This is a genomic window from Mycobacterium hubeiense (assembly GCF_002838065.1).
GTDB classification, from domain to species: Bacteria; Actinomycetota; Actinomycetes; order Mycobacteriales; family Mycobacteriaceae; genus Mycobacterium; species Mycobacterium hubeiense.
Map to the genome: position 1 here is coordinate 1 of NZ_PIZU01000015.1, position 56,903 is coordinate 56,903.

Here is a 56,903-nt window from a genome sequence, read left to right on the forward strand (position 1 = left end):
AGGGGGCGGGTGCCTCAACCCAGGTTGGCAGAGAGGGCAATCGCGGTTCGTAAGACGGATCATCCGACTTACGTTGGTCCTCAATCGTCTGAATGCGGTTGAGATCCTCAAGCAGTGGCTTCAGGAGACCTGGATCAAGCGGGACGTCCCTATTAGAGGACTCGTGTTCTAAATAGTGCTCCAGCTCTTCGGACTCTGTGTAGACACGTTCTGACGCGTCGCTTGCTAGAACACCGTCGAAGTCAAACGCGACTCGAAGCGACAAATCATCGGGATCATAGGTAGCAGATGACGGTAGTACATGGCCGGCTGGTAAACCCGCAGCGATAGCGGTATCTACATCCGACCGATTGCCTGACAGGAACAGCGACATGCTGAACGCATTAATGTAATCGTAGGGGGCCCGCCCCTGGGTGAAGACAGCACGGCTGATCGGCAAGTCATGTGCCTGCACTGAACGCATCACCCTGAGCCCAGTCATCGGGTCGTTGTGCGACAGAATGATCACCTCGACTAGCGGATCACCAGGCCTTAGGTCGTTTAGGCTGAGCAAGCGCTGAATGAATGGGAAAGCCACGCCAGCGTTCAAGGTGTTGTCGATACGCTCGTCTTGATAGGCCCGATACTTGGCCTCGCCATGCTCGCGGAAGTACGCATCCGATTCTGCTAGGTCGAAAAGCGCGCTTGACGCAACGCCAACTACGAGCCGATCGTCAAGTTGGTAGGCCATCTAGACCACGCTCCCAAACGACATCATCCGCACTTCGAACTGTGATCTTCCCCGACATGAGGAGCGGCAAGAGATCATCCCGCGTAGCGGCCAAGCTAAGGTTCTCCTGCTCTGCAGCAAGTGCACGCAGCCACAATCCACTCATAACCGCTTCGATACGACCGACTTCCTCGTTGTTAGGGATCGTCACGGCCTCATCAAGGTGATGACGCTGAATGTGTCCCATAGTGGTCGCCTTGTCGCTAGCAATCGCCTTGAAATCACCAAGTTTTGCACGGAGCGCCTGATTCACTAGCCAAACCGGATATCCAGCATTCGGAACAACTTTGAAGATGTGTTGGTTGACAATCGCCTCTGGCCGGAACCAACGCGCGACGGTCAGCGACCCCGACCAAGCGAATAGGAGATCTCCGGGCCGAACTAGGTGCTCGTCTGAGACATCGATATCGCTGTAGACGGTCGACCTGCCGATACCCGAGTTTAGCTCTGCGATTCGCACTACCACTCGGCCATGCCCAGACGCCCCTTTCGTGAATGCTTTGCCGTTCACGAAGGACGCCAGCGCTGAGAGCGGGACGCACTGTCCTTCTAGCGTCGACCGCTGCCACAGCAGCTCGGCCAATTCGTCGGCGGCTGCACGAATGCGCTCATTCGCTGCGATCTTGTCATCGAGGGCACTGAGCACCTTGGCAATGGCTCGCTGCTCTTCAATCTCCGGAAGATCAATTGTCATTGAGCGCTGGTCAGACAAGCTGACGTACGGGGCCATATCTGTCTGGCCTTTGAGTACATCGAGTTGCCTTGTGAAGTTGGCAGAACCCATAACGTACCGAAGGAATCGTTGGTCTAGCACGTTCCGGTCAAGCGAGCGCCAGAAGGTCGTCTGTGGTGAGCACACAAAATCCGGCGCGTCGACGGGCGCGACGGCGATGCGTCCAACCGTTCCCTTGTGCGAGAGAATAACGTCGCCTGGGGCGCCGATACCTTTGCGGATACGCGCCCTGGCGGTGGCATTGATCTTGCCCGCACCCGAAAAGTCCACGACCCCACTGGACATATCAGCCGCACGAATGAACGGAACTCCTACTGCTACGAACTCATCGGGGCGCGGGCGGTACTCCCCATGATTGCCGTCTTCGACGAGCAACACCCCTTGCGCGACAAGGTCCGCAACAACGTGCTCGGTCATGACAGCTGCTCCAGTTGCCGTCGCACAACCTTCTCTAATCGCGCCGACTCGTCGAATGCTTCCAGCAGTTCCTTGGTCAATCGCGCGATCTTCTCGTCGATCGGCTCGCCGTCGTCCTCAACGTCAGGCGAGCCGACATATCGGCCCGGCGTCAGCGCATAATCGGCAGCCTTGATCTCCGCTAGTGTCGCCGACTTGCAGAAGCCCGGAATGTCTTCGTAAGTAAGGCCTTTCGCAGCCGCAGATCTCGAACCACGCCATGCGTGGTACGTGTCGCCGATCCGCACGATCTCCTCGTCCGTCAGCGCACGCTCGGCCCGGTCCACCATGTAACCCAGTTCGCGTGCGTCGATGAAAAGGACTTGGCCCGACCGGTCGATCGAACCCTGCTTCCCTGCCGTCTTGTCTTTGGCAAAGAACCATAGGCACACCGGGATTCCCGTGCTACGGAACAACTGAGTGGGCAAGGCCACCATGCACGACACCAGATCGGCCTCAACGATCTGAGCGCGAATCTCGCCCTCTCCGTTTGAGTTCGACGACATCGAACCGTTGGCCATGACTACGCCGGCCTTTCCCCCCGGCGCCAACTTCGAGATGATGTGCTGAATCCACGCGTAGTTCGCGTTGTTGGCAGGCGGGACGCCGAAGCGCCAGCGTGGATCCTCCTCATTGCGCGACCAGTGCTTGATGTTGAACGGCGGATTGGCCATCACATAGTCCATGTGCACGTCAGCGTGCTGGTCGCGCGCGAACGTGTCGCCCCACCGCGCGCCGAGGCCCTTGTTGTCGATGCCGTGAATGGCGAGGTTCATCTTCGCCATTCGCCAAGTTTCCTCGATGCTTTCCTGGCCGTAGATCGAGATGTCCTTCGGGTCGCCGTCGTGCTCGAAAATAAACTTCTCGGTCTGAACGAACATGCCGCCCGACCCGCAGCACGGGTCGTACACCCGACCCCGCGACGGTTCCAGCACCTCGACGATCACCTTCACCACACTGGGCGGCGTAAAGAACTCCCCACCCCTCTTGCCTTCTGCGCGAGCGAAATTCCCGAGGAAGTACTCATAGACCTCGCCCATGAGATCACGGGCCCGGTGCTCACCTTGTCGACTAAAACGGGCGCTGTTGAACAAGTCGATCAGTTCGCCGAGCCGGCGTTGGTCGATGTTGTCCTTGTTGTACAACCGCGGCAGCGTTCCAACGAGCGTGGGGTTCGCTTTCATGACCGCGTCCATAGCCTCGTCGATGAGCTGACCGATGTTCTTTTCGAGCTCACGTCCGCCTGCGGGCTTACCTTTCGCGTGCTCCGCCAAGAACTTCCAGCGCGCATTGGACGGCACCACGAATACGCCGTAGCCGTGGTACTCCTCTGGATCGTCGATCAGATCCTCGATCTGCGACTCGTCCATGCCTTCGGCTTCCAGCTCGGCGCGTATCGCCGCACGCCGCTCGTCATACGCGTCCGAGACGTACTTGAGAAAGACCAGACCTAGAATTACGTCTTTGTACTGGCTGGCCGACAGCGAGCCGCGCAACTTGTCGGCCGCCTTCCAGAGCGTGTCCTTGAGCTCTTTCATCGTCGACGGCGCCTGCGGCTCCTGCTGCTTCTTCCTCGGAGGCATTTCGTCCCTTTCTATTTCACGGCCGCGACGACGCCGGGCGTGGTCGGTTCGGTATCCAAAGTCAGGGCGCCGGCGGCGACCCCGTCGATCAGAGCCTTCTTCAGTTCTTGTGCAGCGACGAGCCTTCGTCGCGTTTCACGTTCGAACTCATGTGTGCGAACCAGCGCCTCTTCGAGCCGTCTGGCTTCATCGCGCCGCATGACCGGCACACTCCATGTCTTCCATTCGCTTCCGGCCGTGGCAATTTCATTGATCACCGTCGCGAGAACCATCGGCCCAATCTCTGCCGACTCGCGGAGCCGGATGATCCGCGCGGGAGATGCGACCATAGCGCCGCCGACCACATCCACCCACGCTTGAGGACGCGGCTTCTCGATGAAGATCACGTCACCGGGGTCGGTACGGGCCGCGCGAGGATATTTGCGCACGGCGTCGAACGGGTCGAAAGCAATCGTCCCCACGATGTCATTCGGCAACACTGGAACCGTGCCATCCAGCGATGCATCAGCGATGTCAATTCTGCTGCCGCGCTTCACGATCAAGTGCTTGCGCTCATGAAGCTCACCCAGAGACCTGTACGTCAACTGATGGGGGCCCAGCGACGGTGCCACCAACACGTCAAGTGGGGCCAGCGGTGAGCTGGTGGTCAGGGTCGCAGCGTGCACCCGATCCAGGTGGGCCTTCGAATCGGGCTCACGCAGCCTCGGCGCACGGACTCCACGCGGTACCACCGATCCCGAGACAAGCACGTCCGCCAGCTCGATGCGCCGCGCATAGCGAAAGGCGCGACGTTCGGTCTGCGCCAGCGCGCCGGCAACATCAGCCGCGAGGTCGTTGGGCTCTAGATCGTCGACTGCACCGAGGTCGGCCACCCACGGACGTCGCGCGTTGGCACCACCGAGGCACAGCCACACCGCGAGGCTCTGGCGGTGTGCCTCGCGCCAAAGGCCGCGTGGAAGCCGAATTGCCGCAACCAAATTGCCCACGCGCAACGTCGCCGCCCGCCGTTGCTGCAGGGTTCCCGCCAGCTCGTCGGACAACACGGCGGCGGGACCCAGCAGCAGCGCCACGTCCCCGGGGCTCAACTCCAAGACAACGTCTTCGGCGCGATCAAGCGCGTCGGCCAGATCCAGGCCGACAAGCGATGACACCGAGATGCGTGGCCGCGCGGTTGATTCCCGGACGGCAACACCGCGGATAACCGCTCTGCGGCGGAGCGCCCGGGCGCTTGACACGATTTCGAGCCCACACGTGGCGGCGACATCGATCCACACAGGTGAATCGTCGGCGCATAGAACAACTGGCATCTGATGGAGATGAGTGGCGGCGGCGTCAACGATCCAACCGAGCAGCTCCACCGCACCGACGGTTAGGTCTCTGGCCTGAAGCTCGCGCTTGAGGCGCCCACGCTCGAGTCGCGCCAGGGCGTCGGGTGGGCCGAACGACGCTTCCACCAGATCGTCGACATAGGCGAGCACCGCATCGGACGCCCGCAAACCGCGGATCTCAGTCAGCAGCGATTCATCGTCCGGGTCGAACTCCTCGGCCCGGCGAACGCGATCGACCAATGACGTGCCCGCGAGTTCTTCGCCAGTGAGGACGTGCCAACACAACAGCGTCACCACGTCCTCCAGCGCGGCGCCCTCTGGAACTGCCACCGCCGGCGCGTCGTAGCTGTGCTCCGGATTGTTCCCGCGCCCGGTGCGGGCCAACCACTCAACGACATCATTACGTGAGAACCGCTCGAAGCCGTTCACGATCTCCACCGGGTCCGGAAATGGCATCGACACGCCGCGCACAATCGGGCGCTTTCTCCACATGCTGACGACAGGTCGGCGTACCTTTGCAAGGTCCGCGACGTCCTGCAACGTCAGCGTGTTCACTAGGCCTCCTTCCAGGCGTTGATCAACGGTAAGCCCAACTGCCCTTCGAAGCAATGGCATGCACTGATAAGCCCCCTTATCAGTGATATAGGTTGATTTGTTCACAACTCGGGCAGATGCTGCGTGCATCGCGCTTCCGCATCCCGCGGCAGCCACGCACCCAGGAGGCACAAATGCCCGATAACAATCGACAGGCCCATTTCGACGACTCCCTGACCGGAGTGGTGATCGAACGACTCACCGTGCGCGACAAGGACGTTGCACGCGAAGCGCAGCGCTGGAGCACTGGTGAGCGCGGTCCCATCGTGGACGATCCCGAGGTCTTGGGCGCCGCGGACCTCAGCGCATTCGTCACGGAAGCCGTCAAGATCGGCTCCCATGCACTGTCTGCAGCCGGCCAGGCCCAGGACGCGCGAGCGCTGGAACGGATGATGAAAGATCTCGGCGAAAAGGCCGCCGATACCAGCACCAAGGCCGTCGAGGTCACCGAACGCGCGGTCAAGTCCGCTTCGGACGCGGTAGCCAAGGCGTCGGAGGACGCCAAGAAGGCCATCACGGACGCCGATAAGGCCACCCGCAAGGAGCTCCAGGACTCCACAAAGACGGTGGTGAGTGAGATCCGCCGGCTCTTCGGCGGCCAACACCCCGAGGTGGTGGAGCGCATGGTCCCGGTGCTCCAGAGGTTCGGAGCCGATCTGGACGCCAAGGCCAAGACGACGTTCAGCGAGTTGCACGACAAGACGGTCAAGCAGTTCGACCCGAGCGATCCGACCTCGCCGATCGCCAAGCACACCGCTGCGCTCGATGCACAGCAGCAGAAGCTCACCAAGCTGATCGCCGAGAACCACACCGACCTGACGAAGAAGGTCGACGAGGTGGTCGTCGCCTTGAGGGTTCAGGACGCAAAGAGAACCATCACTACCCGCAGCCCCGAGAAGGGGTTCGAGTACGAGGACGCGATGGGTGCCCTCCTCCAGGACATCGCGGCCGGCCTGGGTGACGAGTACACCGACACCCGCAACACGGCCGGCGTCATCTCACGCTGCCAAAAGGGCGACGGCGTTCTGACCGTCGATGGCGGCAAGACGCAGGTAGTAGTCGAGATGACCGACTCGGCCGACCGCAAATGGGGTCCCTACTTCGACGAGGCCGAACGCAACCGCGAAGCCAACGCCTCGCTCGGGATCGTTCCAACCCCGGAGCAGAACGGTGGCCAGTCCATCCGTGTCCTGGGCACCAGGCGAATCGTGCTGGCCTTCGACCCGCATACGGACGATCACGCGCTGCTGCGCACGGTTGTCATGCTGCTCCGCGCCAGTGCGCTGACGGCATCGAGCCGCCGTGGCGCCGAGGAAATCGCCACCGCCGAGGAGAAGATCGACGCCGCGATCGCAGAGTTGAACAAGATCGACAAGGTGAAGAAGCTCGCCAGCTCGATCCAGAAGAACGCCAACAAGATCGAGACCGACTGCACGGGCATCAACGCCGGGATCCAACGACTGCTGACCGACGCACTCACGGCGCTGTCCGAGGTTCCTGGGGACGAACCCCACGAGCCGGCCGTCGCGTCGTGATCTGACTTGTCGGACCGCTGCTCTTTTACTGTCCTCTTCCCCCGACACCGGGTGGCGGGTGCGGAACTCAAAACCCCGCCCCCGTCACTCGGTCCACCTCACTGCACATTTCCCCGCATAGAGGTCAGTTCGACCGCGGTAAAGTTTGCCGCGGCGCCCACCGTTCCGGGCGCGACGGCGTTCGGCTCAAGGAGGGGTGAGCCCTTGGATAAGGACTTGCGGGTTACCGTCGATGGTCTTTTTGCGCTGGCTGGCCGCTGCGAGACCCTCGCGGGCAGATTGGCCAGCACCACCCCGCGGGCCAACGACGGATCAGCCGAGCAGGCCAGCGCGGCGGCGGCAGTCGCGGCCCGCACCCGCGCCAGCGCGGCCGGCGCGGCGCTGGCGGCGTGGACTCAGGCGACGGCATCCACCCTCACTGCCGCCGCGGGCGCCTACGAGCGCACCGACACCGACTCGGCCGCCGACTTAGGCACAACGGTGACCTAACCGATGGCACTCGTCGGGGCGCTGCCCACCCTGGCATGGGTCGAGACATTCACTACTGCGCACCTGCGCGAGCTGGCTGCCGATTTCCCCCGCACCGCGGACCTATGGGAGCAGTCGTTCACCGAGCTGGCCGCCGACATACTGCGCCCCGGCGGCACCGAGTGGACCGGCCCGGCCGCCGAGACGGCCCAAGACAGCACCGACACAGCCGCGTTCACCGCCCGCGGGAAGGCCAACCAGCTACGCGACGCCGCCGGGATCGCCACGTTCGGCGCTGATCAACTCGACGGCCTGCACGCCAAGACCCTCGCCGCCCTCGCCGAAACCCGCGCCGACGGGTTTCAGGTCGGCGAGGACTTGTCGGTCACCGACACCCAACGCCACCCCTGGGGCACCAGCGCGTATGAGGCGCGGCTCGCCGCCGCCCGGGAACACGGCGAAACCATCCAGTCTCATGCCAGCCAACTCCTGACACTCGACAACGAATACGGCCGCAAGCTGCTCGCCGCCACCGAAGGACTCGACACACTCACCCTCGACACCCCCAGCGGTGACACACCACCGGCCAACGCACACAACGGAATACAACTCGTCGACAACGAAGAAAGGCTGGCGCCTCCTCCGCTTCTCCCCGGACCGCCGTTATCTGAGAACCGGCGCGCCGCCGTCGAGTACGCCGAGAAATGGGCAGACAGCTTCAACCCTGACTATGAGAAGCTCGGTGGCGGCGCTGAAGATTGCACGAACTTCGCCTCACAAGTCATGCGCGCTGGCGGGTTCGGCGATGTCGGAAACGGAACTGACGACTGGCGTCGCGGCGACAGCGACGACTGGTACTACCAGAATGGCGGTCTGAATGTCCCGGGCAACACGTCGTCGAAGACATGGACCCTCGCGAAGGAGAATCACAATTTCGTCACGCAGCATTCGGGCCGAGGCGAAATCGTTGGAGCGGTCGCCACGCCGGCGCGTGAGGGGTTGGATCCGTTAGCTCCATCGCGTGCGGGGCTAATACCGGGCGATTTGATCTATTACAAAGACGAACGAGGCCAGATCAACCACGTCGCCGTCTACGTAGGACAGACCATGCAGGATGGGGTACTGACTGACGTGATCAACCAGCATTCCGGAACCGACAATGTGCACAACGACTGGATGCCGGGTCCAGGCGGAGAGTACATTGCGCCGTTCGCTCAGGCCGAGTTTGTTCATTTGAGATACCCGGGTGAATGAGGATGCACGCTCGTCGGATTCGATGGATCGTGGTAGTCGCGTCCTTCCTTGTCGTCATTGCCCTCATCGCTGCCGGCGCGTGGTGGCTTCTCTCGGTAACGTCCGATGACGGCCCCGGTTTGGGCAAATTCGGACCGCAGGAACAGCGAGAGAAGGCCGAGGAACTTGTCGCTGGCCTTAATACAGGAGATGTAGGAAAGGTGCCGGTAGCCCGCGACAGCTGGTCTGCGGAGGCTGAGACGGCTCAGAACCGAACGATCGAAGCCGCCATGCCGTCGCCCGGATGCCGGTACACACTGATATCGGTGGTTGATCGCGGTGAACAAGGCGTCGAGCGGGTCCCGGGAGCGACATCCGAAACGCGGACGTACCGTTTCGACATGGTTGTTGACGAACAGTGCCCCACCCAACAGCCTCGCCAGCGGACGATCGGCGTGATCGCCGCTGCCAACATGGGGTATTGGAACCCAATGGCGTTTGTGACGTGACGTTCAGCTCTGGGCTGCCCATTCGAGATCCGTGCAACTAATTGTGCTGCGCGGCCTGAGAATTCGACACTCTATCGTCGCTATCGCTGTGCTCCTCCTCGCGATGTCGGGCGCATGCCACTCGTCGACTCATGACGGCCCGTTCATGGGTGATTTCGGGCCGGAGGTTCAACGGGAAAAGGCAGAATCACTGGTTGCTGGCCTGAACACGCGCGACGTTAGCAAGGTTCCCCTCCACTACTACGGTGGCTCATACCCAGCTGCCGAGGCAGCACGCGATCAGACCACCAAGGCGGCCATGCCGGCGCCTGGTTGCCAATACACGCTCGTGATCGTCATAGACAGAGGCGAGCAGGGGCCACAACGGGCACCCTGGCTACTGCAGGAGGTTTCGACCTACCGCTTCGACATGGTCGTCGACGAAATGTGCCCTGGCAGCCCACCTCGACCTCGCACAATCGGCGTCATCGCCATCGCCGACATGAGCTACTGGGACCCGGTGGCCTTCGTGACATAGGACTATGCCGCAAGGCATCCGGCCCTAGCGACGTCATCCCCTCCCGCGAACGATCGGGGCGATCGCCGTGGCCCAAAAGGTCACGGTGTCCACCGTCATTTGCGACATGAACCTGCCGCCGCCATACTGCAATCCGAGGAGGCGGAGATATGGCGACACGCGAAGATATGGCCTCTCGATGACCCCACCAAGCGGTTCCGAGGACCCGGCAGCGATGGTAGCCGCGATGTGCACCGAACGCGCGGCCAGCAATGTCCTTACGGAGAAGCTGGAGGCGCATCAGCAAGAGAAGCGCGAGGCGTTTGTGGCGGTTCGTCGTCAATTCGCGTTGCTTCGAAGCGAACTCGCTGATCATCGGACCGAGATGCGCGCCGACTTCCGCAGAATTCATGAGCAACTCGCCGAGATCAAAGGCCTGATCATCAACAGTCGTGGCGGGCACGCTCAATAGCCGCGGTTCTGCACGGCAAGTCGCAACGCGCTCGCCAGATCCCCTCGGTCGCCTACCGTCACCTCGCCCAGCCCCAGCCACGACGCCATCGATTCCAATTCGGCAGCCAGCCCAGCAGCCACCTGCGACGGCTTCTCGTCGGGTTCAACGAACGCGCCAACAACATGCAGCGCGCCATCGGTGCGTTTGAGATCCACCCGACCGACAAGCCGACCGTCGAGCAGGAAAGGCCATACGTAGTAACCGAATTGGCGCTTCGGCGCCGGCGTGTAGATCTCGATGCGGTAGTGGAAATTGAACAGCCGCTGCACCCGTGGCCGGAAAAAGATCAACGGATCAAACGGGCACAGCAGCGCCGTACCGCGGTCATGTCGCGGAATCGTCTGCCCCGCACGCAGATACGCCGGCGCAGTCCACCCGTCGACCTCCACCGGCTCCAGCTCCCCATCGGCCACCAGCTTCGCGATCGCCGGCTTGACCTGCTTGGCCGACAACCGGAAATAGTCACGAATGTCGGCCTCGGTGCCCACCCCCAGCGCCGTCGCGGCCCGCAATGCCAGTTCCCGCACGGCTTCGTCGTCGTCGACCTCGTGCGCCACCACTTCCGGCGGCAGCACTCGTTCCGTGAGGTCGTAATGCCGGGCGAACCCGACGCGGGTGGCCGTCGTCAGCACCCCGGACGCGAACAACGCCTCGGTCACCCATTTGGTGTCGCTGCGGTCCCACCACGGGCCCTTTTTGCCGCGCCGTTCACCACCCAAGTGTGCCTCGATCTGCCCGGCCGTCGACGGTCCGAGCTCGGCCACCGCGGCGACGATATCGTCGGCCAGCTGCGGGTTCTTCTTGACGATCTGGGTGCCCCACCGCCCGTGCCGGTACTCCCGCATCCGCCACCGCAGCAGCGGCCAATCATCGACGGCCATCAGCGCGGCCTCGTGCGCCCAGTACTCGACCAGCAAGCGCGGCGATCGCGCGGTGTGCTCCCAGGCGGCACGATCCAGGACATCGCGGTTGTAGGGCCCCAGCCGGCTGAACACAGGCGCATAGTGGGCTCGCACCGCTACAGAGACCGAATCCAATTGCAGCACTTGGATTCTGGAGATGAGACGACGCAGGTGTGCGCGGGTGACCGGGCCGCGCGGCTTCGGTTCGGCCAATCCCTGCGCGGCGACGGCGATACGGCGGGCCTGGACCGGGGTGAGCTTCATGCGCGCAGGTAGCTGTGGAACCGGTAGCGCAGCCCGGAGCTGCTGGTCAGCCAGTCCCCCGTGCGGCCCACCCAGGTCTCATCGAGCACCGGCGCCACCGCGTCGCCGTCTTCGCGCGGCAGGTCGATGTCGACCTGGGTGACTTCGCAGCGGGTCGCGATCGGCAGCGCGAGCGCATAGATCTGTTCACCGCCGATCACCCACGTCTCGTCGTCGGTCATTGCGTCTTGAAGTGTGGTCACCACTTCTGCCCCGTCGGCCATGTAGTCAGTTTGCCGGGTCAGTACGACATTTCTGCGTCCCGGCAGCGGGCGCACCTTCGCGGGCAGCGATTCCCACGTCAACCGCCCCATCACGACCGTGTGGCCCATGGTGAGCTCTTTGAAACGGGCCTGGTCCTCCGGCAGCCGCCACGGGATGCCGCCGTCGCGGCCGATGACCCCGGAGGTCGACTGGGCCCAAATCAGACCAACCGTCATACCGCGACGGGGGCTTTGATCGCCGGATGCGGGTCGTAGTTCTTGATGACGATGTCGTCGTACGTGTAGTCGAAGATCGAATCACGCCGCGCCAGAACAAGTTCCGGATATGGACGTGGCTCACGGCTGAGCTGGAGCTTGACCTGTTCGACGTGGTTGTCGTAGATATGGCAGTCGCCGCCGGTCCAGATGAACTCGCCGACCCCGAGCCCGGCCTGGGCCGCCATCATGTGGGTCAGCAGCGCGTAGCTGGCGATGTTGAACGGCACGCCGAGGAACAGGTCGGCGCTGCGTTGATACAGCTGACAAGACAGCCTGCCCTCGGCGACATAGAACTGGAACAGCAGGTGGCACGGCGGCAGCGCCATCTGCGGGATCTCGCCGACGTTCCACGCCGACACGATGTTGCGCCGCGAGTCCGGGTCGGTCTTGAGCAGGTGCAGCGCATTGCTGATCTGGTCGATGTGCTCGCCCGACGGGGTCGGCCAGGACCGCCACTGCGCCCCGTACACCGGGCCGAGATCGCCTGTCTCCGAAGCCCATTCGTCCCAAATGGTGACACCGTGCTCATGCAGCCAGCCGATGTTGGAATCGCCGCGCAGAAACCACAGCAACTCGTAGATCACCGACTTGGTGTGCACCTTCTTGGTGGTGATCAGCGGGAATCCCGCCGTCAGGTCGTAGCGCATCTGGTGGCCGAACAGGCTGCGGGTGCCGGTGCCGGTGCGGTCGGATTTGGGTGTGCCACGCTCGAGCACCAGGCGCAGCAGGTCTTCGTACGGGGTCGCGATCGGCACGCCACTCAGCGTACGTCTGGTCGCAGGTAGTAGAACGGAGGCCATGCCGAGTATCTCCGCCACCGTCACCACGCCCGACGGCACCTGCCCCATCACCCTGCACACACCCAACGGAACCGGCCCGTGGTCAGCCGTCGTCATGTATCCCGACGCCGGTGGGGTACGACCGACCTTCCAAGAGATGGCCGCCCGGTTGGCCGGGTTCGGCCACGCGGTACTGCTGCCCGACGTGTACTACCGGCACGGCGACTGGCAGCCCTTCGACATGAAGACGGCGTTCAGCGATCCCGCCGAGCGCAAACGGCTGTTCGGAATGATCAGCAGTGTCACGCCGGACATGATCGCCAGCGACGCCGTCGCCTTCTTCGACTTCCTCGCCGAGCGGCCCGAGGTCAAGGGAGACACCTTCGGGGTGTGTGGCTACTGCATGGGCGGACGGACCTCGGTGATCGTCGCCGGCCGCGTGCCAGACCGCGTCGCGGCCGCGGGCTCCTTCCATGGCGGTGGTCTCGTCACCGACGACGAGACCAGCCCGCATCTGCTGGCCGACCGGATGAAGGCGACGGTCTATGTCGCCGGCGCAGAGAACGACGGGTCATTCACGCCCGAACAGGCCGAGACGCTGGACAAAGCGCTGACCGCCGCTGGGGTCGAGCACAAGATCGAGATCTACCCCGCCGGCCACGGCTTCGCAGTTCCGGACAATGCGCCCTACGACGAGGAAGCCGCCGAGCGGCATTGGATCGCGCTGCAGGAGCTGTTCGAGACCGCGCTCCCGCGTTAGCGCCGACCGCGTCGCTCCTGCAGGAAGCTTTGCAGCGCACGCAGGCCTCCACGGAAGGCGTACAGCGCGGTCATCACCGTCAGGGCGATCAGGAAGATGAAGAAGATCAGCCAATTCGGCCGGTCGTGCTTGACGTTCCACCAGACGAACGTGAACAACAGGGTGCACAAGAACAGCACGATGTCGCGCCAGTCGCCCTTGTAGGAGGCGGCTGCTTCCCGCAGTTCGCGGCCGCGGTCGACGGCGTGGACCAGATCGTCGATGCGCATATCGATGGTGCGCTGCAGTGCGGCCCTGCGCTGAGTGTCCTCGGCGGGCAGCTTGTCGAGCAGCTCCATGTCTTGTTTGATGATGGCGCGGACGTCGGGACCTTTGATGTTTCCGGCGATGACACCGAGCAGCGCGCCACCGGCCAACGGTGCTGCGCCCAAAGCGATTTCGGCGATTCCGGCCATTTGGGCTCCTTACTCCATCAGCGTCGCGGCCAGCGTGCCGCCCAGTTCGTAGGCCCGCTCGCGGGCCTTGGCGTCGACAGCGCCGACGACCTCGAGCGCATCGGCGGCCTTGGTCAGCGCCAGTCCGGTGGCCACTTTGTCGACGGCGTTCGCCGCGCCCACGGTGTCGTTGTTGCCGTGTACCCAAAGACCGTAGGGCCGGCCCGCGACGTGGTCGAGGCTCGGGTAATAAATCGTGTCGAAGAAGTGCTTCAGCGCGCCCGACATGTAGCCGAGGTTGGCTGTGGTGCCGAACAGGTAGCCGTCGGCGTCGAGCATGTCGGGAACCGTTGCCGCCAGAGCGGGACGTACTTCGACGTCGACGCCGGTGATCTCCGGGTCGTGGGTGCCCGCGAGCACGGCCTCGAGCAGTTCTCGCGTGGCCGGCGATGGTGTGTGATGGACGACGAGCAGCGTCTTGCTCACTCGCGCTCCTCCAGTTCGACGGCCTTTCTCATGGCTTCTCGGGCGCGGCTGCGGTCTCCCGCGTAGTCGTACGCGCGAGCGAGCCGATACCAGCGTCGCCAGTTGTTCGGGTCGTGTTCGAGTTCGTCGCGCACCGTTTCGAAGAGTTTGTCCGCAGCATCGCGCTCAATGCGCCCCGAGGGCATTCGCGGGAGGGCGCTGACGTCGAGTTCCATTCCTTCCTCTTTGGCTTGACGCGCCAGACGTTGATGCGCCAGCCCCGCGCGCACCGTGGTGACCATCACCCAGACGCCGATGAGCGGCATGATCATGATCGCCAGGCCGAGTCCGACTGCTGCCACGCTGCCAGACATGATGAATGCCATCGCAATACGGCCGAGCATCACGAAGTAGAAGACCAGTGCGACGCACAGGAAAGCGATGAGCAGTTGGATGCGCAATGCGCGCGCCCCCTCGCTCATGTCAAGTCGAGCAGCGGCTCGATCCCGACCGTGAGGCCGGGGCGCTCGTGGACGCGCCGCACGGCGAGCAGCACCCCGGGCACGAACGATGTGCGGTCGATGCTGTCGTGCCGGATGGTCAGCGTCTCCCCTTGCGTGCCGAACAACACCTCTTGATGCGCGACGAGACCGGCCAGTCGCACGGAGTGCACCGGGATGCCGTCGACGTCGGCGCCCCGCGCACCTTCGAGCCCGGTGCTGGTGGCATCGGGGTTGGGCGGCATGTCTTTTCGCGCCGCGGCGATCAGTTTGGCGGTACGCGCTGCGGTGCCTGACGGCGCGTCGGCCTTCTGTGGGTGATGCAGTTCGATCACTTCGACCGACTCGAAGAACCGAGCGGCCTGCTGGGCAAAATGCATCGACAGCACCGCGCCGATGGCGAAGTTCGGCGCGATGAGGACCGCGACGTCCGGCTTGTCGGCGAGCCATTGCTTGACCTGCGCGAGGCGCTCGTCGGTGAAGCCGGTGGTGCCGACGACCGCGTGGATGCCGTTGTCGATGAGGAACTTCAGGTTGTCCATCACCACGTCGGGGTGGGTGAAGTCGATGACGACGTCGGTGTCGTTCTCGGTGAGCAGGGTCAGCGGATCGCCGGCGTCGACTCCCGCGGAGAGCGTCAGATCGTCGGCGGCCTCGACCGCCTGCACCATGGTGGCTCCGACCTTGCCCTTAGCGCCCAAGACTCCGACTCGCATGGCTGGAGCCTATCGCTGCGGGTTGTTGCGGCGAGCGTGCGCGTCTGTCGGTCGGCGGCGCGCCCTCGCGAAATCCCTTGTGTCACTTTCGTATCTGGCGTCACATTTCGCGAACGCGGTGAAGTTTTGTCGGTGGTTCGAACTAGTGTTCGAAGCATGATCTCGCCGGAGCTCGCCGCCGACCTCGACGCGCTACACGCCGCGTCCGCTCGGGTCGCCGCGCACGCCTTCGACGACCTCACCGCCACCGACGCCCTCGACGTCAAGGCCCGCCTCGAGCAGCTCTACCGCGCCCAACCCGCCGTCGATCATCGGCTCACCGCGCAGCTGACCAGCCAGACCACCGCCAAGGAGTTGGGCGGTAAGAACTGGGCCGACGTGCTGGCCACCCGGCTACGCATCAGCCCCACCGAGGCCAAACGCCGGCTCAAAGACGCCGCCAACCTCGGCCCGCGCAGCACGCTGACCGGCGAACCGTTGGCGCCACACTGGCCGAACGTGGCCGCCGGCATCGCCGACGGGCTGATCGGGGCCGAGCATCTCAAGATCATCAGCGGGTTCTTTCACGAGCTGCCCGACCACATCGACCACCAAACCCGCCAAGCCTGTGAGGCCGACCTGGCCCGCATCGCGCGTGAGCACTCCCCCGAAGGCCTGCGTGAGGCCGCCAAGCTGCTGATGGCCCTGATCCACCCCGACGGCGAGCTCTCGGATGCCGAACGGGCCCGCCGCCGCGGCATCCACCTCGGACCCCAACGCCCCGACGGACTGTCCGAGATACGCGGGCTGGTTGACCCCGAACTACGCGCCACCCTGGACGCGATCTGGGCCAAATGGGCCGCGCCCGGCATGTGCAATCCCGACGACGAAACACCGTGCATTACGGGTACGCCGACCGCCGAACAGATTCAGAATGACACCCGCACCCTGGCCCAGCGCCAACACGACGCCCTCAAAGCCCTGGCCCGCAACACCCTGACCTCCGGCGAACTGGGCCAACACAACGGCCTACCGTGCACCATCATCGTCACCACCACGTTGAAGGAATTGGAGTCCGGCTGCGGCACCGCCCTCACCGCCGGCGGCACCCGCCTGCCCATGGCCGACGTCATCCGCCTGGCCGCCCACGCGCATCACTACCTCGTGGTCTTCGAAAACCACACCCAGATTCCGCTCTACCTCGGCCGAAGCAAGCGCATCGCCTCCCCCGGACAACGCCTCGTGCTCTACGCGCGCGATCGCGGCTGCACGAGGCCCGGCTGCCCCGCACCCGCGGCCTGGTGCCAGGTCGACCACACCCAACCCTGGAACACCAACGGCCCCACCGACATCACCAACGAAAAACTCGCCTGTCCACCCGACAACCGCCTCCTGCACGACGGCGGCTGGACCACCCGAAAACGCAAAGACGGCCGCATCGAATGGATCCCCCCACCCGCCCTCGACAGCGGACAAGCACGCATCAACAACCTCCACCACCCCGAAAACTTCCTCGTCCCACCAGAAGAGGAGGACAACGACGGGTAGGTCCAAGCTGTCCACCAGTAGCGTGAGGCCATGCGTCTCCTCTTACCGGTCGTTGCAACCGTCCTTGCACTAGCGAGCTGCGCGGGCTCGGGCACCGCCGAAGCTCAGACGCCTGCCGGCCGGACATTCATCTCGGTCAAGGTGGACGGCGCGCAGATTCCCGGCGGTGGTCCGCTCGAGGTTGCTTTCGAAGACGGGCGCATCAGCGCCTATGCCGGCTGTAATCGCGGCTCCGGGCCCGTCGATCTCGCCGACGGCCGCGTCGTCACCCAGCTGGCGACCACCATGATGGCCTGCCCACCGCCACTGGATGCCGCCGACGCCTGGATGACCAAGCTGTTCGAGGCTCGACCCTCGTGGACACTCGACGGCGACACCCTGACGTTGACCACCGACGCGGCCACCGTGACCCTGCGTGACAAGAAGGTGGTCAACCCCGACCGGGCGCTCACCGGCACCCACTGGATCGTGCACAGCCTGGTTTCGTCCGAAGCCGTGATGACATCCGTCGACCTGGAGCAGGCACGGCCGTCGCTCACCATTGCCGCGGACGGCGCCGTCACCGGCTCCACCGGATGCAACCAATTCAACGGTCGGGCAACGTTTTCCGAGGGCAGCATCGACTTCGGCCCGCTCGCCACCACCAAACGCGCCTGCCCCGGTGAGCTGGCCGAGATCGAACAGTCCGTACTGCGCGTCCTCAGCGGTCGCGTCCAGGCCACCATCGACGCCGACGAACTACGCCTGAACCGCGACGACGGTTACGGGCTGATCCTGCGCGCGCAGTGATCACAACGGCGAGGCACCTCGCAGGTGTTCGAAGATCAACGACGTCTGCGTGCCCGCGACATCGGCGTCGGCGTTGAGGTTCTCCACCACGAACGCCCGCAGGTCCTCGGTGTCGCGCGCCGCGACGTGCAGGATGAAATCGTCGGCGCCGGCGAGGAAGTACACGTCCATCACCTGCGGCCGTCGCCGAATCTGCTGAATGAAGCTGCGGATCTTTCCGCGGGCGTTCGACTGCAGACTCACCGAGATCATCGCCTGTAGCGGCAGCCCGACGGCGGCCGGATCGATGTCGGTGTAGAAACCGCGGATCACCCCGAGTTCCTGCAACCGCCGGACCCGCCCGTGACACGTCGACGGCGCAATCCCGACCGCGTCGGCCAGTGCGCTGTTGGAGATGCGGGCGTCGGCATGCAGCGTCAGCAATATCCGCCGGTCGACGTCGTCGAGTTCAGGCGGCCGAACATCCTTCGGCCGAGGCGGGAGACGCACCATCGTGCCTGCAGCTTCTTCAGTCATAACTGCATCCTATCGAATAATCGACAACGTGATTGCGCACTATTCGAACTTTCTTCACACTCTACTTAACACCACTTCGCCGAAGGAGCGATCATGCGCGTCGGAATCCCGACCGAGATCAAGAACAACGAGTACCGCATCGCCATCACCCCCGGCGGTGTCGCCGAGCTTGTCCACCGCGGACACGAGGTGCTGATCCAATCCGGCGCGGGCGAGGGTTCGGCGATCGCCGACAACGACTTCAAGGCCGCCGGCGCTCAGCTCATCAACGGTGCGGACCAGGTCTGGGCCGAGGCCGACCTGCTGCTGAAGGTCAAGGAGCCAATCGAGCCCGAATACTCCCGCATGCGTAAAGGCCAAACGCTTTTCACCTACCTGCATCTCGCCGCCTCCAAGCCGTGCACCGACGCCCTACTGGCCTCGGGCACCACGGCGATCGCCTACGAAACGGTCCAGACTGCTGACGGCGCTCTGCCTCTGCTCGCCCCGATGAGCGAGGTCGCCGGTCGACTCTCTGCTCAGGTCGGCGCCTACCACCTGATGCGCAGCCAGGGCGGTCGCGGCGCACTCATGGGCGGTGTGCCCGGCGTGGCCCCGGCCGATGTCGTGGTGATCGGCGGCGGCACAGCGGGTTACAACGCCGCCCGCGTCGCCAGCGGGATGGGCGCCAACGTCACGATCTTCGACATCAACATCAACAAGCTGCGCGATCTGGACGCCGAATTCGGTGGCCGCATCCAGACCCGATACTCGTCGATCCTCGAGCTGGAGGATGCGGTCAAGCGCGCCGACCTGGTCATCGGCGCGGTGCTGGTGCCGGGCGCAAAGGCGCCGAAGTTGGTGACCAATTCCACTGTCGCACATATGAAGCCGGGTGCCGTGCTCGTCGACATCGCCATCGACCAGGGCGGCTGCTTCGAAGACTCGCGGCCCACCACACACGACGACCCGACGTTCACCGTGCACGACACCGTGTTCTACTGCGTGGCCAACATGCCCGGCGCCGTGCCGCGCACGTCGACCTTCGCGCTGACCAACGCCACCATGCCGTATGTGCTCAAGCTGGCCGACAAGGGTTGGCAGGCGGCGTGCCAGGCCGATCCCGCGCTGGCCAAAGGCCTTTCGACGCACGACGGAGCGCTGCTGTCCGAGCAGGTGGCCGCAGACCTCGGTTTGCCCTACACCGACCCGGCCACCGTGTTGGCGTAGCCCGGCGACGAGTATTCGAGGAGTTCACCGACCATTCGACCACAGGTCCGATAGTGATGCTTGGATCGAAAAAGCAAGCGTCACAACGCATTTTCGATGACTTAGGAGTCACCTGTGGTTAACCTTCCCGTCCAGCACCAGCCGCGTCCGTTCCTGCCCGAGCTGTCGGAGTTCTTCGCGGGGATCACGCCGTTTGCCGGCCTGCGGCCCATCTTCGAGCGCAACCGGATGCGCATCGAGGATGAGATGACCGACGATCACTACGAGCTGCGCGCGGAGATCCCCGGCATCAACCCGGACACCGACGTCCACATCACGGTCAACGACGCCGAACTCACCATCAAGGCCGAGCGCGCCGGGAAGTCCGAGTCCAACGCGCGCTCGGAGTTCGCTTACGGCTCCTTCGTGCGCACGGTCACGCTGCCCGCCGGCGCCAAGGAGGATGACATCACCGCCACCTACGAAAAAGGCATCCTCACCGTGTCAGTTCCGTTGTCCGAGAACGCCGTGAGCGGCAAGCGCGTCGCCATTCAAACCCACGAATAGTCACAGGAGCATCGGCAACACCAGCGCCGTCACCTCACCGATGAGCGGTCGCAGGTTCGCGGCTTTCGGGTCGTTGGCCTGCGACCGCGTCATGATCGCCAGCAGCACCCGCTGGCCATCCGGGCCGTATGCGATTCCGACGTCGTTGGTGCTGCCGTAGTCGCCGCTTCCGGTCTTGTCGGCGGTGGTCCACCCCGGCGGCAGCCCGGCCCGCATACTCGACGTCTGATTGGCCCGCATCCAGTCCTCGAGCAGGCGGCGCTGGGGTGGGTTGAGCACATCGCCGACGAGCAGCGCCCGGTACCCGGTGGCCAGCGCCGCCGGTGTGCTGGTGTCGCGGGGATCACCCGGGATCGCCGAGTTCAGTTCGGTCTCCCAGCGGTCCAGCCGCGTCCGCTCGTCGCCGATGCTGCGGGCGAAGGCGGTGATTCCCGGCGGTCCGTCAATGGCTTTCAGTAGTAGATTGCCTGCAGTGTTGTCGCTGCGCTGCAGGGCCGCCTGACATAGCTCCGCCAACGTCATCTCGCCGCCGGCCCGCGCCTCGGTCACCGGGGAGTTGGCCACAATCTCGGCAGAGTCGACGAAGACGCGATTGTCCAGCGACAGCTGGCCACGCCCCACCATCTGCAACACCCGGGCAGCGGCGTACGTCTTGAACGTCGAGCACATGGCGAACATCTCGTCGGCGCGGTTGGCGACGGTACGGCCGGTGTCCAGATTGACGGCGTACAGCCCGATCAACGCGTTGTGGCGCGGTTCCAGCGCGGCGACGGAGGCGAGGGGCTGGGCCAGCGCGGGCCGCTGAGCACCGGCCGCCAGCGCCGCGAACGTCAATCCACCGATCAGTACATTTCGCCGTGAGATCACCGACCCCACAGTACCGATCAGCCGGCGAGTGCCCGAAGCCGCTGCGGTAACGCCGTTTTCGACCGATGCGGACCCAGGACGGCCGCGCCGTAATGCCGCGTCAGCAGTTGGCGCGCGACGGCGTTGACCTCGTCGACGGTGACCGCGTCGATCTCGGCGAGCGTGTGCTCGATGCTGCGGTGCTCGCCGTAGTTCAACTCGCTGCGGCCGATCCGGTTCATCCGCGACGCCGAATCCTCGAGCCCCAGCACCAAACCGCCCCGCAACGAGCCCTTGGCGATTCGGCATTCGTTCTCGGTGATGCCGTCGCGGGCCACATCCTCCAGCACATCCGTCGTCACCCGGACCACCTGGTCGAATCGTTCCGGCAGACACGCGGCGTAGATCGACAACGCGCCGCTGTCGGCGAACGTGTCCACGGCCGAATACACCGAGTACGCCAGCCCGCGGGTTTCGCGAATCTGTTGGAACAACCGCGAACTCAGGCCACCGCCCAACGCCGTGTTGAGCACCGCCAACGCCCACCGGTGCTCCCAGTGCCGCCCGGGGGTGCGCACGCCCAACGTCAGATGGGTCTGTTCGGCGTCGCGGTTGACCACCCGCAGTGTCGGCTGTCCGGTGAGCCGTCCGGTGCCTTTGCGCGGCGGCACCGGACGTCGGCCGCGGACCAGCCGCGGGCCGAAGTGCTCGCGCACCAGCGCGACGACCTCGTCGTGGTCGACATTGCCGGCGACCGCCACCACCATGCGCTCCGGGGTGTAGCGGCGCACGTGGAACGAATGCAGCTGCGCGCGCGTCATCGCCGAAATCGACTCGACGCTGCCGATCACCGGGCGCCCCACGGGGTGTGCGCCGAACATCGCCGAGAGGAACACGTCGCCGAGGGTGTCTTCGGGATCGTCGTCGCGCATGGCGATCTCCTCGAGCACCACGTCACGTTCGATCTCGACGTCGTCGGCGGCGCATCGACCGTTGAGCACCACGTCGGCGACGAGGTCGACGGCGAGTTCCAGGTCGGCGTCGAGCACATGTGCGTAGTAGCAGGTGTGCTCGCGGGCGGTGAACGCGTTGAGTTCACCGCCGACGGCGTCGACGGCCTGCGCGATGTCCACCGCGTTGCGCGTCGGCGTCGCCTTGAACAACAGGTGTTCCAGGAAGTGCGCGGCACCCGCGACGCTGCGACCCTCGTCGCGGGAACCGACGCCGACCCACACCCCGACCGAGGCCGAATGCACCGACGGGATGTACTCCGTCACCACACGCAGACCACCGGGCAGGGTGGTGCGGCGCACGGCCGCGGATGTTTCGTCGCCGCGTTGGCCGCGACGCAAGGCCCTAGCTGCTGCTGGTCGCGGCATCAACCGGCGCGGTCTCGGGAGCCGTCTCAGGGGCCTCGGTCTCCGCGTCTTCGACGACCAGGATCAGCGAAATCTTGCCGCGGTTGTCGATGTCGGCGATCTCGACGCGCAGCTTGTCGCCCACCTTGACCACGTCTTCGACCTTGGCGATGCGCTTGCCCTTGCCGAGCTTGGAGATGTGAACCAGGCCGTCACGTCCCGGCAACAGCGACACGAACGCGCCGAAATCGGTTGTCTTGACGACAGTTCCGAGGAACCGCTCGCCGATCTTGGGCAGTTGCGGATTGGCGATCGCGTTGATCTTGTCGATCGCGGCCTGCGCCGACGCCCCATCGGAGGCGCCGACGAACACGGTGCCGTCGTCCTCGATCGATATCTGAGCGCCGGTCTCCTCGGTGATCGAGTTGATGATCTTGCCCTTGGGCCCGATCACCTCGCCGATCTTGTCGATGGGCACCTTGATCGTGGTGATGCGCGGCGCGTACGGGCTCATCTCGTCAGGCTCGGAGATGGCCTCGGCCATGACTTCGAGGATCGTCAGGCGGGCGTCCTTGGCCTGCGCCAGCGCACCGGCCAGCACCTGCGACGGGATGCCGTCGAGCTTGGTGTCCAGCTGCAGCGCGGTGACGAAGTCCTTGGTGCCGGCGACCTTGAAGTCCATATCGCCGAACGCGTCCTCCGCACCGAGGATGTCGGTGAGCGCGACGAAGCGCCGCTCGGTCTTGCCGTCAACCTCGATGTCGTCGGACACCAGGCCCATCGCGATGCCGGCCACCGGCGCCTTGAGCGGCACACCGGCGTTGAGCAGCGCCAGCGTCGACGCGCACACCGAGCCCATCGACGTCGAGCCGTTGGAGCCGAGGGCTTCCGAGACCTGGCGGATGGCGTACGGGAACTCCTCGATGCTGGGCAGCACGGGCACCAGGGCCCGCTCGGCCAGGGCGCCGTGCCCGATCTCGCGCCGCTTGGGCGAGCCGACGCGACCGGTCTCACCGGTCGAATACGGCGGGAAGTTGTAGTGGTGCATGTAGCGCTTGGACGTCTCCGGCCCCAGCGAGTCGATCTGCTGGGCCATCTTGATCATGTCGAGGGTGGTGATGCCCAGGATCTGGGTCTCGCCACGCTCGAACAGCGCGCTGCCGTGTGCCCGGGGCACCACCGAAACCTCGGCGGACAGCGCGCGGATATCGGTGATGCCGCGGCCGTCGATGCGGAAGTGGTCGGTCAGGATGCGCTGGCGCACAAGCTTTTTGGTCAGCGAGCGGAAGGCTGCGCCGATCTCTTTCTCGCGGCCCGCGTACTGGTCGGCCAGCCGCTCGAGCACCTCGGCCTTGATCTCGTCGGTGCGGTCGTTGCGCTCTTGTTTGCCCGGGATGGTCAACGCTTCAGACAGCGCGTCGCTGGCCACCGACGAGACCGCGTAGTACACGTCCTCGGCGTACTCCGGGAAGACGGGGTAATCGCCCGTCGGCTTGGCGGCACGATCGGCCAGCTCCTGCTGCGCCTCGCACAGCGTCTTGATGAACGGCTTGGCCGCCTCCAGGCCCTCGGCGACGACGGCTTCCGTCGGCGCCTGCGCGCCTGAAGCGATGAGCTCGACGACGCTCTCGGTGGCCTCGGCCTCGACCATCATGATCGCGACATCTTGGGAGTTGCCGTCTCCGACGATTCGGCCGGCGACGACCATGTCGAACACCGCCCGCTCGAGCTGCTCGACACTCGGGAAGGCGACCCAGGTGCCGTCGATCAGCGCGACCCGCACGCCACCGACCGGGCCCGAGAACGGCAGGCCGGCCAGCTGGGTGGAGGCCGATGCGGCGTTGATCGCGAGCACGTCGTACAGCTCGTTGGGATCGAGGCTCATCACGGTGACCACGACCTGGATCTCGTTGCGCAGGCCGTCGACGAACGACGGGCGCAGCGGACGGTCGATGAGCCGGCAGGTCAGGATCGCGTCGGTGGACGGACGGCCTTCGCGGCGGAAGAACGAGCCGGGTATGCGGCCGGCGGCGTACATGCGCTCCTCGACGTCGACCGTCAGCGGGAAGAAGTCGAAGTGATCCTTGGGATTCTTGCTGGCGGTGGTCGCCGACAGCAGCATGGTTTCGTCGTCGAGATAGGCGACGGCGGAGCCGGCGGCTTGCTGGGCGAGCCGGCCGGTTTCGAAGCGGATGGTGCGGGTGCCGAAGCTCCCGTTGTCGATGACGGCGGTGGATTCGTACACGCCGTCTTCAATTTCAACTACAGACATTTAGTCCGGTGGCCTCTTTCGAGTTCATTTAGCTGTTTCGCGTCGTCACGTTTGCAACGCTGTGCAGCCCGAGAGGGCCGGTACCACCCGCCTGGATACGGCTACGGCCGTCGATCGAAGCGGCCGGGATTCACTCCCGACAGCCACTACCGAAGACCGCCCGATCAGGCGGGCCCGACATGACGCGCGGGAACGGCGCCCGCGGGGCTGCGGGTACCGCACCCAGTGTTCAAACCAATGGCACAGAACGTATCTATGCTACATGGCAGGTCAGCGACGCAGACCGAGGCGGTCGATCAGGGAGCGGTAGCGCTCCACATCCACCTGGGCCACGTACTTGAGCAGCCGACGCCGCCGGCCGACCAGCAGCAGCAGCCCGCGCCGCGAGTGGTGGTCGTGCTTGTGCACCTTGAGGTGTTCGGTCAGGTCGGCGATGCGCTTGGTCAGCAGCGCGACCTGGGCCTCCGGTGAGCCGGTGTCGGTTTCATGCAGGCCGTACTGGCCGAGAATTTCTTTCTTCTGTTCGGCAGTGAGCGCCACGAAATAACTCCATCAAATCGGTCCGCGATCGGAAGGGCCCTTCGGCCCGGAAAGGCGCGGCCGCCGCGAACTGCAGCGCACGCCGGGTCGGCAGGAAGTCTAGCAGCGGAGTGGATGAGCTGCGAAATCGCGCTATTGCGCCGACAGAATCGTGCGGGCGCGCTCGGTGTCGCCGCCCATCGCGGCGATGAGGTCGTCGACCGAATCGAACTTCTCCTGGCCGCGGATCCGGGCGACGAAATCGACCGCGACGTGTTGGCCGTAGAGGTCGGCGCTGGTGTCCAGGACAAAGGCCTCGACGGTGCGGGTGCGACCGGAAAAGGTCGGGTTGGTGCCCACCGACACGGCGGCCTGATAACGCTCACCCGGGACGACGGTGCCCATCACCGGGCCGTGGCCCAGCACGGTGAACCACGCGGCGTACACGCCGTCGGCCGGAATCGCCGAGTACATCGGCGGGGCGACGTTGGCCGTCGGGAAGCCCAGCACCTTGCCGCGCCCGTCGCCGCGGACCACCACGCCCTCGACGCGGTGTGGCCGGCCCAACGCCTCGGCCGCCGCGACGACGTCACCGGCGTCCACGCAGGACCGGATGTAGGTGGAGGAAAAGGTGATGTCCTCGTTCTGATGGTGTTCGCTCACCAGCGACATGCCCTGCACGGCAAACCCGAATCGCTCCCCGGCTTGACGCAGGGTGTCGACGTTTCCGGCCGCCTTCTTGCCGAAGGTGAAGTTCTCCCCCACCACCACCTCGACGACGTGCAGATGTTCGACAAGCAACTCGTGGATGTAGCGCTCGGGGGTGAGCTTCATGAAGTCGGTGGTGAACGGCATGACCAGGAAGACGTCGATGCCGAGTTCCTCGACAAGTTCGGCGCGACGCGTCAGCGTGGTCAGCTGCGCGGGATGGCTGCCCGGGTAGACCACTTCCATCGGGTGGGGGTCGAACGTCATCAATACGGTCGGCACCCCGCGCGTGCGGCCGGCCTTGACCGCGTGGCTGATCAGCTCCTGATGTCCGCGGTGCACACCGTCGAACACCCCGATGGTGATGACGCATCGGCCCCAGTCCGTGGGGATCTCATCCTGCCCCCGCCAGCGCTGCACGATCGCAAGCCTACGGCGCGCCGTGTCGACGGTCTGCTCTAGACCACCAGATGAGGTGACGATTGCCTAAACTTTCTAAATGTGAGTCCAAACGGTGACCCTCGCGACCTGACGACGGTTGCCCAGGACTATCTGAAAGTCATCTGGACCGCCCAGGAATGGTCGCTGGAGAAGGTCAGCACGAAGATGCTGGCGGAGCGGATCGGCGTGTCGGCGTCCACCGCGTCGGAGTCCATCCGCAAGCTCGCGGACCAAGGGCTGGTCAATCACGAGAAGTACGGCGCCGTGACGCTGACCGAGGCGGGCCGGCGGGCCGCGCTGGCGATGGTGCGCCGGCATCGCCTGATGGAAACGTTTCTGGTCCGGGAGCTGGGTTACAGCTGGGACGAGGTGCACGACGAGGCCGAGGTGCTCGAGCACGCGGTGTCGGATCGGATGCTGGACCGCATCGACGCCAAGCTGGGCCATCCCACCCGCGACCCGCACGGCGATCCGATTCCCGCCGCCGATGGGCAGGTGCCCACACCACCGGCACGGCAGCTGTCGGTCTGTCACGACGGCGACGCCGGCACGGTGGCCCGCATCTCCGACGCCGACCCCGAGATGCTGCGCTACTTCGACAGCGTCGGCATCAGCCTGGACTCGCGGTTGCGGGTGCTGGCCCGTCGCGATTTCGCCGGGATGATCTCGGTCGCGGTCGAGGGCCCGGAGGGCTCGGACGCCCCCGCCACCACCGTGGATCTGGGAAGCCCTGCCGCTGAGGCGATCTGGGTGGTCGGCTAGCAGTTTTCCTGGCGGCGGCCGGTCGCACGCGCTATAACAAAATCAGCACCGGCCATGGACAGCAGGCGTTTCGATCCCTACGCGGTGCTGGGTGTTTCGCCGACGGCGACCCAGGCCGAGATCGCGCACGCCTATCGACACCAACTGCGTGCCCTTCATCCAGATACCCGGGCCTCGGCCGCCGATCCGATGTCCGCCGACGACGAGCGGCTGCAGCGGGTGGTGGCCGCGTACGGGTTGCTTCGCGATCCCGCGCGGCGCGCCGAGTACGACCGCGATGCAAGCGTGCGTGCCGGCGTGGACCGTCGGCACGCGGCCCGGCCCGCCGACACGCCCGGCCCCGTGCGCATACCGGTCCGGCATGTCCGATCACAACCGCGTCCGAGTGTGCGCAGGCGACCACCCGTGTGGTTGTGGCCGGTGCGCCGAATCCCGATCGATTTCCGCCTTGGGCGCTGACCACCGGTTTTAGCTGACGCTATGAGGCGAATGTCCAGTGTCGACGCGGCGTTCTGGTTCGCCGAGACGTCCGGCTGGCACATGCACATCGGCGCGCTGGTGATCTGCGACGCGTCCTCGGCGCCCGACTTCCGGTTCCCCGTGGTGCGGGATCTTTTGGCCGCCCGGCTCGGCGAGTTGCCGCAGCTGCGCTACCGCGTGGTCGGCCCACCCTTGGGACTGGACCGGCCGTGGTTTGTCGAGGATGCCGAGCCCGACTTGGACTTCCACGTTCGGCGCATCGCGGTGCCGTCGCCGGGCGGGCGCGCGGAGCTGGATGAGCTTGTGGGGCATCTGATGTCCTACAAACTCGACCGGTCCAAGCCGCTGTGGGAGATGTGGTTCATCGAGGGCGTCGAGCACGGCCGGGTGGCGATCCTGGCCAAGATGCACCATGCACTGATCGACGGGGTGTCGGGTGCCGGCCTCAGCGAGATCATGCTCGACGCCTCGCCCGAGGTGCGGGTCAGTCGCGCCGAGGCGCCGCCGCCGAGACAAGGCGAGAAGCCACCCGGTTTGGAGCGCCAGCTGATCGGGGCGATGGTCAACGTCGCGGTGATGACGCCGTATCGGCTGCTGCGGCTCACCGAACAGGTGCTGCGCCAGCAGCTTGCCGTGCGGGGCATCCCCCACCGAGTGCCACGGTATTTCGACGCGCCGGTGACCCGATTCAACGCGCCGATTTCGCCGCATCGGCGCATCGGTGACAGCCGGGTGGAGCTCGACCGGGTCAAGGCGGTCAAAGACGCGTTCGGCGTCAAGATCAACGACGTAGTGCTCGCGCTGGTATCCGGAGCACTCCGCAGCTATTTGTTGGATCGCGCTGAGCTGCCCGACAAGTCGTTGATCGCTCAGGTGCCGGTGTCGACCCACACGGACAAGTCCGACATCGGCAACCAGCTCAAGTCCATGACCGTCAGCCTGGCCACCGACGTCGCGGAGCCAGCCGAGCGGTTGGAGGCCATCTATCGCTGCACGCAGGACGCCAAGGAGATGGCGAAAGCGTTGACCGCGCACCAGATCATGGGCTTGACCGAGACGACGCCGCCCGGTCTGCTGGCGCTCGCCGCGCGTGCCTACACCACCAGCAGGCTGGGCGCCAACGTGGCGCCGATCAACCTCGTCGTCTCCAACGTTCCCGGCCCGGATCTTCCGCTCTACGCAGCCGGGGCGGCCGTCGAACGATTCATGCCCATCGGACCGCTGGTGATGGACATCGGTTTGAACATCACGTGTTTCAGCTACCGCGGATGGATGGACTTTGGCTTCGTCACCACCCCCGAGATAGCCAACGACATCACGGATCTGGCCGACGGCATCGAACCGGCGCTGCAGGGGTTGGAGAAGGCGGCGGCGCAGTTGGGCTGAGCGGTCTACAGCGTGGCCGGCCGGAGCACCACGACCGACTTGGTGCGTGCGCCTTGGTCTTTGAGCAGCGCGATGACGTGGCCGTCGGGTGCGGTGGCGGCGTAGGTGCCGTCGATGCCCGCCGGTGCCAGCGGCCGGCCGTGCCGGGTGTCCTCGGCCTCGTCGTCGGTGAGGTCGCGACGGGGAAACGCCAGCAGGCAGGCCTCGTCGAGGGTGTAGGACAGTTGCGGCCCCTCGGTCAGTTCGTCGAGCGTGCGGGCTTGCGCGAGACCGAATTGCCCGACGCGGGTGCGGCGCAATGCGGTCAGGTGCCCGCCCACGCCGAGCGCCGCGCCGATGTCGCGCGCCAGCGCGCGAATGTAGGTGCCGCTGGAGCAGTCCACTTCAACGTCAACGTCGACAAGGTCGTCGTGTCGGCGGATGTCGCGCACGTCGAAGCGGTCGATCCGTACTGTGCGCGGGGCCAATTCGACTGTTTGGCCTTCGCGGGCCAGTTTGTAGGCGCGCTGGCCGCCGATCTTGACTGCGCTGACGGCCGACGGGATCTGCTCGATCTCACCGCGTAGTGCCGCCACCGCATCGGCAATCTGTGCGTCGGTGACGTCGGCCGCCGAAACCGTGTGCAGCAGTTCGCCTTCGGCGTCATCGGTCGACGTGGTTTGGCCCAGCCGGATGGTCGCGGCGTACGACTTGTCGGTGGCGGTCAGCAGGCCGAGGATCTTGGTGGCCCGTTCGATGCCGACCACGAGCACACCGGTCGCCATCGGGTCGAGCGTGCCGGCGTGGCCCACCTTGCGGGTGCCGAAGATGCGACGGCACCGGCCCACCACATCGTGGCTTGTCATGCCGCCGGGCTTGTCGACGACGACCAATCCCGGTTCTGTCACAGCACAATTGCCGTCAACGCCAGCCCGTCGCGCAGCGACCACCGGCCTTCCAGAGCGGTCAGCGGCGGGCCGGATTCGGCGGCCGGGTCGATGAGGACCTTGGACACGAACCGACCCGTGTCACCTGATGGATCGACCTCGAAGGTGATGTGCGCGTCCTCGAATCCCAGCCACCGGTGCGTCAACGGGTACCACGCCTTGTACGTTGCCTCCTTGGCGCAGAACAGGATTCGGTCCCAGTGCAGGCCCGCGGGCAGCGCGGAGATCTCCGATCGCTCGCCGGGCAGGCTGATCGCGTCGAGCACACCATTAGGGAGGACGTCGTGGGGTTCGGCGTCGATACCGACCGAGCGCACGTCGTCACGCCGGCCGACGACGGCGCCGCGATAGCCGTCGCAGTGCGTCAGGCTGCCCACCACACCGTCGGGCCAGCACGGTTCGCCCTTGTCGCCCTTGAGAATCGGCACCGCCGGAACACCCAGCTCGCCCAGCGCCAGCCTCGCGCAGTGTCGCACGGTGACGAATTCGTTGCGCCGCTTGGCCACCGACCGCGCGATCAGCGGTTCCTCCTCGGGCAGTGGCGCCAAATCCGGTGGGTCCTCATACATTTCGGCCGCCGCGACCACAGCCGGCACCAGCTCCGTCAGCAGCTTGGTCATGATCGCCTGGCCTTGATGCGTTCCTGCATCTTCTGCGCGTTGGCCCGCATCTCCGGGGTGATCTCGAAATGCCCGCCGAACTCGTTGAGGTAACCCGGCGCGTACTTCGGGTCGGGCAGCACCTGGCGCAGCCACCGATAGGGCTTGCGGCGCCGCCACTCTCGCGGGTAGCCGACCGACACCTCTTCGAAGCGCACATCGTCGTACCAGGTGGTGCGCGGAATGTGCAGGTGGCCGTACACCGAGCAGACCGCGTTGTAACGTGTGTGCCAGTCGGCGGTCGCGGTGGTGCCGCACCACAGCGAGAACTCCGGATAGAACATCGCCTCACAGGGTTCGCGCACCAGCGGGAAGTGGTTGACCAGCACCGTGGGCGTCATCCAGTCCAGGTCCTCGAGGCGTTTGCGGGTGTAGCGCACGCGGTCGCGGCACCAGGCGTCGCGGGTGGCGTAGGGCTCCGACGAGAGCAGGAACTCGTCGGTGCCGACCACGTTGCGTTCCCGCGCGATCGCCAGCCCTTCGGCCTTGGTGGTCGCCCCGGCCGGCAAGAACGTGTAGTCGTACAGCAGGAACATCGGCACGATGGTCGCGGGCCCACCCTCTTCGGTCCACACCGGGAACGGATGCTCCGGGGTGACGATGCCCATCTCGTCGCATATGTTGACCAGGTAGTCGTAGCGCGCCTTGCCGAAGATCTGCATCGGGTCTTTGTTGGTGGTCCACAACTCGTGGTTGCCCGGCACCCAGATCACCTTGGCGAACCGTTTGCGCAGCAGATCCAGCGCCCAGCGGATCTCGTCGGTGCGCTCGCCGACGTCGCCGGCGACGATCAGCCAGTCATCGGGTGACGACGGGTACAGCGACTCGGTGACCGGCTTGTTGCCGGTGTGACCTGTGTGAAGGTCGCTGATGGCCCACAGGACGGGGCGCCGTTCCCGCGGCTGCTGGTGTGTCACCACAACCGACCAGCCTACTGGCGCGGCCGGCCGGACCCCGGAGCCCAACTAGAACACGTTCTGGTTTCCTCGTCGGCGCCGCGGCGGGTACCGCTACACTCCCCGCAGTGGCCGACGAGTGCGAGGGGGTGTGATGGCCGCCAAGATTCGCCTGCTGTCGGCGTTGTGTGCGCTGGTCGCGGCGGTGATCGTGGTGTGGCAGACCAATCCGCCCGCCGGCATGGCCAATGAGCCCGTCGAACTGCGGTCCACCAGCCTGCCGATCGCCCCCATCACCGAGGCCTCGACCACGATCAAGTATCCGGTGATCGAGACGACGGACCCCGACCCGTTCGACCCGTGCCGCGACATTCCACTCGACGTCGTCCAGCGGATCGGCCTCGCATACACGCCGCCGACCCCGGAAGACGGCCTGCGCTGTCACTACGACGCAGGCAACTACCAGATGACGGTCGAGGCGTTCGTGTGGCGCACCTACGAGGAGACCATTCCGCCCGACGCCGTCGAACTCGACATCGCCGGGCACCGCGCCGCGCAGTACTGGATCATGAAGCCCACCGACTGGAACAACCGGTGGTGGATCACCTGCATGGTGGCCTTCGACACGAGCTACGGCGTCATCCAGCAGTCGCTGTTCTACTCGCCGATCTACTCCGAGCCCGACCCGGACTGCATGCAGGTGAACCTGCAGCGGGCGCACGAACTGGCCCCGCACTACATCTACTGAGCCCGGCTATCGAGCCATAGTCTGGCGGGGTGACCACCACCGCCGAGACGGTCAGTCGTCTGATCCGGATACCCGGCCGCAAGACCAAGTTCACCGTGCACCGAGGTCTGCGGGTGCCGATGCGCGACGGGGTGGAACTCGTCGCCGACCACTATGCACCGGACACCGCCGCGCCGGCCGGCACCTTGTTGGTGCGCGGCCCGTATGGCCGCCGGTGGCCGTTCTCCGCGTTGTTCGGCGCGGTCTACGCGTCGCGCGGCTATCACGTGGTGGTGCAGAGCGTGCGCGGCACGTTCGGCTCGGGCGGCGAGTTCACGCCGATGGTGCACGAGAAGGCCGACGGCGCCGACACCGTAGCGTGGCTGCGCGAGCAGCCCTGGTTCACCGGCTCGTTCGGCACCGTCGGGCTGTCGTATCTGGGCTTCACGCAGTGGGCGCTGCTGGACGATCCGCCGCCGGAGATGAAGGCCGCCGTCATCACCGTCGGCCCGCACGATTTGAGCGCGTCGTCGTGGGGCTCGGGGGCCTTCTCGCTCAACGACTTCCTGGGCTGGAGCGATATGGTCGTCCACCAGGAAGATCCCGGCAAGCTGCAGGCGGTCATCCGTCAGTTGCGGGCGCGACGACTGGTCGCCCAAGCCACCGCAGGCCTGCCGCTGGGCGAGGCCGGCCGGACGCTGCTCGGTACGGGTGCACCGTGGTATGAATCCTGGCTGGAACATCCCGATCGCGAGGACCCGTTCTGGGATGCGCTGCGGTTCCCCGAAGCGCTTGAGCGCGCGCAGGTTCCGGTGCTGTTGATCAGCGGCTGGCAGGACCTGTTCATCGATCAGACGTTGACGCAGTTCGCGCATCTGCACCGCCGGGGTGTGCCGACCGCGTTGACGGTGGGTCCGTGGAATCACACGCAGATGATGACCAAGGCCGTACCGGTCGTCATCCGCGAGACGCTGGACTGGCTCGGCACGCATCTGGGCGGCGACCGCGCTTGGACGCGCGCGGCGGTCCGCATCTACATCAACAATTCCGGTTGGGTGGAGCTGCCGGACTGGCCGCCGGCGATGCCCGAGCGCGAACTGTACGTGCAGCCCGCGGGCCGGCTCGCCGACAGCCCGCCCGATGCGACGGCGCCGCCGTCGACCTTTGTTTACAACCCCGCCGACCCGACGCCCACCGTCGGCGGCCGGCTGCTGGCCCCAGAAGGCGGGTACCGCAACGACACTCGGCTGGCGCAACGTCCCGATGTACTCAGCTTCACCGGCGAAGCACTCGCGTCGGATCTCTATGTCGTGGGAACGCCCGTCGTCGAGCTGGCGCATGAGTCCGACAACCCGTACAACGATGTGTTCGTGCGCGTCAGCCAGCTGGACGCCAAGGGCCGTTCGGTGAATGTGACCGACGGATTCCGCCGCCTCACAACAACTTCCGGGATGGTCCGCATCGAACTGGACCCGGTCGCGCACCGCTTCCCCGCTGGATCACGGATCCGGCTGTTGGTCGCCGGCGGGTCGCATCCGCGGTTCGCCCGCAATCTCGGCACCGGCGAACCACCCATCTCAGGGCGGGCGCTTGCTCCGGCGAAGCACACTGTGCATCACGGCGACGGCGGCATATCGCGGCTGGTGCTGCCCGCCGGTCCGCAGCCGCCGGCGGGCTTAACTGGTTGATCAAGCTCAGCCCACCGAGCGGCGCACACGTTCTGCGATGTCGGCGAGCGTGGCGTCATCGTGCACCGGTTCTGCCCACCTCGGATCGACCGGCAATGGCACCCAGCTCATGCAGCCGGCGTATTCCGGTGCGCGAGTGAGCCGTAACGGCTCGGCCAACGGGCTGGCCTGCACCACCAGCACGGTGAGCCGGTGCTTGGGCCGGAAATCGAGCCGGTCCGCTTGCACCGATTCGGCGGTCCAGATGTGCAGCGGCTCGATGTCGGGCAGGCCCTCGGGGCGGTTGACCTCAACGGCGGCAACGACTCTGGCGCCCGCGCGCAGCACGACCGCGTCGTCGGTGCTGTCGGCTGCGGAAGCCGTGAGCAGGTCACGGTGCTCGGGGCGAACCCGTTCGGCGTGGCTGTGCGCGACCGTCGGGAACAACAGGAAGCGCTGTGCGCTGACCTCAAAGCGCTTCTCGTGGATGCCGCCCTTGCGCAGCAGCACCGTCTGCCGACCATCGAGCAGCGCGTGCACCGCCGCGCTCCACTCCTTGAGTGCGGGCGTGGTGAGCGTCGACGTCACGTGATCCCAAGCCGGGCCCGCACCTCCGGCCGGCGCAGCGGCGGCACGGTCTTGGGCGGTTGGCGGCGTTCGGGCAGCTCAGCCAGCAGACGGGTCGTCGTCGCGGTGACCTCGGCGACCGCGGCCTCGAAGGCGTCGACGTTCGCGGCCGACGGCCGGGTGATCCCGCTGACCTTGCGGACGTACTGCCGCGCTGCGGCCTCGATCTCCTCGGCGGTAGCCGCCGGTTGCAGGCCCCGCAGCTCGGTGATATTTCGGCACATGGCTCCACGATAGGTTGATCGCATGACCGACGCCGATGTCCTGCTCATCGAGACCGCCGACCGCATCCGGACCTTGACGTTGAATCGGCCGCAGGCCCGCAACGCGTTGTCGGCGGAGCTGCGCCGCCGGTTCTTTGCCGCGCTGCGCGACGCGCAAGCCGACGACGCCGTCGACGTCGTCATCGTCACCGGCGCTGATCCGGTGTTCTGCGCGGGACTCGACCTCAAAGAACTCGGCAACCAGACCGAGCTGCCGGACATTTCGCCGAAGTGGCCGCCGATGAGCAAACCGGTGATCGGCGCCATCAACGGCGCGGCCGTGACCGGTGGCCTCGAGCTGGCGCTGTACTGCGACATCCTGATCGCCTCGGAGCAGGCGAAGTTCGCCGATACGCACGCGCGGGTGGGGCTGCTGCCGACGTGGGGGCTGTCGGTTCGGCTGCCGCAGAAGGTCGGCGTCGGGATGGCCCGCCGGATGAGCCTCACCGGTGACTATCTGTCGGCCGCCGATGCGCTCCGCGCCGGGTTGGTCACCGAGGTGGTGCCGCATGAGCAACTGTTGCCGACCGCCCGCCAGGTGGCGGCGTCGATCGTCGGCAATAACCAGGCGGCGGTACGCGCGCTGCTCGCGTCGTATCACCGCATCGACGAATCGCAGACGAATGACGGGCTGTGGATCGAGGCCGCGTCGGCGCGCGAATGGATGGCCGGCACCAGTGGCGACGACATCGCCGCCAACCGCGAGGCGGTTCTACAAAGGGGCCGCGCCCAAGTCCGATGACCTGACGCCGAAATCTGCATGAGGGCTGTGAAGTGGCCGACCGTCACGACCCTCACGCAGATCTCGCGACGAACCGCAGACCTACGGCGCGAACTCCGCGGCCAGCTGGTCGACAGGCGTCCCGTCGACGAGCCGGTCGAGCGCACCGATCATGGTCGCGCATTCGCGGGCCGGATGGTCGGTCGGACAGTGCAACGCGTGGGTCAGGAACAGCTGGGCGCCCTTCGCCTGGGCGATGACCTCATCCAGCTCGGCGATCTGCTGACACACGCGCGGACGCCAGTCCTCACTCGGTGCGTCGAGCACGGCGGCGGCCGTGTCCAGTGGCAGGCCCAGCCGCTGGAAGATCTTGAGCAACGCCAACCGGCGAAGTTCCTCGGGTCCGTACATCCGCCGGCCCGCCCGCCGCTCCCGTGGAGACACCAGACCGCGTTCGTCGTAATACCGCAGCGCGGACGGACTCATGTCGAAACGGGCCGCGGCCTCGCCGATCGAAATCAGCTCCATCAAGCCATTTGACTTCAAGCCGACTTGAACCGGCAAGGTGGACTCATGACCGCTCCAGATATCGCCGTCAACCACCACGCCGACCACCCCGGCTTTGCCGGCGTGACGGGTACGTTCTTCGGGCTCGTCATGCTGATCGCCGGACGCCGCAAAGCCCGGCTCGCGGTCGATGTGGCCGCTGTGTCGGAGGCCGATCATGTCGTCGACATCGGCTGCGGTCCGGGCACCGCCGCGCGTGAAGCGGCACGCCGCGGCGCGCGTGTCACGGGCGTCGACCCGTCGCCGGCGATGTTGCGCGTCGCGCGCGCCTTCACCCGTAAGAAGGACTCCATCACCTGGCTCGAGGGCACAGCGGAAAGCCTGCCCCTGCCGGACGGCACGGCGACGGTGGTGTGGTCGCTGGCGACGGTGCACCACTGGCAAGACGTCGATAAGGGCGTCGCCGAGATCCGCCGCGTGTTGGCCCCCGGAGGCCGCATGCTCGCGATCGAACGGGTCTCACGTCCCGGCGCGACGGGCCTGGCCAGCCACGGATGGACCGAAGCCCAGGCGAAAGCCTTTGCGGCGCTGTGCCGCAACGCTGGCCTGGCGGACGTCCGGGTGAGCACACACGGTTCGGGCCGGCGTGCGGTGTGGACGGTGGCGGGTCTACGCCAGTAGCCGCGCTAGCCCGTGCCCGGCACCAGCCAGTGTCCCGAGAACGCGCGCCAGCCAACGAAGATCAGCCGCAACACCATGAATGTGGACAGCCCGGACCAGATGCCGAGCAGACCCCAGCCGAATACCAGCGACAGCCAGATCAACGGCAGGAATCCGACCAGCGCGCTGATCAACGTCGCATTGCGCATGAACTTCGCATCGCCCGCGCCGAGCAGCACCCCGTCAAGCCCGAAAACGATTCCCGCAACGGGTAATTGGGCGACCATGAACCACCATGGCACCACGATCGCGTCCAATACGGAGCGGTCGTCGGTGAACACGGTCGGGATCACCGATGCGCCCACGGCAAAGACGACGGCCAACACTCCCGAGGCCAAGAACGAGAACGCCGTCACTCGCCATGCCACCGACTTGGCATGCGCTAACTGGCCGGCGCCCAGTGCCGCACCCACCAGCGACTGCGCCGCGATCGCCAGCGAATCCAGCACCAGGGCAAGGAAATTCCACAGCTGCAGCACCACCTGGTGGGCGGCGACCGCCGCCGCGCCGAATCGGGCCGCGACGGCGCCGGCGGACACGAAGCAGGCCTGAAACGCCATCGTCCGCAGTACCAGGTCGCGGCCCATCACCACCTGCGCCCGCAGCACCGAGGGCTGGATCCGTAATGGCACCCGCTCAGAAAGCAAGGCCCAGATGAATAATGCCGCGGCCAGCCACTGGCCGACCAGGTTGGCGACCGCCGAGCCGGCCAGGCCCATCCTCGGCATACCGAGCCACCCGTACACCAGCAGCGGGCACAGCACCGCCGACAGCCCGAACCCGATGACGACAAAGCGCAGCGGCCGCATGGTGTCCTGCACGCCGCGCATCCAGCCGTTGCCGGCCGCCGAGACCAGGATCGCCGGCACTCCCACGATCGCGATCCGCACCCAGGGCAATGCGGCCTCGGCGATGTCGCCTCCGGACGCCAGAACCGACACCAACGGCACCGCCGCGACCTGTACCGCCACCACGATGACCAGGCCCAGGCCCAGCGCGAGCCACGTCGCCTGCACTCCTTCACCGACGGCCGATTCGCGATCGCCTGCGCCGAAGAAGCGCGCGGAGCGTGCGGTGGTGCCATACGACAGAAACGTCATCTGCGAGCTGAGGGTGGCCAGAATCAACGCGCCGATGGCCAACCCGGCCAGCGGCAACGCACCGAGACGGCCGACGATGGCGAGATCGAACAGCAGATAGACGGGCTCGGCGGCCAGCACACCCAGCGCCGGAAGGGCCAGGGCGGCGATGCGCCTGCCCGTTGCCGGAGCGACCGGCAGATCGCTTTCTGGCTCAGCCAAGGGCGGTCAACAGCGCCTGTACCACCTCGTCAGTCGAGCCGTTCGCCGAATACCCGGCCGCGTGCGGATGCCCACCGCCGCCGAAGGAACTGGCGACCGCGGCCAGGTCGTATGACTTGGCCCGCATCGACACCGACCAGTGCGCCGGCTCGATCTCTTTGAACACCGCGGCCACCTCGGCCTGCTGCGTGGTGCGCACGATATCGACGATGCTTTCGACTTCCTCCGGTCGCGCAGTGGCCCATTCCTGATGTGGCACAACGGCATACACCAATCCGTTGCCGTCGACGGCCTCGGGGATCAGCCGTGCGCTGCCCAGCACCCGCGACAGCATCGGCAGCCACGCGAACGGGTGGGTGTCCAGCAGGGTGCGGCTGATCGAGGCGTTGTCGACGCCGAGCTCGACCAGGCGGGCGGCCAGCCGGTGCGCACGCGCGGTGGCCCAGCGAAACGATCCGGTGTCGGTGGTCAGCCCGGCATACAAACAGTGCGCGACGTCGACGTCGATCGGCTTGTCCCACGCGTCGAGCAGCTCGGCGACCAGCATGGTGGTGGAATCGGCGGATGGATCGACGAAGTTGGCGCTGCCGAACAGCTGATTGGACGCGTGGTGGTCGATCACCAACACGTCGCGCCCGTTTTCCGCCAGCTCCCGCAGCGCGCCCAGCCGGTTGACGCTCGGAATGTCCACGGTGACAACGAGATCGGCGTCGCGCTGCATCTCCTCGGGACTCACCAACAGGTTTCCGCCCGGCAACGACTGCAACGACTCCGGCAGGGCGTCCGGTGCGGCGAAACCCACCTGCACACGCTTACCCGCTTGATCGAGGACCAACGCCAGCCCCAGACCCGCGCCGATGGTGTCGGCGTCGGGATAGACATGGCAGACCACGCTGACGCTTTCCGCCGCGGCCAGCAGCTCGGCGGCTTTGTGGGCGTCGACGCGCACGCCCACCGGAATTGCCTCAGTCGTCGGGTCGATCGTCGTCACCGGAGTCCTCAGCGTCGCTGTCTGCGTTCTCTGCCCCGCTCACACGGTACGGGTCCGGCTCGCCGGCATGTTTGGCGCCCTGTCGAACCCGCGCCAGATCGGCGTCGGCGGCGCGGGCTCGCTCCAGCAGTTCTTCCATCCGGTGTGCCGCATCGGGCACGGTATCGCGAACGAACGACAGAGTCGGGGTGAATCGCACGCCGGTCCCGGCGCCGACCTTGGTCCGCAGCACACCTTTGGCGCTCTCCAGCGCCGCCGCTGCCCCGGCGTAGTCCGGCTCGTCCTCCAGCGTCCGGCCCAACACCGTGTAGTACAGCGTGGCGTCGTGCAGGTCGTTGGTCACCTTCGCGTCGGTGATCGTCACCCCCGCCAGCCGCGGGTCCTTGATCTCGTACTCGATCGCCGACGCCACGATGGTGGAGATGCGCTTGGCCAACCGGCGCGCTCGTGCCGGATCAGCCACAGTTACCGCTCCTTTTCGACGAGCTCGTACGTCTCGATGACGTCGCCTTCCTTGATGTCGGAGTAGCTCAGCGTGAGACCACACTCGTAGCCGTCGCGCACCTCGGTGACGTCGTCCTTCTCGCGCCGAAGCGACTGCACGGTGAGGTTCTCGGCCACCACCACGTTGTCGCGCAGCAGCCGGGCCTTGGCGTTACGCCGCATGATGCCCGACGTGACGAGGCAGCCCGCGATGTTGCCGACCTTCGAGCTCCGGAAGATGGCCCGGATCTCGGCGCGGCCGAGTTCGCGTTCCTCGTAGATCGGCTTGAGCATGCCCTTGAGGGCCTTCTCGATGTCGTCGATGGCCTGGTAGATCACCGAGTAGTAGCGGATCTCCACACCCTCGCGGTTGGCCAGTTCGGTGGCCTTGCCCTCGGCGCGCACGTTGAAGCCGATGATGATCGCGTCCGAGGCCGACGCCAGGTTGACGTTGGTCTCGGTGACACCGCCGACGCCGCGGTCGATGACCCGCAGTTCGACTTCGTCGTCGACCTGGATGCCCATCAGGGCCTCCTCGAGCGCCTCGACCGTACCGGCGTTGTCGCCCTTGAGGATCAGGTTCAGCTGGCTGGTTTCCTTCAGCGCCGAATCCAGGTCCTCGAGGCTGATCCGCTTGCGGCTGCGCGCGGCCATCGCGTTGCGCTTGCGCGCGCTGCGCCGGTCGGCGATCTGGCGGGCGATGCGGTCCTCGTCGACAACCAGGAAGTTGTCGCCGGCGCCGGGCACCGACGTGAAGCCGATGACCTGCACCGGCCGCGACGGCAGGGCCGCCTCGACGTCTTCGCCGTGTTCGTCGACCATGCGTCGGACGCGGCCGTACGCGTCGCCGGCCACCACCGAGTCGCCGACCCGCAGCGTGCCGCGCTGCACCAGCACGGTGGCCACCGGCCCGCGGCCGCGGTCCAGGTGCGCCTCGATCGCCACACCCTGGGCTTCCATATCGGGGTTGGCCCGCAGATCCAGCGCGGCGTCAGCGGTCAGGATGACGGCCTCGAGCAGCGCCTCAATGTTGGTGCCCTGCTTGGCCGAAATGTCGACAAACATGGTGTCGCCGCCGAATTCCTCTGGCACCAAACCGTATTCGGTGAGCTGCCCGCGGATCTTCGCCGGGTCGGCACCTTCCTTGTCAATCTTGTTGACCGCCACCACGATCGGCACGTCAGCCGCCTGCGCGTGGTTGATGGCCTCCACCGTCTGCGGCATCACGCCATCGTCGGCGGCGACCACCAGGATCGCGATGTCGGTGGCCTTCGCGCCGCGGGCACGCATGGCGGTGAACGCCTCGTGACCCGGGGTGTCGATGAAGGTGATCGGCCGCTTGTTGCCGTCGAAGTCGACCTCCACCTGGTAGGCACCGATGTGCTGGGTGATGCCACCGGCCTCGCCCTCGCGGACGTTGGCCTGACGGATGGTGTCGAGCAGGCGGGTCTTGCCGTGGTCGACGTGGCCCATGACGGTGACCACCGGCGGACGGGTCTGCAGATCCTCCTCGCCGCCTTCGTCCTCGCCGTAGGTGAGATCGAAGGACTCGAGCAGCTCGCGGTCCTCGTCCTCGGGCGAGACGACCTGAACCTTGTAGTTCATCTCGCTGCCCAGCAGCTCGAGGGTGTCGTCGCCGACGGACTGCGTCGCGGTCACCATCTCGCCGAGGTTGAACAGCGCCTGCACCAGCGCGGCCGGGTTGGCGTCGATCTTCTCGGCGAAATCGCTCAGCGACGCGCCGCGGGCCAACCGGATGGTCTCGCCGTTGCCGTGCGGCAACCGCACCCCACCGACGACCGGGGCCTGCATGTTCTCGTACTCGGCGCGTTTCGCCCGCTTCGACTTGCGGCCACGCTTCGGCGCGCCGCCAGGACGGCCGAATGCACCTGCGGCGCCACCGCGCTGCCCGGGACGGCCACCGCCACCACCGGGACGACCGCGGAAACCTCCGGCAGCCGCACCGCCTCCGGCGCCGCCACCGGCACCGCCGCCGCGGTAGTTACCGCCGCCGCCACCGCCGGGACGGCCCTGGCCGCCGGGCGTCGGACGGGGTCCACCGCCGGGCCGTGGGGCGCCGGGACGCGGCGGACGACCGACTGATCCGCCGGGACGCGGCGGCATATTGCCTGGTGATGCGCCCGGCCGTGGGGCACCGGGACGCGGGGCGCCCGGACGCGGTGCTTGCGGACGGGGAATCGGCCGCTCCACCGGCTGGGCGGATGAGAATGGGTTGTTGCCGACGCGCGGGGTGCGGGCCGCCGGCTTGGGCGCGCCGGGCACCGGACCGGGTCGCGGTCCGGGGGTCGGACCGGGCCGGGTGGGCGGCGGAGCCTGCGGCGGCGCTGTCTCGGCAGCAGCAGCAGCAGCGGCAGGTGCCGCGGGTGCGGCGGGGGGTTCGACCGGTGCGGCAGGTTTGGGGGCCGGCGCCTTCTCAGGCGCGGCCTTGGCCTTCTCGGGGGCCGCCTTCGCGGGCGCGCCGTTGCCGTCCGCCTTGGCCTTCTCCGGGGCGGGTTTCGAACCGCCGAAGGTTTCACGCAGTCGCCGGGCGACCGGGGCCTCCACAGTGGAGGACGCTGATTTGACGAACTCCCCCTGCTCTTTCAGCGTTGCAAGGAGTTCTTTGCTGGTTACACCGAGTTCCTTGGCCAACTCGTGTACGCGGGCCTTACCTGCCACTACATCTCCATCTCTAGAGGCGACAGCGGTGGTAGGCGCCGCGCCTCGGTTTAGCTATGACGCATGGTCATCGGGACTTCACGGTGTGCTCATGTTCTTCGCTACCTGTTCTGTTGCCGGGCGATCAGGCGCTTCAGCTGGGCTGAAGTACTCGATCACCGCGGATAAATCCGGTGAGCCGGTGATGCGCAACGCTCTGGCGAACGCTCGCCGCCGGATTGCTGCGTCTAGGCACAGCTGGTTGGGATGCAGCCATGCACCCCGCCCCGGCAGGTTACCCGCTGAATCAACGGTAACGGCGCAATTGCCGTTCCCGTCGACCACCGCAACCGTCCGAAGCAGTTCGACGGCCAGCTCTCGCTTCCGACATCCCACGCAGGTCCGCACCGGTCCGACGGATGTGTCGGGGCTGCGTCGACGCGTCGAAGCCGAAGTCTCGCGCTGGATCACAGCTGAGTCTACCTGCAAGGGCTCGGCGAATTGAAACCGCTTAGGGCCGCTACCTGTCGGGCACCGCGCCGTGTGCGGCGTTGGGGTTGACCTCGGGTTTACCGGTCGGCGCCGCATCGCTGCGAATGTCGATGCGCCAACCGGTGAGCCGGGCGGCCAACCGGGCGTTTTGGCCTTCCTTGCCGATGGCCAGGGAGAGCTGGAAGTCGGGCACCACCACGCGGGCTGCACGCGACGCTTCGTCGATGACGCTGACCGATACCACCTTGGCCGGTGACAACGCGTTGGCCACGAAGCGGGCCGGGTCCTCGTCGTAGTCGATGATGTCGATCTTCTCGCCGGACAGCTCGCTCATCACGTTGCGCACCCGCTGGCCCATCGGGCCGATGCAGGCCCCTTTGGCGTTCAGCCCGGGCACCCGCGAGGTGACCGCGATCTTGGACCGGTGGCCCGCCTCCCGCGCCACGGCCACGATCTCGACCGACCCGTCGGCGATCTCGGGCACCTCCAGCGAGAACAGCTTGCGCACCAGGTTGGGATGGGTGCGCGAGAGGGTGATCAGCGGCTCGCGGATTCCGCGCGTCACGCCGACCACGTAGCAGCGCAACCGATCACCGTGTTCGTAGCGCTCCCCCGGCACCTGCTCAGCGGCGGGGATGACGCCCTCCGACCCCTTGGTCTCGCTGCCCATCCGCACGACGACGAGGCCGCGCGCGTTGGCCCGGGCATCGCGCTGGATCACCCCGGCGACGATGTCGCCCTCGCGGGCCGAGAACTCGCCGTAGTTCTTCTCGTTCTCGGCGTCGCGCAGCCGCTGCAGGATCACCTGGCGGGCGGTGGTCGCGGCGATCCGGCCGAAACCCTCAGGCGTGTCGTCCCATTCGTGGATGACATTGCCGTCTTCGTCGGTCTGGCGGGCGATCACCTTGACAACGCCGGTCTTGCGGTCGATGTCGATTCGCGCGTCGGCTGCGTGGCCTTCGGTGTGGCGGTAGGCGGTGAGCAGCGCCGACTCGATGGTCTCCACGACCACGTCGACCGAAATCCCCTTGTCGGCCTCGATGGCGTGCAGTGCCGCCATGTCGATGTTCATGCTCCGGCCTCCTTCCCGGACTGGCCGGCCAGCTCGAGCTCACGCCGATTCGGCGGCGAAAACTCCACCTGGACAACGGCTTTCGCGATGCCATCAAGAGGTAGCTCGCGAACTGAAAAGTTGGCCTTGCTCCCTTCGCGCACCACCAGGCGCACGGCGCCGTCGGCGATTTCGCCCAGCCGACCGGTCAGCTGCGACCCGTCGGACAACGTCACCTCGACCTTGCGGCCGCGGGCGCGCCGGTAGTGCTTTTCGGTTGTCAGCGGTCGGTCGATCCCGGGCGAGGTGACCTCCAGCACGTAGGGCGCAGCGGTTTTGTCGACGCGATCCAGCAGTGCGGATGCGGAGCGGGACAGTGCCGCAATCGACTCCAGGTCCAGGCCCTCGTCGCCGTCGGCGATGACCGTGATGCGGGGCGGACGCGCGACGGCGTCGATGACCACGTCCTCGATTTCGTAACCGGCGCGCGCGAACTCGCCATCGAGTAGCTCGATCACCTGCTTCTGCGACGGTAGACCCGCAGACCGCAGCTTAGGATCCGGTGCCACGGCGAGCTCCTCATCTTGAGTTGTCCGGACACGGTCCCCGACGGTGCTGCAATGTGACCGCTCGGGAACCGATTACCAACGATACGCCAGGGCCGCAGTGCCGAGCGGCAAACCGGCGGTGGCGCAACCGCAGCGGCGGCAATGGCAGGATGTTGCTCGTGCCAAGTGCCTTGCCGATCCTCAGCCGGCGACGTGTGCTGTTTGGTGCGGCAGCCTTGGCGCTGCTCGGCGCCACTGCCAGCGCGTGCGGCTCGACCCCACCACCCGAACTCGACGACCTCACCGCGCAGCGCGACCGCGCGCTCGCCGACAGCCAGCTGGCTAAGGACGCCGCTGCGGGCGCGCGCCCGCAGCAGGCGAAGGCACTGACCGTGGTGGCCGACGAGCGTTCCGAACACGCCCGGGCATTGTCGGAGGAGCTGATCCGGATGGTCGGCGACGATGCGCCGACCACAACCACCACCAGCACGACCGCTGCTGCCGCAAAACCGCCGACGAGCGACGACGTCGTCGACGCCCTGAAGCAGTCCGCGGAGAGCGCGGCGAAACTGGCGGCTCAGCTGTCGGGCTACCGCGCCGGACTGCTCGGTTCGATCGCTGCGGCTTGCACCGCGGCCCACACCGTGATGCTGGCCCCCGCGGGAGGCACACCATGACATCGCCCGAACCCACCCCGACCACCACCACGACGACGACGTCGTCGCGGGCCGCCGAACCGACCAGCCCGTCGCGCCCGCCCGACTCCGCGAACGGAGCGCTGTTCGACGCGATCGCCACCGAACACGGGGTCATCTACGGCTACGGCATGGTGTCGGCGCATTCCACACCCGAGCTCAACGACCTGGTGTCCGAATCGATGGCCGAGCACCGCGACCGACGCGAGGCGGCGATCGCCATGCTCGAGGCCCGCTCGGTCGCCGTGCCGCTGCCCGCGGCCGGATACCAGCTGCCGATGCAGGTCGACAACCCCACGGACGCCGCCAATCTGGCGGTGCGCATGGAAGAGGACTCCGCGGTGGCGTGGCGGGCGGTGCTCGAGCAGGCCACCGACCAAGGCGACCGGGCCTTCGCCGTGGAGGCCCTGACGCAGTGCGCGGTGGCCGCGGCGCGCTGGAGTCAGGTGCTCGACGTGTGGCCCATCACCGTCGCATTCCCCGGCGGCAGCGAGTAACTAGCTCAGGACGGCCGTCGAGATCTCGGCGGCCGCGCCGTCGACCGGGATCTCGCGCGTCTCACCGCTGAAGCGGTTGCGCAGCTCGACTACGCCTTCGGCCCAGCCGCGGCCCACCACCACGATCCACGGCACCCCGAGCAGCTCGGCGTCCTTGAACTTCACTCCCGGGGAGGCCTGCCGGTCATCGAGCAGCACGTCGACACCCAGACCATCCAGCTGAGCGGCCAACTCGCCCGCACCGGCGCGCGCGGCGCTGTCCTTGTTCGCGATCACCACGTGCGCGTCGAACGGCGACACCGCCGACGGCCAGCGCAGGCCGAGCTCGTCGTGGTGCTGTTCAGCGATCACCGCGACCAGCCGGGACACCCCGATGCCGTAGGAGCCCATGGTCAGCCGCACCGGCTTGCCGTCCTCGCCCAACACATCGGCGGCGAACGCCTCGGTGTATTTGCGGCCGAGCTGGAAGATGTGGCCGATCTCGATACCGCGCGCCGACACCAACGGCCCGGCGCCATCGGGCGAAGGGTCGCCGTCGCGGATCTCGGCGGCCTCGATGGTCCCGTCGGGCACGAAGTCACGGCCGGCGACAAGGCCCACCACATGCTTGCCGGGCGCGTCGGCGCCGGTGATCCAGGACGTGCCGTCCACCACGCGTGGATCCACGAGAAACCGAACCCCGTTGTCCTGCAAGCCTTTCGGACCGATATAACCCTTGACCAGAAACGGGTGCTTGGCGAAGTCGGCGTCGTCGAGCATCGCGTACTCCGCGGGTTCCAGTGCCGCACCCAGCCGCTTCTCGTCCACCTCGCGGTCGCCGGGCACACCGACGGCCAGCAGCTCCCAGTCGCCGCCGGGTTCGCGGACCTTGAGCATCACGTTCTTCAGCGTGTCGGCGGCGGTCACGGTGCGGCCGAGGGTGTTGTTGGCCCATTCGACCAGGGTGGCGATCGTCGGCGTACCCGGCGTGTCGTACACCTTGGCCTCGGGCAGACCGTCCATGGGCAGCGGTTCGGGCGGCCGCGTGATCACCGCCTCGACGTTGGCGGCGTAGCCGGACTCCAGACAGCGCACGAAGGTGTCCTCGCCAACCTCGCTTTCGGCCAGGAACTCCTCGGATGCGCTGCCGCCCATCGCGCCCGACACCGCCGAGACGATGACGTAGCGCACGCCCAGCCGGTTGAAGATCCGTTGATACGCCTCGCGATGCGCGTGGTAGGCCGTCTTGAGTCCGTCGTCGTCGACGTCGAAGGAGTACGAGTCCTTCATGATGAACTCGCGGCCGCGCAAGATGCCCGCCCGCGGCCGGGCTTCGTCGCGGTACTTGGTCTGAATCTGGAACAGCACCAACGGAAAGTCTTTGTAGCTGCTGTACTCCCCCTTGACCGTCAGGGTGAACAGCTCTTCATGCGTCGGGCCGAGCAGGTAGTCGTTGCGACGACGGTCCTGTAGCCGAAACAGCGTGTCGCCGTACTCGGTCCACCGGTTCGTCGTCTCGTACGGGCCGCGCGGCAACAACGCGGGAAACAGGATCTCTTGCCCGCCAATGGCATTCATCTCGGAGCGGACGATGCCCTCGATCTTGCGCAGCACCCGCAGCCCCAGCGGCAGCCAGCTGTACAGCCCAGGCCCGATCGGGCGGATGTAACCGGCCCTGATGAGCAGCTTGTGGCTGGGCACTTCGGCGTCTGCCGGGTCGTCGCGCAGTGTGCGCAGGAACAGCTCGGACATGCGGGTGATCACAGCGGGCTAGCTTACTGACCGGCCGCGTCACCGCGATTTCGGCGTAGGTGGTCGCGCTCAGCGCGACCCAGCGCGCCGAAACCGCCTAGATCTCGCCGTGGTCGATGGCGTCCTTGACTTCCTGCGCGTGCGCCACCTGCGAGGCGGTGTAGCCGATGAACAACGCTGCGCCGCCGACCAATACCGCCACCGCGGCCACCCACAACAGGCCGTAGGTGTACCCGGCGTCGAGCGCCGCCAGCTGCGTGTCGGTCATATCCTTCACCGGGCCGTTGGTGCCGCCCAGATACAGCGTGCGCGAGGTGATCACGGCCTGGATGACGGCCAGCACCAGCGGGCCGCCCAAGTTCTGCAGCATCAGCGCGATCGCGGACACCGGGCCGATCTGGTCGAAGCCCACGCCGGCGATCGCCGAGAGCGTCAACGGCACGACGATCATGCCGATGCCGATGCCGCCGACCACGATGGGCACCACCAGGTTCGGGAAGTACGGGATGCCGCGGTGCAACGTCGAGCCGTAGAGCATCGCGCCGAGCACCAGGATGCCCCCGCCGATCACCAGCACACGCGGCGAGAACAGCCGGACCAGCTGCGAGGACGCGCCCAGCCCGATACCCATGCCGATCACGAACGGGATGAAGCCGACGCCGGCGTGCAGCGCGCTGTAGCCCAGGATGTCCTGCACGTACAGACCGATCAGCACGGTCAGCGTGAACAGCACACCACCGGCCAGGAAGATCGCCGCGAAGGTGGCCACGCGGTTGCGCTCCGAAAACAGCTCGAACGGCACCACGGGGTTCTCCGCGGAGCGTTCGACGATGAAGAACGCGATGCCGAACACCGCCGCGGCGGCGCCGGACCCCAAGGTGATGGGCGAGAGCCAGCCGCTCTCCGGGCCTTGCGTGAACGCGAACACCGCGGCCGTGCAGCCGAGCGTGGCGAGCAGCGCCCCGGCGGCGTCCAGCTTCATCCGCTCGCGATGGGTCTCGCGCAGCGCGGTGCGGGCCAGGTAGATCATCACCAGGCCGATCGGCACGTTGACCAAAAACGCCCACCGCCATGACACCTCGGTCAGCGCGCCGCCGACGACCAGGCCCATCACCGAGCCGACGGCCGTCATCGCGCCGAATACCGCGGTGGCGGCGTTACGGGCCGGGCCCTTGGGGAACGTCGTGGCGATCAACGCCAGCGCGGTCGGTGAAGCGATGGCCGCACCCACGCCCTGCAACAACCGGGCGGTGACCAGAGTTGCCTCGTTCCAAGCGATTCCGCACAGGATCGACGCGATGGTGAACAGCGCGACGCCGACGATGAACGTGCGCTTGCGGCCGATGGTGTCGCCGAGACGCCCGCCCAAGAGCATCAACCCGCCGAACGTCAACACGTAGGCGGTGATCACCCAGCTGCGGCCGGCATCGGAAAGCGCCAGCTCGTCCTGGATCTTGGGGAGCGCGACGATGGCGATGGTGCTGTCCATGGTCGCGAGCAACTGCATGCCGCCGATTGCGATCACCGCGGCGAAGAATCTCCGCGACGGCAACCACGTCGGATACCTGCCGGTGCGCTCCAACCCGGTGTGCTTCACGTGGGTGGGCTGCGCCCGGTTTCCCCCGCCTTCGGCGTCCCGCAAGATGGCTGCGCGCTCTGCGTCATTGAGAGCCGTCATAACCGGTTACCTTACAGTAATCTTAAGAATCCTTTAACCGCCGAAGGCCGCCACGGAGCCGATCACGATGATCGCGGGAGGCCGAATTCCCTCCTCGCGAATGCGCTCTGGCGCGTCGGCGAGCGTCGCGCGCAAAGTCCGCTGCGCCGACGTGGTGCCCTGTTGCACCACCAGAACCGGCGTATCAGCAGGTCGGCCACCGTCGAGCAACGCCTTGGCGAAGAGCTCGATGCGCTCGACGGCCATGAGCAAAACGATGGTGCCCGTCAGCGCGGCCAGCGCATTCCAATTCACTAACGATTCAGGGTGCCCCGGCGCAACATGGCCGCTGACCACCACGAATTCGTGCGTTACCGCACGATGGGTGACCGGAACACCGGCCAATGCGGGAACGGCTATGGCACTCGTCACACCCGGCACAACTGTGACGGGAATCCCAGCGTCAGTACACGCGAGTACCTCTTCGTAGCCACGCGCGAACACGAACGGGTCGCCGCCTTTGAGCCGGACCACGAATTTGCCGGCCTTGGCCCGGTCGATCAGCACCTGGTTGATCGCGTCCTGCGCCATCGCCCGGCCGTACGGGATCTTCGCGGCGTCGATGACCTCCACGTGCGGGCCCAGTTCGGCCAGCAGTTCAGGGGGCGCCAGCCGGTCCGCGACGACGACGTCGGCCTGCGCGAGCAGGCGCCGCCCGCGCACGGTGATGAGCTCGGGGTCACCGGGCCCGCCGCCGACCAAGGCCACCCCGCCGGGCACGGCGCCGGGCGTCTCTTCGGTGATGACGCCGGCCTGCAGCGCTTCGTGGATGGCCGACCGGATGGCAGCTGAGCGGCGATGCTCACCGCCCGCCAGCACACCCACGGACAGGCCCTCGTAGTCGAACGACGCGGGGGTGACCGCCGAGCCTTCGCGCGCGATGTCGGCGCGCACACAGAAGATGTGCCGTCGGTCAGCCTCGGCGACGACGGCGGCGTTGACGTCCGGATCGTCGGTGGCCGCGATGGCATACCAGGCGTCCTGAAGGTCGCCCTCGCGGAAGTCCCTGAGTGTCAAAGTGATTCCACTCATCGCTTCCACGGCCGGGGTGGCGGCGCGGGTGATGACATGCACATCGGCGCCGTTGGCGATCAGCAGCGGCAGCCGGCGTTGTGCGACGGTGCCCCCGCCGACCACGACGACTTTCTTCCCGGCCAGCCGCAGGCCGACAAGGTACGCGTTCTCGCTCACCCGGCGAGCTTAGAGGGTGCGGCGGCGGCCACGAAGCGGCTGATGGCCTGCGGACGGGCGGCGGGATGGGTGTGCAGATATCCGGCGTGCACTCCGGCGTGCACGGCGCCGTCTCGGATGCCGGACTTCGGCCCGCCGACAAATGTCCAGGCCGGCGGGTAGTCCTCGGTGAATGTGACTGCGGTGCGGTGGAATTCGTGTCCGACGACGCGGTCGCCGATTTCGTGGAGCGGCGACTCGGTGACCGCGACGGCCTCGCGGTATCCCAGTGTGAGGCCGTCGGTGAACCGCGCGGACCCGGCCAGCACCCCGCACATCGGGTGCCCGTCGAGGTCGTCGACTAGGTAGGTCAGGCCCGCGCATTCCGCGTGCACCGGCGCTCCGGCGGCGGCGAGCGCTTTGATCTGTTGGCGAACAACGTCGTTAGCCGAGAGCTCGGCGGTGAACTGTTCGGGGAAACCGCCCGGTAACACCAGCGCGGCGGTGTCGGGCGGCAGTGGGTCGGTCAACGGGTCGAACTCGACGACGTCGGCGCCGGCCGCGCGAAGCAGTTCGCCGTGCTCGGGGTAGCCGAAGCTGAACGCCTTACCCGCGGCCAGCGCGACGGTGACGGGGCGGGTTGGGCTCTCGGGTGCCGGATCCCAGGGCTCGGCGGTGACGTAGCTGGCCGCCACCGCGTCGATGCCGGCCAGATCGACGTGACGGCCGACCAGGGCCGTCATCGCCTCGACGGCGTCGCGGGCCTTTCGCCCATGTTCGACGGCAGTGACCAAGCCGAGGTGGCGCGACGGCACGGCCAGCTCGTCGGCGCGTGGGATCGCGCCGAACACCGGCACGCCGGCGTATTCACATGCTTGTCGCAACACCTCCTCGTGGCGCGTCGACCCGACGCGATTCAGGATTACTCCGGCGATGCGCACCGACGTGTCGAACGTCGAAAAGCCATGCAGCAGCGCAGCGATGCTGTGGCTCTGGCCACGCGCGTCGACGACGAGGATCACCGGGGCCCCCAGCAGGGCTGCGACGTGTGCGGTGGATCCGGTTGCGGCGCCGCGCATCTCGTCGACGATGCGCCCGTCGAACAGGCCCATCACCCCCTCGACGACGGCGATGTCGGCACCTGCGCTGCCGTGCCGGTACAGCGGGCCGATCAGCTCCTCGCCGACCAGCACCGGATCAAGATTGCGGCCGGGCCGCTCGGTCGCCAGCGCGTGGTAGCCGGGGTCGATGAAGTCCGGGCCGACCTTGAACGGCGCGACCCGGCGGCCCACTCGTCGCAGCGCACCCATCAAACCCGTTGCGACGGTTGTCTTCCCGCTGCCCGACGCGGGCGCGGCGATGACAACGGCGGGCGTGCTCACGTCACCTTCTCTGAGCGAGCAGGGGAACTCACCACTCGATGCCCTTCTGGCCCTTGCGCCCCACATCCATCGGATGCTTGATCTTGGTCATCTCGGTGACCAGGTCCGCGGCGTCGATCAACGCCTGCGGCGCGTCGCGGCCGGTGATAACCACATGCTGTGTGCCGGGGCGGTCGGCCAGCGTGGCGATGACCTCGTCGACGTCGATCCACCCCCACTTCAGCGGATAGGTGAACTCGTCGAGCACATAGAAGTCGTGGCGCTGCTCGGCCAGCCGACGCTTGATCTCGGCCCAGCCGTCCGCGGCCGCGGCCGCATGGTCGTCGTCGCTGCCGTGCTTGCGCGACCATGACCAGCCCGCGCCCATCTTGTGCCATTCGACGGGTCCCCCGACGCCCTGCTCGTCGTGCAGCCGGCCGAGCTCACGAAAGGCCGCCTCCTCACCGACTTTCCACTTCGCACTCTTGACGAACTGGAACACCGCGATGTCGAAACCCTGGTTCCAGGCCCGCAGCGCCATCCCGAACGCGGCGGTCGACTTGCCCTTGCCGGCCCCGATGTGCACGGCCAGCAGCGGCGCGTTGCGACGAGCGCGCGTGGTGAGGCCGTCGTCGGGGACGGCGAGAGGTTGGCCTTGAGGCATGTGCAAACCTCCTATGCCGCTTGGGCTGTGACCAGCTGGGTAAGGTTGTCGGCCCGCAGTTGCGCCAGCCGCACCGACGGCGCACCCAGGTGGCCGGCCAGCTGCTCGGCCAAACCCAATCTCACATGGGAGGTCTCGCAGTCCACCACCACCGCGGCGGCGCCCTCCGCGACCAGACGGGCGGCGGCGAGGCGCGTGCGGCCCAGCGGGTCGGGCCCGCCGGTGGCCCGACCGTCCGTCAGCAGCACCACCAGAGCGCGGCGGGCGCGATCGCGGGCCTTCTCCCGCACCACCACATCGCGTGCGGCCAGTAAGCCTTGCGCCAGTGGCGTTTTCCCACCGGTGTCGAACCTTGCCAGCCGGCGGCTTGCGATGTGCACCGACGACGTGGGCGGCAACAACAGCTGCGCGCGGTCCTGCCGGAACGTGATGACGGCGACCTTGTCACGACGCTGATACGCGTCGCGCAACAACGACAGCGTGGCTCCGCTGACCGCCGCCATCCGGTCGCGCGCCGCCATCGACCCCGATGCGTCGACGACGAAGATCACCAGGTTGCCTTCGCGCCCTTCGCGAATGGCGCGGCGCACATCGTCGGGCGTCGGGTGCGGCCGGCCCGCACCGCGTTGGCGCCCGGCGGCGGCCAGCAGGGTGCCGAAGAGGTGGAGGCCGTGTCCCACACCGGGTTCCGCGGTCGCCGAGACGACGGTCCCGGTGCGGTTGCGGGCCCGAGAGCGCCGCCCCGGCGCGCCGTCACCGACGCCCGGCACCACCAGGGCCTTGGTGCGAAACACCGCTGACGGCGCTGCGCTGGGTCGGGTGACGGAGTTCGAATTGCGTTGCGCTGTGGTCGATTTACCTGCATCCGACGACGTGTGTCCGCCGCCCGGTGGATCGGGATCGGGTTCCGGATCCCCTCCGGACTCGTCGGCCTGCGCCATCGCCTCGTCGAGCCGCTCGGGGTCCAGGCCGGGGTCGTCGAACGGGTCGCGGCGGCGCCGGTGCGGCAGCGCCAGCTCGGCCGCGACGCGGATGTCCTCTTCCTCGACCGTCGAGGACCCGCGCCACGCGGCATGGGCCACCGCGGTGCGCGCCACCACCAGATCGGCCCGCATACCGTCCACGTCGAACGCCGCACACAGTGCCGCGATACGCCGTAACTCGTTGTCCGGCAACACTACATCGGCGACCGCAGCACGGGCGGCGGCGATGCGGCGGGCCACCTCGGCGTCGGCGTCGGCGTAGCGCTGGGCGAACCCGTCCGGATCGGCCTCGTAGGCCATCCGCTGTCGGATGACCTCGGCCCGCACGTCGATGTCGCGGGAGGCGTGTACGTCGACGGTGAGCCCGAACCGGTCCAGCAGCTGGGGCCGCAGTTCGCCTTCCTCGGGATTCATGGTGCCGATCAACACGAAACGCGCGTCGTGCGAATGGGAGATCCCGTCACGTTCGACGTGCACCCGGCCCATTGCGGCGGCGTCGAGCAGCACGTCGACCAGATGATCGTGCAGCAGGTTGACCTCGTCGACGTAGAGCACGCCGCCGTGCGCGCGGGCCAGCAGCCCGGGCGAAAACGCGTGTTCGCCGTCGCTCAACACCTTTTGGAGGTCCAGCGAGCCGACGACGCGGTCCTCGGTGGCGCCGATCGGCAGTTCGACCAGTGCCGCGTCGTCGTCGACGGCCGACAGCACGGCGGCAAGCCCGCGCACCGCCGTCGACTTCGCGGTGCCCTTCTCGCCGCGGATCAGCACACCGCCGATCTCGGGCCGTACGGCGCACAACACCAATGCCAGCCGCAGCCGGTCGTGGCCGACGATCGCACTGAACGGATAGACGGAATTCACAGTTGGACACCGGGTTTCAGCATGGGCACGTGCGGGATCCCGTCGTCGAGGAATTCGTCGCCGTCGCGGACGAAGCCGTGCTTGCCGTACATATCCGCGAGGTAGGTCTGCGCGTTGATGCGGCAGGGGTAGTCGCCGACTTCGGCCAACGCGGCCTGCATGAGCCGGGTGGTGTGACCCTGGCCGCGGGCGGTGCGCTTGGTGCAGACCCGTCCGATGCGAAAGCCCTTCTCACCGCCGGGATGTTCTTCCATCAACCGCAGCGTGCTGATCACCTCGCCGTCGCCGGTCTCCAGCCAGAAGTGGCGCGTCTCGGCGAGCAGGTCACGGCCGTCGAGTTCGGGGTAAGGGGTGGCCTGCTCGACGACGAACACCTCGATGCGAAGCTTGAGCAGCTCGTAAAGCGTTGCGGCATCGAGGTCTTTGGCCCAGCTGCGGCGCAGTGCCACCGTCATGCCGTCACACGGTGGCCGCGGTGGGCGTATGGGCGGTCTCGCCGCCGGTAGCGGGCAGGCCGTTGGCGGGCCGGTCCAGTTTGAGCGCCTTGGTCCCCCACGCCCAGACCTCCTCGAACAGCGCCGGCTCGTTGGAGAGTTGCACACCCAGTGACGGCACCATCTCCTTGAGCTTCGGCAGCCAGGCCGAATACTGGTTGGGGAAGCAGCGCTCCATCACTTCGATCATCGCCGGCACTGCCGTCGACGCGCCCGGCGAAGCGCCGAGCAGCCCGGCGATGCTGCCGTCGGCGGCCGAGAGCACGGTGGTGCCGAACTCCAGCACGCCGCCCTTGCCCTTGGCCCGGCGGATCACCTGCACACGCTGCCCGGCAACATCGAGTTCCCAGTCGGAATCCACTGCGCTGGGGGCGAATTCGCGCAGCGCGTCGACGCGGTCCTCCGCGCTGAGCAGCAGCTGGCCCACCAGGTACTTCACCAGCCCCAGTTCGGAGACCCCCACCCCGAGCATCGAAATCAGGTTGTTGGGCTTGACCGACAGCGGCAGATCGGTGACCTTGCCCTGCTTCAAGAACTTCGGCGACCAGCCGGCGAACGGCCCGAACAGCAGCCACGACTTGCCGTTGATCACCCGAGTGTCCAAGTGCGGCACCGACATCGGTGGCGCACCCAGCGGCGGCAACCCGTATACCTTGGCCCGATGTTTGGCGGTCAGATCCGGGTTGTCGGTACGCAGGAACTCGCCGCCGACCGGGAAGCCGCCGAAGCCCTTCGCCTCCTCGATGCCGGACTTCTGCAGCAGCGGCAGCGCTCCCCCGCCCGCGCCGACGAACACGAACTTGGCGTTGACCTTGCGCTTTTGACCCGTCCGCCGGTTGATCACCTTCAGCGTCCAGGTGCCGTCGGACTCCTTGCGCAGATCGCGCACCTCGTGGCCGAACAGCGTCGTCATGCCGCGCTGCGCGGTGTAGCCGATGAGCTGGCGCGACAGCGAGCCGAAGTCGACGTCGGTGCCGTCCTGCGTCCAGTTGAGGGCGACCGGCTCGGAGAAGTCGCGCTTGGCAGCCATCAATGGCAGGCGCCGCGAGAACTCGTGCTTGTCGTCGATGAACTCCATCGACGCGAACAACGGGTTGTCGATCAGCGCGTCATAGCGGCGCTTGAGGTAGTCGACGTTCTCCGCGCCGTGCACGAAGCTGACGTGCGGGATCGGGTTGAGGAAGCTGCGCACGTCGGGCAGCACCCCGTTCTCCACCGCGTATGCCCAGAACTGCCGCGACACCTGGAACTGCTCGTTGACCTGAACCGCTTTGGCGGTGTCGATGGAACCGTCCGGCCGCGCCGGGGTGTAGTTCAACTCACACAGCGCCGAATGGCCGGTGCCGGCGTTGTTCCACGGATCGCTGCTCTCGGCGGCCGCTCCATCGAGGCGCTCGATCAGCATGATCGACCAATCCGGTTCAACCAGCCGCAACAGCGCACCCAGGGTGGCACTCATGATGCCCGCCCCGACCAGTACGACGTCCGTCTTAGCTACGTTGGCCTCCGTCACCATCTCAGGTTATCCCGACGCATTCCGGCAAAACCTACCGACTAGTCACCGAGCCGGACGCGCTTAAGGTAGCTGTCGTGACTGCCTGGGAGAGCGACGTGCTGCCGGGTTACTCGCAGCACACGCTGACGCTCGGCCCCGATCCCGACGGCGAAGGCGAGCTGGTCGCCACGGTGGTGCGCCGCGGCGAACCCGATGCGGCCGCCCGCCATGCCGTGCTCATGGTGCACGGGTTCACCGACTACTTCTTCCACGCCGAGCTGGCTGACCACTTCGCCGAGCGCGGCTTCGCCTTCTATGCGATCGACCTGCACAAATGCGGCCGCTCATGGCGGGAGGGTCAGACTCCGCATTTCACCACCGACCTGAGCCGCTACGACACCGAGTTGAACCGCGCGCTGGCGATCGTCGGCGCCGAAGCGCCCGAGGCGAACGTGCTGATTTATGGGCACTCGGCCGGTGGTCTGATCGTGTCGCTGTGGCTGGACCGGCTGCGCCGGCGCGGCCTGACCGCCCAGCACCGGGTCGCCGGCCTGGTGCTCAACAGCCCGTGGCTCGACCTGCAGGGCCCGGCGATTCTGCGCAGTGGAGGCACCGCCGCCGCGATGGCGGCGCTCTCACGGCTGCGTAAACGCCAGGTGGTCCGGCCTCCCACCGAGGGCGGCTACGGCACCACGTTGCATCGCGACTACGGCGGCGAATTCGACTACAACCTCAAGTGGAAGCCGATCGGAGGGTTTCCGGTCACGGTCGGCTGGATTCACGCGATCCGGCGCGGCCACGCGAAGCTGCACCGCGGTCTCGACGTCGGTGTGCCGAATCTGATCTTGCGCTCGGACAAAAGCGTGCGCGAGGTGGCTGATCCGGACACGATTCAACGGGGCGACGCGGTACTCGACGTCACGCAGATCGCGCGGTGGGCCGGGTGCATCGGCAACCGCACCACGGTAGTGCCGATCACCGACGCCAAGCACGACGTGTTCCTGTCCGTGCGCGAATCGCGGAATATCGCGTACCGGGAGCTCGACGGCTGGCTGGACTGGTATGTCCAAACCGCCGACG

59 protein-coding genes (1 of these 59 running past the window's edge) are annotated in these 56,903 nt (G+C 66.7%); 21 read left to right on the forward strand and 38 right to left on the reverse strand.

The annotated features are described in order from the left end of the window. The 4 genes from CWS39_RS13350 to CWS39_RS13365 all read right to left on the reverse strand — a co-directional run. The coding region (locus tag CWS39_RS13350; RefSeq protein ID WP_102143408.1) for a 5'-nucleotidase at positions 1-730 on the reverse strand (730 nt) is incomplete at its 3' end. After that, positions 714-1,919 (reverse strand): restriction endonuclease subunit S, encoded by a 1,206-nt coding sequence (locus CWS39_RS13355; RefSeq protein WP_102143409.1) that lies wholly within the window; start codon positions 1,917-1,919, stop codon positions 714-716. The genes CWS39_RS13355 and CWS39_RS13350, both read right to left, overlap by 17 nt. Then, positions 1,916-3,541: a class I SAM-dependent DNA methyltransferase gene (locus CWS39_RS13360; RefSeq protein ID WP_102143410.1), complete on the reverse strand. Its 1,626-nt coding sequence runs from the start codon at positions 3,539-3,541 to the stop codon at positions 1,916-1,918. The genes CWS39_RS13355 and CWS39_RS13360 overlap by 4 nt, the downstream gene beginning before the upstream one ends. Positions 3,542-3,552: 11 nt before the next feature. Continuing rightward, complete coding sequence (locus CWS39_RS13365) at positions 3,553-5,529, reverse strand: hypothetical protein (protein ID WP_233213502.1); 1,977 nt, start codon at positions 5,527-5,529, stop codon at positions 3,553-3,555. Between the two features lie 68 nt (positions 5,530-5,597). Between CWS39_RS13365 and CWS39_RS13370 the strand changes: the two genes are divergently transcribed. From CWS39_RS13370 to CWS39_RS13400, 6 genes are all read left to right on the forward strand, one after another. After that, positions 5,598-6,998 carry a Fis family transcriptional regulator gene (locus CWS39_RS13370; protein WP_102143526.1) on the forward strand — a complete coding sequence of 467 codons (1,401 nt, stop codon included), beginning with the start codon at positions 5,598-5,600 and terminating at the stop codon, positions 6,996-6,998. A gap of 204 nt (positions 6,999-7,202) precedes the next feature. Beyond that, on the forward strand, positions 7,203-7,487 hold the full coding sequence (locus tag CWS39_RS13375) for a type VII secretion target (protein WP_102143412.1): 285 nt from the start codon (positions 7,203-7,205) through the stop codon (positions 7,485-7,487). Positions 7,488-7,490: 3 nt separating this feature from the next. Then, positions 7,491-8,720, forward strand: a complete 1,230-nt coding sequence (locus CWS39_RS13380) for an amidase domain-containing protein (RefSeq protein WP_102143413.1) — start codon at positions 7,491-7,493, stop codon at positions 8,718-8,720. A 29-nt stretch (positions 8,721-8,749) separates the two neighbouring features. Beyond that, positions 8,750-9,208, forward strand: a complete 459-nt coding sequence (locus CWS39_RS13385; protein WP_142386843.1) for a hypothetical protein — start codon at positions 8,750-8,752, stop codon at positions 9,206-9,208. 31 nt (positions 9,209-9,239) lie between these two features. Continuing rightward, positions 9,240-9,725, forward strand: coding sequence for a hypothetical protein (locus CWS39_RS13390; RefSeq protein ID WP_142386844.1), 486 nt, complete (start codon positions 9,240-9,242; stop codon positions 9,723-9,725). 178 nt (positions 9,726-9,903) lie between these two features. Next, positions 9,904-10,176 (forward strand): hypothetical protein, encoded by a 273-nt coding sequence (locus CWS39_RS13400; RefSeq protein ID WP_142386845.1) that lies wholly within the window; start codon positions 9,904-9,906, stop codon positions 10,174-10,176. On the opposite strand, the gene CWS39_RS13405 is transcribed toward CWS39_RS13400, so the two are convergent. The 3 genes from CWS39_RS13405 to CWS39_RS13415 are packed head-to-tail and all read right to left on the reverse strand — an operon-like array spanning position 10,170 to position 12,660. Next, entirely contained in the window at positions 10,170-11,384 is a 1,215-nt protein-coding gene (locus tag CWS39_RS13405) for a winged helix-turn-helix domain-containing protein (RefSeq protein ID WP_102143418.1), read from the reverse strand. The genes CWS39_RS13400 and CWS39_RS13405 overlap by 7 nt on opposite strands. Further along, positions 11,381-11,863 (reverse strand): dihydrofolate reductase, encoded by a 483-nt coding sequence (locus CWS39_RS13410; RefSeq protein WP_102143419.1) that lies wholly within the window; start codon positions 11,861-11,863, stop codon positions 11,381-11,383. Before CWS39_RS13410 ends, CWS39_RS13405 begins: the two co-directional genes overlap by 4 nt. Continuing rightward, positions 11,860-12,660: a thymidylate synthase gene (locus CWS39_RS13415; protein WP_102143420.1), complete on the reverse strand. Its 801-nt coding sequence runs from the start codon at positions 12,658-12,660 to the stop codon at positions 11,860-11,862. The genes CWS39_RS13410 and CWS39_RS13415 overlap by 4 nt, the downstream gene beginning before the upstream one ends. Before the next feature lie 43 nt (positions 12,661-12,703). Here CWS39_RS13415 and CWS39_RS13420 point away from each other — a divergent pair, with 43 nt between their 5' ends. After that, positions 12,704-13,444 carry a dienelactone hydrolase family protein gene (locus CWS39_RS13420; RefSeq protein ID WP_102143421.1) on the forward strand — a complete coding sequence of 247 codons (741 nt, stop codon included), beginning with the start codon at positions 12,704-12,706 and terminating at the stop codon, positions 13,442-13,444. Here CWS39_RS13420 and CWS39_RS13425 read toward each other — a convergent pair. From CWS39_RS13425 to dapB, 4 genes are read right to left on the reverse strand one after another with little or no spacing between them, the layout of a single operon-like run. After that, on the reverse strand, positions 13,441-13,899 hold the full coding sequence (locus tag CWS39_RS13425) for a hypothetical protein (protein ID WP_102143422.1): 459 nt from the start codon (positions 13,897-13,899) through the stop codon (positions 13,441-13,443). The two genes, CWS39_RS13420 and CWS39_RS13425, sit on opposite strands and share 4 nt — an antisense overlap. Before the next feature lie 9 nt (positions 13,900-13,908). Then, a complete protein-coding gene (locus tag CWS39_RS13430; protein WP_102143423.1) occupies positions 13,909-14,364 on the reverse strand; it encodes a flavodoxin family protein in 456 nt (151 codons plus the stop codon). After that, positions 14,361-14,825, reverse strand: coding sequence for a tetratricopeptide repeat protein (locus tag CWS39_RS13435; protein WP_102143424.1), 465 nt, complete (start codon positions 14,823-14,825; stop codon positions 14,361-14,363). Before CWS39_RS13435 ends, CWS39_RS13430 begins: the two co-directional genes overlap by 4 nt. Next, positions 14,822-15,559, reverse strand: a complete 738-nt coding sequence (gene dapB, locus CWS39_RS13440) for a 4-hydroxy-tetrahydrodipicolinate reductase (protein WP_102143425.1) — start codon at positions 15,557-15,559, stop codon at positions 14,822-14,824. Before dapB ends, CWS39_RS13435 begins: the two co-directional genes overlap by 4 nt. Before the next feature lie 156 nt (positions 15,560-15,715). Here dapB and CWS39_RS13445 point away from each other — a divergent pair, with 156 nt between their 5' ends. Both CWS39_RS13445 and CWS39_RS13450 read left to right on the forward strand, forming a co-directional pair. After that, entirely contained in the window at positions 15,716-17,086 is a 1,371-nt protein-coding gene (locus CWS39_RS13445) for an HNH endonuclease signature motif containing protein (RefSeq protein ID WP_102143426.1), read from the forward strand. 30 nt (positions 17,087-17,116) lie between these two features. Then, entirely contained in the window at positions 17,117-17,875 is a 759-nt protein-coding gene (locus tag CWS39_RS13450; protein ID WP_102143427.1) for an META domain-containing protein, read from the forward strand. Here the strand turns inward: CWS39_RS13450 and aldR are convergent, their stop codons facing one another. Next, the gene (aldR, locus tag CWS39_RS13455) at positions 17,876-18,391 is read right to left on the reverse strand and encodes an HTH-type transcriptional regulator AldR (RefSeq protein WP_102143428.1); all 516 of its coding nucleotides are present in this window, start codon (positions 18,389-18,391) and stop codon (positions 17,876-17,878) included. 93 nt (positions 18,392-18,484) lie between these two features. Here aldR and ald point away from each other — a divergent pair, with 93 nt between their 5' ends. Then, positions 18,485-19,600 carry an alanine dehydrogenase gene (ald, locus tag CWS39_RS13460; protein ID WP_102143429.1) on the forward strand — a complete coding sequence of 372 codons (1,116 nt, stop codon included), beginning with the start codon at positions 18,485-18,487 and terminating at the stop codon, positions 19,598-19,600. A gap of 114 nt (positions 19,601-19,714) precedes the next feature. Further along, positions 19,715-20,146, forward strand: coding sequence for an Hsp20/alpha crystallin family protein (locus CWS39_RS13465; RefSeq protein ID WP_102143430.1), 432 nt, complete (start codon positions 19,715-19,717; stop codon positions 20,144-20,146). Here CWS39_RS13465 and bla read toward each other — a convergent pair whose 3' ends face one another. The 5 genes from bla to CWS39_RS13490 all read right to left on the reverse strand — a co-directional run bounded on the left by bla (position 20,147) and on the right by CWS39_RS13490 (position 26,269). Continuing rightward, positions 20,147-21,013 (reverse strand): class A beta-lactamase, encoded by an 867-nt coding sequence (gene bla, locus CWS39_RS13470; RefSeq protein WP_431306126.1) that lies wholly within the window; start codon positions 21,011-21,013, stop codon positions 20,147-20,149. A gap of 17 nt (positions 21,014-21,030) precedes the next feature. After that, positions 21,031-22,371 carry a M16 family metallopeptidase gene (locus tag CWS39_RS13475; protein WP_102143432.1) on the reverse strand — a complete coding sequence of 447 codons (1,341 nt, stop codon included), beginning with the start codon at positions 22,369-22,371 and terminating at the stop codon, positions 21,031-21,033. Then, on the reverse strand, positions 22,349-24,622 hold the full coding sequence (locus tag CWS39_RS13480) for a polyribonucleotide nucleotidyltransferase (protein ID WP_102143433.1): 2,274 nt from the start codon (positions 24,620-24,622) through the stop codon (positions 22,349-22,351). The genes CWS39_RS13475 and CWS39_RS13480 overlap by 23 nt, the downstream gene beginning before the upstream one ends. Before the next feature lie 270 nt (positions 24,623-24,892). Continuing rightward, a complete protein-coding gene (gene rpsO, locus CWS39_RS13485; protein WP_102143434.1) occupies positions 24,893-25,162 on the reverse strand; it encodes a 30S ribosomal protein S15 in 270 nt (89 codons plus the stop codon). 132 nt (positions 25,163-25,294) lie between these two features. Continuing rightward, positions 25,295-26,269, reverse strand: a complete 975-nt coding sequence (locus tag CWS39_RS13490; protein WP_102143435.1) for a bifunctional riboflavin kinase/FAD synthetase — start codon at positions 26,267-26,269, stop codon at positions 25,295-25,297. 81 nt (positions 26,270-26,350) lie between these two features. Here CWS39_RS13490 and mntR point away from each other — a divergent pair, with 81 nt between their 5' ends. From mntR to CWS39_RS13505, 3 genes are read left to right on the forward strand one after another with little or no spacing between them, the layout of a single operon-like run. Next, entirely contained in the window at positions 26,351-27,052 is a 702-nt protein-coding gene (mntR, locus tag CWS39_RS13495; RefSeq protein ID WP_102143436.1) for a manganese-binding transcriptional regulator MntR, read from the forward strand. 54 nt (positions 27,053-27,106) lie between these two features. Next, the gene (locus CWS39_RS13500; RefSeq protein WP_102143437.1) at positions 27,107-27,511 is read left to right on the forward strand and encodes a J domain-containing protein; all 405 of its coding nucleotides are present in this window, start codon (positions 27,107-27,109) and stop codon (positions 27,509-27,511) included. Between the two features lie 21 nt (positions 27,512-27,532). Beyond that, positions 27,533-28,918, forward strand: a complete 1,386-nt coding sequence (locus tag CWS39_RS13505) for a WS/DGAT/MGAT family O-acyltransferase (protein WP_102143438.1) — start codon at positions 27,533-27,535, stop codon at positions 28,916-28,918. A 5-nt stretch (positions 28,919-28,923) separates the two neighbouring features. On the opposite strand, the gene truB is transcribed toward CWS39_RS13505, so the two are convergent. Genes truB through CWS39_RS13520 form a run of 3 tightly spaced genes read right to left on the reverse strand, consistent with a single transcriptional unit; the run spans position 28,924 to position 31,423 of the window. Next, the gene (gene truB / locus CWS39_RS13510; RefSeq protein ID WP_102143439.1) at positions 28,924-29,805 is read right to left on the reverse strand and encodes a tRNA pseudouridine(55) synthase TruB; all 882 of its coding nucleotides are present in this window, start codon (positions 29,803-29,805) and stop codon (positions 28,924-28,926) included. Continuing rightward, positions 29,802-30,464 carry a 4'-phosphopantetheinyl transferase PptT gene (gene pptT, locus CWS39_RS13515; RefSeq protein ID WP_199178105.1) on the reverse strand — a complete coding sequence of 221 codons (663 nt, stop codon included), beginning with the start codon at positions 30,462-30,464 and terminating at the stop codon, positions 29,802-29,804. The genes truB and pptT overlap by 4 nt, the downstream gene beginning before the upstream one ends. After that, on the reverse strand, positions 30,461-31,423 hold the full coding sequence (locus CWS39_RS13520) for a metallophosphoesterase family protein (RefSeq protein ID WP_102143440.1): 963 nt from the start codon (positions 31,421-31,423) through the stop codon (positions 30,461-30,463). Before CWS39_RS13520 ends, pptT begins: the two co-directional genes overlap by 4 nt. A gap of 130 nt (positions 31,424-31,553) precedes the next feature. On the opposite strand from CWS39_RS13520, the gene CWS39_RS13525 reads away from it, so the two are divergent. Both CWS39_RS13525 and CWS39_RS13530 read left to right on the forward strand, forming a co-directional pair. Beyond that, positions 31,554-32,147: a DUF3558 domain-containing protein gene (locus CWS39_RS13525; protein WP_102143441.1), complete on the forward strand. Its 594-nt coding sequence runs from the start codon at positions 31,554-31,556 to the stop codon at positions 32,145-32,147. Positions 32,148-32,176: 29 nt separating this feature from the next. Continuing rightward, on the forward strand, positions 32,177-33,814 hold the full coding sequence (locus tag CWS39_RS13530) for a CocE/NonD family hydrolase (protein WP_233213503.1): 1,638 nt from the start codon (positions 32,177-32,179) through the stop codon (positions 33,812-33,814). 6 nt (positions 33,815-33,820) lie between these two features. Here the strand turns inward: CWS39_RS13530 and CWS39_RS13535 are convergent, their stop codons facing one another. Beyond that, entirely contained in the window at positions 33,821-34,381 is a 561-nt protein-coding gene (locus tag CWS39_RS13535) for a DUF1802 family protein (protein WP_102143442.1), read from the reverse strand. Continuing rightward, complete coding sequence (locus tag CWS39_RS13540) at positions 34,378-34,644, reverse strand: DUF2277 domain-containing protein (RefSeq protein WP_102143443.1); 267 nt, start codon at positions 34,642-34,644, stop codon at positions 34,378-34,380. The genes CWS39_RS13535 and CWS39_RS13540 overlap by 4 nt, the downstream gene beginning before the upstream one ends. 22 nt (positions 34,645-34,666) lie before the next feature. Between CWS39_RS13540 and CWS39_RS13545 the strand changes: the two genes are divergently transcribed. Further along, positions 34,667-35,425, forward strand: a complete 759-nt coding sequence (locus tag CWS39_RS13545) for an enoyl-CoA hydratase (protein ID WP_102143444.1) — start codon at positions 34,667-34,669, stop codon at positions 35,423-35,425. A gap of 81 nt (positions 35,426-35,506) precedes the next feature. Here the strand turns inward: CWS39_RS13545 and CWS39_RS13550 are convergent, their stop codons facing one another. Beyond that, positions 35,507-35,932, reverse strand: coding sequence for a MerR family transcriptional regulator (locus CWS39_RS13550; protein WP_102143445.1), 426 nt, complete (start codon positions 35,930-35,932; stop codon positions 35,507-35,509). Between the two features lie 45 nt (positions 35,933-35,977). Here CWS39_RS13550 and CWS39_RS13555 point away from each other — a divergent pair, with 45 nt between their 5' ends. Further along, on the forward strand, positions 35,978-36,592 hold the full coding sequence (locus CWS39_RS13555; RefSeq protein ID WP_102143446.1) for a class I SAM-dependent methyltransferase: 615 nt from the start codon (positions 35,978-35,980) through the stop codon (positions 36,590-36,592). Between the two features lie 5 nt (positions 36,593-36,597). Here CWS39_RS13555 and CWS39_RS13560 read toward each other — a convergent pair whose 3' ends face one another. The 7 genes from CWS39_RS13560 to rimP form a co-directional block, all read right to left on the reverse strand. After that, a complete protein-coding gene (locus CWS39_RS13560) occupies positions 36,598-37,911 on the reverse strand; it encodes an MATE family efflux transporter (protein WP_233213507.1) in 1,314 nt (437 codons plus the stop codon). A gap of 13 nt (positions 37,912-37,924) precedes the next feature. Then, positions 37,925-38,923: a DHH family phosphoesterase gene (locus CWS39_RS13565; protein ID WP_102143448.1), complete on the reverse strand. Its 999-nt coding sequence runs from the start codon at positions 38,921-38,923 to the stop codon at positions 37,925-37,927. Next, positions 38,898-39,386, reverse strand: coding sequence for a 30S ribosome-binding factor RbfA (rbfA, locus tag CWS39_RS13570; protein ID WP_102143449.1), 489 nt, complete (start codon positions 39,384-39,386; stop codon positions 38,898-38,900). Before rbfA ends, CWS39_RS13565 begins: the two co-directional genes overlap by 26 nt. A 2-nt stretch (positions 39,387-39,388) precedes the next feature. Continuing rightward, positions 39,389-42,085: a translation initiation factor IF-2 gene (gene infB, locus CWS39_RS13575; RefSeq protein WP_102143450.1), complete on the reverse strand. Its 2,697-nt coding sequence runs from the start codon at positions 42,083-42,085 to the stop codon at positions 39,389-39,391. A gap of 78 nt (positions 42,086-42,163) precedes the next feature. Further along, positions 42,164-42,652: a YlxR family protein gene (locus tag CWS39_RS13580; protein WP_102143451.1), complete on the reverse strand. Its 489-nt coding sequence runs from the start codon at positions 42,650-42,652 to the stop codon at positions 42,164-42,166. Then, positions 42,585-43,628 (reverse strand): transcription termination factor NusA, encoded by a 1,044-nt coding sequence (gene nusA, locus CWS39_RS13585; RefSeq protein ID WP_102143452.1) that lies wholly within the window; start codon positions 43,626-43,628, stop codon positions 42,585-42,587. Before nusA ends, CWS39_RS13580 begins: the two co-directional genes overlap by 68 nt. Continuing rightward, positions 43,625-44,176 (reverse strand): ribosome maturation factor RimP, encoded by a 552-nt coding sequence (gene rimP / locus CWS39_RS13590; protein ID WP_102143453.1) that lies wholly within the window; start codon positions 44,174-44,176, stop codon positions 43,625-43,627. The genes nusA and rimP overlap by 4 nt, the downstream gene beginning before the upstream one ends. 149 nt (positions 44,177-44,325) lie before the next feature. Here rimP and CWS39_RS13595 point away from each other — a divergent pair, with 149 nt between their 5' ends. Both CWS39_RS13595 and CWS39_RS13600 read left to right on the forward strand, forming a co-directional pair. Next, positions 44,326-44,832 carry a hypothetical protein gene (locus CWS39_RS13595; RefSeq protein ID WP_199178107.1) on the forward strand — a complete coding sequence of 169 codons (507 nt, stop codon included), beginning with the start codon at positions 44,326-44,328 and terminating at the stop codon, positions 44,830-44,832. Then, positions 44,829-45,347 (forward strand): ferritin-like domain-containing protein, encoded by a 519-nt coding sequence (locus tag CWS39_RS13600; protein ID WP_102143454.1) that lies wholly within the window; start codon positions 44,829-44,831, stop codon positions 45,345-45,347. The genes CWS39_RS13595 and CWS39_RS13600 overlap by 4 nt, the downstream gene beginning before the upstream one ends. On the opposite strand, the gene CWS39_RS13605 is transcribed toward CWS39_RS13600, so the two are convergent. The 8 genes from CWS39_RS13605 to mqo form a co-directional block, all read right to left on the reverse strand. After that, on the reverse strand, positions 45,348-47,090 hold the full coding sequence (locus tag CWS39_RS13605; RefSeq protein WP_102143455.1) for a proline--tRNA ligase: 1,743 nt from the start codon (positions 47,088-47,090) through the stop codon (positions 45,348-45,350). Between the two features lie 85 nt (positions 47,091-47,175). Beyond that, positions 47,176-48,756, reverse strand: coding sequence for an MFS transporter (locus CWS39_RS13610; RefSeq protein WP_102143456.1), 1,581 nt, complete (start codon positions 48,754-48,756; stop codon positions 47,176-47,178). A gap of 33 nt (positions 48,757-48,789) precedes the next feature. Continuing rightward, positions 48,790-49,986 (reverse strand): uroporphyrinogen-III C-methyltransferase, encoded by a 1,197-nt coding sequence (gene cobA, locus CWS39_RS13615; protein ID WP_102143457.1) that lies wholly within the window; start codon positions 49,984-49,986, stop codon positions 48,790-48,792. Then, complete coding sequence (locus tag CWS39_RS13620) at positions 49,983-51,347, reverse strand: cobyrinic acid a,c-diamide synthase CobB (protein WP_102143458.1); 1,365 nt, start codon at positions 51,345-51,347, stop codon at positions 49,983-49,985. The genes cobA and CWS39_RS13620 overlap by 4 nt, the downstream gene beginning before the upstream one ends. Positions 51,348-51,375: 28 nt before the next feature. Then, complete coding sequence (cobO, locus tag CWS39_RS13625) at positions 51,376-51,990, reverse strand: cob(I)yrinic acid a,c-diamide adenosyltransferase (protein WP_102143459.1); 615 nt, start codon at positions 51,988-51,990, stop codon at positions 51,376-51,378. 11 nt (positions 51,991-52,001) lie between these two features. Then, positions 52,002-53,834, reverse strand: a complete 1,833-nt coding sequence (locus tag CWS39_RS13630) for a magnesium chelatase subunit D family protein (protein WP_102143460.1) — start codon at positions 53,832-53,834, stop codon at positions 52,002-52,004. After that, complete coding sequence (locus CWS39_RS13635) at positions 53,831-54,289, reverse strand: GNAT family N-acetyltransferase (protein WP_102143461.1); 459 nt, start codon at positions 54,287-54,289, stop codon at positions 53,831-53,833. Before CWS39_RS13635 ends, CWS39_RS13630 begins: the two co-directional genes overlap by 4 nt. 4 nt (positions 54,290-54,293) lie before the next feature. Beyond that, positions 54,294-55,844, reverse strand: coding sequence for a malate dehydrogenase (quinone) (gene mqo, locus CWS39_RS13640; RefSeq protein WP_199178108.1), 1,551 nt, complete (start codon positions 55,842-55,844; stop codon positions 54,294-54,296). Positions 55,845-55,918: 74 nt separating this feature from the next. Between mqo and CWS39_RS13645 the strand changes: the two genes are divergently transcribed. Continuing rightward, positions 55,919-56,903 carry the 5' portion of an alpha/beta hydrolase gene (locus tag CWS39_RS13645; RefSeq protein ID WP_102143462.1) on the forward strand. 26 nt of this gene lie beyond the right edge of the window, so the window shows 985 of its 1,011 coding nt (coding positions 1-985); it begins with the start codon at positions 55,919-55,921; the stop codon falls past the right edge of the window.

What these genes read in the sequence shown, in the direction of transcription:
- dapB (WP_102143425.1), bottom strand. Translation starts at nt 15,559, where the DNA reads ATGCGAGTCGGAGTCTTGGGCGCTAAGGGCAAGGTCGGAGCCACCATG.
- CWS39_RS13445 (WP_102143426.1), top strand. Translation starts at nt 15,716, where the DNA reads ATGATCTCGCCGGAGCTCGCCGCCGACCTCGACGCGCTACACGCCGCG.
- mqo (WP_199178108.1), bottom strand. Translation starts at nt 55,844, where the DNA reads ATGGTGACGGAGGCCAACGTAGCTAAGACGGACGTCGTACTGGTCGGG.
- cobO (WP_102143459.1), bottom strand. Translation starts at nt 51,990, where the DNA reads ATGCCTCAAGGCCAACCTCTCGCCGTCCCCGACGACGGCCTCACCACG.
- aldR (WP_102143428.1), bottom strand. Translation starts at nt 18,391, where the DNA reads ATGACTGAAGAAGCTGCAGGCACGATGGTGCGTCTCCCGCCTCGGCCG.
- CWS39_RS13555 (WP_102143446.1), top strand. Translation starts at nt 35,978, where the DNA reads ATGACCGCTCCAGATATCGCCGTCAACCACCACGCCGACCACCCCGGC.
- CWS39_RS13405 (WP_102143418.1), bottom strand. Translation starts at nt 11,384, where the DNA reads ATGAAGCTCACCCCGGTCCAGGCCCGCCGTATCGCCGTCGCCGCGCAG.
- CWS39_RS13550 (WP_102143445.1), bottom strand. Translation starts at nt 35,932, where the DNA reads ATGGAGCTGATTTCGATCGGCGAGGCCGCGGCCCGTTTCGACATGAGT.
- CWS39_RS13525 (WP_102143441.1), top strand. Translation starts at nt 31,554, where the DNA reads ATGGCCGCCAAGATTCGCCTGCTGTCGGCGTTGTGTGCGCTGGTCGCG.
- CWS39_RS13425 (WP_102143422.1), bottom strand. Translation starts at nt 13,899, where the DNA reads ATGGCCGGAATCGCCGAAATCGCTTTGGGCGCAGCACCGTTGGCCGGT.
- CWS39_RS13400 (WP_142386845.1), top strand. Translation starts at nt 9,904, where the DNA reads ATGACCCCACCAAGCGGTTCCGAGGACCCGGCAGCGATGGTAGCCGCG.
- CWS39_RS13370 (WP_102143526.1), top strand. Translation starts at nt 5,598, where the DNA reads ATGCCCGATAACAATCGACAGGCCCATTTCGACGACTCCCTGACCGGA.
- CWS39_RS13435 (WP_102143424.1), bottom strand. Translation starts at nt 14,825, where the DNA reads ATGAGCGAGGGGGCGCGCGCATTGCGCATCCAACTGCTCATCGCTTTC.
- CWS39_RS13610 (WP_102143456.1), bottom strand. Translation starts at nt 48,756, where the DNA reads ATGACGGCTCTCAATGACGCAGAGCGCGCAGCCATCTTGCGGGACGCC.
- CWS39_RS13480 (WP_102143433.1), bottom strand. Translation starts at nt 24,622, where the DNA reads ATGTCTGTAGTTGAAATTGAAGACGGCGTGTACGAATCCACCGCCGTC.
- CWS39_RS13355 (WP_102143409.1), bottom strand. Translation starts at nt 1,919, where the DNA reads ATGACCGAGCACGTTGTTGCGGACCTTGTCGCGCAAGGGGTGTTGCTC.
- CWS39_RS13410 (WP_102143419.1), bottom strand. Translation starts at nt 11,863, where the DNA reads ATGACGGTTGGTCTGATTTGGGCCCAGTCGACCTCCGGGGTCATCGGC.
- CWS39_RS13420 (WP_102143421.1), top strand. Translation starts at nt 12,704, where the DNA reads ATGCCGAGTATCTCCGCCACCGTCACCACGCCCGACGGCACCTGCCCC.
- CWS39_RS13380 (WP_102143413.1), top strand. Translation starts at nt 7,491, where the DNA reads ATGGCACTCGTCGGGGCGCTGCCCACCCTGGCATGGGTCGAGACATTC.
- CWS39_RS13500 (WP_102143437.1), top strand. Translation starts at nt 27,107, where the DNA reads ATGGACAGCAGGCGTTTCGATCCCTACGCGGTGCTGGGTGTTTCGCCG.
- CWS39_RS13595 (WP_199178107.1), top strand. Translation starts at nt 44,326, where the DNA reads ATGTTGCTCGTGCCAAGTGCCTTGCCGATCCTCAGCCGGCGACGTGTG.
- CWS39_RS13540 (WP_102143443.1), bottom strand. Translation starts at nt 34,644, where the DNA reads ATGTGCCGAAATATCACCGAGCTGCGGGGCCTGCAACCGGCGGCTACC.
- nusA (WP_102143452.1), bottom strand. Translation starts at nt 43,628, where the DNA reads ATGAACATCGACATGGCGGCACTGCACGCCATCGAGGCCGACAAGGGG.
- CWS39_RS13635 (WP_102143461.1), bottom strand. Translation starts at nt 54,289, where the DNA reads ATGACGGTGGCACTGCGCCGCAGCTGGGCCAAAGACCTCGATGCCGCA.
- CWS39_RS13600 (WP_102143454.1), top strand. Translation starts at nt 44,829, where the DNA reads ATGACATCGCCCGAACCCACCCCGACCACCACCACGACGACGACGTCG.
- CWS39_RS13545 (WP_102143444.1), top strand. Translation starts at nt 34,667, where the DNA reads ATGACCGACGCCGATGTCCTGCTCATCGAGACCGCCGACCGCATCCGG.
- CWS39_RS13360 (WP_102143410.1), bottom strand. Translation starts at nt 3,541, where the DNA reads ATGCCTCCGAGGAAGAAGCAGCAGGAGCCGCAGGCGCCGTCGACGATG.
- pptT (WP_199178105.1), bottom strand. Translation starts at nt 30,464, where the DNA reads ATGACCAAGCTGCTGACGGAGCTGGTGCCGGCTGTGGTCGCGGCGGCC.
- CWS39_RS13580 (WP_102143451.1), bottom strand. Translation starts at nt 42,652, where the DNA reads ATGCGGCGCCGACCGGTAAACCCGAGGTCAACCCCAACGCCGCACACG.
- ald (WP_102143429.1), top strand. Translation starts at nt 18,485, where the DNA reads ATGCGCGTCGGAATCCCGACCGAGATCAAGAACAACGAGTACCGCATC.
- CWS39_RS13450 (WP_102143427.1), top strand. Translation starts at nt 17,117, where the DNA reads ATGCGTCTCCTCTTACCGGTCGTTGCAACCGTCCTTGCACTAGCGAGC.
- CWS39_RS13505 (WP_102143438.1), top strand. Translation starts at nt 27,533, where the DNA reads ATGAGGCGAATGTCCAGTGTCGACGCGGCGTTCTGGTTCGCCGAGACG.
- CWS39_RS13475 (WP_102143432.1), bottom strand. Translation starts at nt 22,371, where the DNA reads ATGCCGCGACCAGCAGCAGCTAGGGCCTTGCGTCGCGGCCAACGCGGC.